Raw genomic sequence first — 56737 nt, 5'->3', positions numbered from 1 at the left:
CCACTAACTTGAGGTTTTATAATAACATCATAATCACTGACAAGTTTAGCAGGATAAGTAAAACTAAGTGGCAAATCTTCAGATTTAGCACTCATTGTTGTTACAGGTTGAGGCGGCATTTGTATTTTTGGTGCTTCTTCTTTGCTACAAGCAGTGAGTAAAAGCACAACACTTAAAGCTAAAATAATATTGTTTTGAAATAATTTCATGGTTTTGCCTTGAAAAATTAAATTAAAAATTGTAATATTTATTACAAAAATTTTTGGCTAATTATATCTTAATTTTGGTTAATAAAATTATTTTTTAAGCTTTGGAACCATTGATCCCATTTAGAAAAACGTTTACAACAAATTCAACATGTTCTTTTTGTTCTTTTTTATTTTTCACAGGAGCATTAATTAAAACATTAAGATGATGATAAGGTTCTTTTAACATAGTACAAAAAAGAACAGCAAGTTTTTCTGCATTTTTTTTCATATAAGAATTATTTTGTTGCTTAAAAAAATCCATAAGTATGTTATAGGAAAAATTTTGTTGATTGTTTTCTATCCAATTAGCAAGGTGTCTATCTTTATCATAAACTTGAGAATAAACAATTTTACCAAAAGCTACAGCTTCTGGTTGATTAAAAATTTCTATAAAAGTTAAACCAAAAGAAGTTAAAATTTCTTTTAAAGTACCATTTTCAATTTCTTGTGTTTTGGAATAAATAAGATGAAAATGTTTTTTACATATGTCATCTAAAATTTCAAAGAATAATCCTTCTTTGCTTTTAAAACTATTATAAATATTAGAATAAGATCCTCCGGATAATTTAATAATATCACTCAAACTTGTTTCTTGGTAACCTTTTGTTAAAAAAAGCTCTAAGGCCACTGCTTTGATTTTCTCTTGTCTAGCTAAAACTTTTTGTGATGGTGTTCTATTTGAGTTCATTTTTTATCCTTTGTAAGAGTGTTTTTGGGGTATACAAATATACTTTTTCTAAAAACCGAAATTTTTTCATTATCTTTTGCATAAGCTTTTATATGTAAAGGAAAGATTACATCTTTTTTATCGTTGTTTACTAAATTTTTTGTAGCTTTGATAACAACTATTTTTTTAACTTGCTCTCCCGCTTTTAATTTAAAAGGTTTGTTTGGTCTTATGATTTCAATTCCATCATTTATTCCTTCTAAATTTGCTGTAAAATAATATTCATGAGGTTTAGAATCTGTATTTTGAAACAAAAAGGTATAAGCATTTGAAATGACTAATTTGCCTTTAACATTTGAAATATTATATAATTCACTACTACGATTGATATTTAAAAGCATGCTTTCTTTTTTGCTTCCCATGATGATTAAAGCCAGTAAAGCAATTAAAAGAACTACAAAATATGCTATCGTTCTAAATCTTAAATAATGAACCTTAGAACGCGTTTCAATAGCTTTTGCACTTGTCCAATTGATCAAACTTGGACGATTAAATTTGCTTTGTACCTTAGAACAAGCATCGGCACATTCAAGACAATTAATACATTCAAGTTGCATTCCTTTGCGTATGTCAATATGAGTTGGACAGATGCTAACACAGGCTTCACAACCTATGCATTCTCCTTCAGGCGGTTTTTTATGAAGTTTGGTGTGTCCATCATAAATCAAACCTCCGCGTTTTTCATCGTAGATCACTTGCATTGTATCATGATCAAACATTACAGATTGTATTCTTGCATAAGGGCAGACATAAACACAAAACTTTTCTTGTAAATAGGTAATATCTAAAGTAAAAAGTAAGCTAGCGCAAAATAAAATTCCAAGTAAAAGTAGATGCTCACCAGGATTTTGAATATAATTGAAAAAATCTTCAGGAGGAATAAAGTACCAAAGTAAATTACTAATAGCAACTAAAGATATAAAATAAAAAATTATTACTCCAAGAAATTTTTTAAAATATTGTCCCTCATATTCTTTTTGTTTATTATTAATATTTTTGCGAATTTTAAGAAATTTAGTTTGTATAATATCCCTATATATAACTCTAAAAATCGTTTGTGGACAACTCCAAGCACACCAAATTCTTCCGCCTAAAGTTGTAATAAAAAAAATAAATAAAAAAAGAAATATAAGAACAAAAGGCATAAGATAAAATTCTTGTGTTGAGAAAGAAATAAAAAATAGGTTTAATTTAGAGTGATCAAAACTTAAAAGAAAAAAATGATTTTCATTAATTCTTATGAAAGGTAGAGCAAATATGACAATACTTGCAATTAAATATATAAAATATCGTTTTTTTGTATAGTTTGTAATGTGTCCTTGCATTTTTAGACCTTAATTATAATTTTTAGCACTTTGTAACTAAGGATTATAGCCGATAAAAACTAAAACAATTTTTAAATGCTTTCTAAGTTAGAATTAATAAGAAGTGTTTTATAATTATATTTCACAACAAAAATTTACACAGAAAGGTGGTGAGGACTGTGCCAGGAATCAAGGTGCATCCTAACGAGTCTTTTGATGAAGCGTATCGTAAATTCAAAAAGCAAGTAGATAGAAATCTAGTTGTAACTGAAGTAAGAGCAAGAAGATTTTTCGAGCCTATGACTGAAATTCGCAAAAAACAAAAAATTTCAGCACGCAAAAAAATGCTTAAAAGACTTTATATGCTTAGACGCTACGAGTCAAGACTCTAACCCAAAAGCCCGAAAGGGCTTTTTTTATACCTACAAATCTTCATTCGGTATTAAAAAGTATTTATTATTTTTTGTTAAAATTTCTAATTTAAATTTTCTGTTTTTAGGATAAACTTATGAAAAAAATCAAAAAAATCATTCAAATTGGTATGATAGGTGGTTTAGCAGCTGTTGCTGGAGGTGCTTTAGCAGGTTGTGGAAGTAATAATGACAATGCAGATACTTTAAATCAAGCAGCTAATGTTCAAGGAGCTTTTGTAATTATCGAAGAAACAGCTCCAGGGCAGTATAAAATCAAAGATCAATATCCAAGTGATGAAACAAGGGTAGTTTTAAAAGATCTTAATGGTACAGAAAGAATTTTATCCAAAGAAGAAATGGATGCTTTGATTAAAGAAGAAGCAGCTAAAATTGATAATGGAACTTCAAATTTAACTAAAGACAATGGACAAATCAGTAGTGGAGGATTGAGTTTGGGAGAAACTTTACTCGCAAGTGCTGCAGGCGCTATTTTGGGAAGTTGGATAGGTTCAAAACTTTTCAATAATCAAAATTTTGCCAACCAACAACGCGGTGCTTTTTCAAATCAAAGTGCTTATCAAAGGAGTGTTAATAGTTTTAATAAAGCAGGTACAACAAGCTCCGCTTCAAGTGCTAAAAAATCAGGTTTTTTTAGTGGAGGCTCTAAAGCCACAAGTTCTAGTTCTTCTTTTGGTTCTTAAGGATAAATAATGCAATTATTACAAGTAGACAAACTTCAAAAAGATTATTTAGAAAATATAGGTTTTTCTTGGCATACAGATGAAGATGGAAGTGATTATATTAGCAATAAGTTAGTTTGTGTTAAGGAAAGTGAAGCTAATGCTTATTATGAAGCGGTAAATGAGCTTTATGATATGTTTATTGCTGCAGCGCAAGAAGTGATTGACAATGATCGTTTTGATGAGCTTGGAATCCCTTTTAATCTTATTGATGCGATTAAAATGAGTTGGGAAAATGAGGTTCATTGGCATTTATATGGGCGTTTTGATTTAGCGGGTGGGCTTGATGGTAAGCCTATAAAACTTATAGAATTTAATGCTGATACCCCTACTGCTCTTTTTGAAAGTGCGATTTTACAATGGGCACTTTTAAAACAAAATGGAATGGATGAAAGCGCACAATTTAATAGCATTTATGAAAGTTTGATGGATAATTTTAAAAGACTTATTACCCTTGATGAAAGTGTTGAAGAGTTTGAAGAGCATTACCAAGGGTGGAAAATTCTTTTTTCAAGTGTTGCAGGAAGCAAAGAAGAAGAAATCACTACAAAATTACTTTCCCATATAGCCAATGAAGCAGGTTTTCAAACTAATTTTTCCTTTGTAGATGAGGTAGAATTTAGTGAAGAAGGAATTTTTAAAGAGGGTGAAAATTATGAGTATTGGTTTAAGCTTATTCCTTGGGAAGATATAGCTATAGAAGAGGGTGAACTTGCTATGCTTTTAACTCAGATTATGCGTAATCAAAGAGCGATTATTTTAAATCCTGCTTATACGCTTTTATTTCAATCTAAGGGAATTTTAAAAATTTTATGGGAGCTTTATCCAAATCATCCATTACTTTTAGAAACAAAAGATACTCCTTTAGAGGGTAAAAATTATGTTAAAAAACCTGTTTTTGGTAGAGAAGGCGCAAATATAAGTATAATTAAAGATGGAAAAACTTTGCATGAAAATGTAGGTCCTTATGGGAATAATAAGGCTATTTATCAAGAATATGTAGAGTTTAATTCATGTGAAAACGAATACTATCAAGCAGGTGTTTTCTTTGCCTATGAAGGGTGTGGCTTAGGATTTAGAAAAGGTGGTCTTGTGCTTGATAATTATTCTAAATTTGTAGGACATATTATAAAGGATTAGAAATGAAAATTGTTTGTTTAGATGCGGCAACTTTAGGGGATTATGATTTAAGTGTTTTTGAAAAATTTGGTTCTTTACAAATTTATACTACAACAAATAAAGAGCAAACTATAGAGCGTTTAAAAGATGCTAATGTTGCCATGACAAACAAGGTTGTAATTGATAAAGATGTGATTGATGCTTGTAAAAATTTAAAACTCATTTTAGAAACTGCCACAGGGGTTAATAATATCGATATTGAGTATGCTAAAGAAAAAGGTATTATTGTAAAAAATGCTGCTGGGTATTCTACTATGAGCGTTGTGCAACATACTTTTGCGTTTATGTTTGCTTTTTTAAATCAAGTGCTTTATTATGACAAATGGAGTAAAGAGGGTAAATGGTGTGAAAGTCCTATTTTTACAGATTATAGCAGAATTTTAAATACCTTAAGCGGTAAAAAACATGGTATTATAGGCTTAGGAGCTATAGGTAAAGAAGTGGCAAAAATTTCAAAGGCTTTTGGAGCTGAAATTTATTATTATTCTACGAGTGGAGCTAATAAAAACGCAGATTTTGTACATTTGGAATTAAAAGATTTATTAAAAACTTGCGATATTATAAGTATTCACGCACCTCTAAGTGAAAAAACTAAAAATTTACTCACCTTTGAAGAATTAAAGCTTTTAAAAGATAATGCGATTTTGATTAATGTAGGAAGAGGTGGGATTATCAATGAAAATGATTTAGCTAAAATCATAGATGAAAAAAATATTCGTGTAGGACTTGATGTTTTAGAAATTGAACCTATGATGAAAAATCATCCGCTTTTAAGCATTAAAAATAAAGAAAATCTTATTATCACTCCTCATGTTGCATGGGCGAGTAAGGAAGCTTTAAATGCTTTAATGGATATAGTTTATAATAATTTAAAAGAATGGATAGAAAATGGCAAGTGAACATAGTTTTGATATTTCAGCAGCTTTAGATAAGCAAGAGTTAAAAAATGCTTTTGAACAAGCTAAAAAAGAACTTGATAGTCGTTATGACTTAAAAGGAATTAAGTGTGAGATTGATTTAAACGAAAAAGAGAGTATTTTTAAACTCAGTTCTTCTAGTGAAGGAAAACTTGATGTTTTAAAAGATATAGTGATTTCTAAACTTATCAAAAGAGGAATTAATCCTAATGCTATTAAAGAGCTTTCTCGTGAAAGTGGAGCAATGTTTCGTTTAAATTTGAAAGCAAACGATGCTATTGATAGTGAAAATGCTAAAAAAATCAATAAAGCTATTAAAGATAGCAAGCTTAAAGTTAACTCTTCGATTCGTGGTGAAGAAATTCGTGTTGTAGCAAAACAAATCGATGATTTACAAGCTGTGATGAAGCTTGTAAAAGAGCTTGATTTAGAGTTAAATATCAGTTTTAAAAATCTCAAATAAGGTCAAATTTGAAACATTGTTTAGCTCTGTGTTTTATTTTTTTTCTTTGTGCTTGTAGTGTGAAAAATCAAAATTTTTCAAGTCAAAGCTTGATGGTTTTGATTGCTTCTCCTATGATAAAAATCAATGATGCAGCTTTTTTAAAAAAAGAAAATAATGCTTTAAATTTAGAAGTTTATAAACTAGGGCAAGCTTTTTTTGAACTCAAAATCAAGGATAAAATTTGCATCAATGCAGTGTGTTATGATAAAAAAGTGTTTAATCAAAAATTTTTTAAAAATGTATATTATGATGATATTTTAAGTGATGTTTTAAAGGCAAATGCTTTATGGCAGGGTAGAAATTTAGAAAAAACTGATTGTGGTTTTGAACAAAATTTAAAAGCAAAAAATTATGAAATTTTTTATCAAGTTTGTGATAATAAAGTAAGTTTTTTTGATAAAATTTCACATACTAAAATTATCTTAACGCATATTCAAAATTGAAGGATAGAGTTTGAAATTTTTTTTACTGGTATTTTGCTTTGTCAATCTAGCTTTAGCACAAGTTTATAAAGGTGAATTGTATTTTTATCATTTGCAGGATAAAGAAATTTTTGCCATAGTTTATGATAATGCACCTATGACTCCACTTTTTGACAGGGATAAAAATCAAACAAGTTCTAGTTTTTTAATTGTTGATGATATAAATGGAAATTTAGAGATTCCGCTCGTTAAGACAAATGATTTTTGGCAGGATGAGCGTAAAAAATATAAAATCAATTCTTCTAAAATGCTTACATATGATAATAAAAATTTTCAAGGAAAAAATTTAGGAACGACTACTTTAGAACTTGTTGAAACGCAAGATGGCATTCGTATAAAGCATAGTCTTGATTTTATAGGTTTTAATGATGATTTTAAAGAATTTCATCCTGTCCATAAGGGTGTATTTAGCTTTGAACAAATTCGCCAAAAACCTATTTTTTTACAAGATGGAAAAATTAGTTTTGAAGAATGGTATTATTTTTATGAAGATGGTATGAGTCGTGCTATTTTAGAGTTAAATAATTTTGTTTATGATATTAATACTCACACGTTTGTAAAACTAAATGATTTGTATAATACTGAAAATCAAAAATTTCAAAATCTTTTACATGAGAGGCTTAAAAATACATGTGATGAGTGTTTTGAAGATCTGCAAAATTTACAATTTAATAATAATTTTTTGCTTAATAATGGAAAACTAAAAATTTGTTATCTACCTTTTGAAGGTCATTTTTTAGATGAAAATATTTGCGTAGAATTTAACGAAGATGAGCTTAAGGAATTTAAAAAATAATGGAAAAATTAAAAAATTTTTTAAGTTTGAAAAATATAGAAGATACTCAAATTTATAAAGAGCTTAAGTGTGCTAAAAATGAGGCTTTGATTCTTAGAGAGCTCTGTAGAAATTATGTCGTTTCTATTTCTTCTATCAATGCCTTTACTTTATTATCGACAATTTTTGGAAATGATAAGTATCTTTATCTTGATGCTTTGGAGGATTTAAAAAAACTTATCGAAAGAGGTTTTGTAAATCAAAATTCGAGTTTTTTTAAAAGTTTAGAAAATAATAAAACTCAAACATTAACTCTTGCCTTATTGCAAAGTGAGCTTAGTCTAAGTGAATATTTTTTAGAATTTTTAGAAGCAAAACCTCGTTTAAACTTTGAGAAACAAGAGGCTTATGCAGATTATTTAGAATATTTAAAAGATGAATTTGTGCGTATTCAATTATACGAAAGATTAAGTTTTATACAAAAAAGTGCTTATAATAGTGAAATAAAAAACCAAATTAAACTTTATGAAAAACATATCAAAGAAAGACTAAAAAAAAGTAAATTTTATAATGTATTAGCTGATATTTTTAAAGAATACAATCTTGAACATAAAGAACAAATTATTTTTCTAGCACTTTTAAAAGAAGAATACGCCTTAAGTAATGAAAGTTCGATTTCTAGAGAAATGAATTCTTTACTTTCTTTAATCAGTGAAAATGATTTAGAAAGGCATAAAAATAAAAAACTATTACAAGAAAATGCTCCTCTTTTAAACTTAATCGAGTATGATGAATATTTAAATGCTTTTGGAGATATTTCTAAAAGTTTTTTTATTATCGATGAAATTTTACAAAGAATTATAAATTTTGAACCAAAACAAAGTAAAAAAATCAAAATTGAAAGTGTTTTAAAAGATCAAGATATTTTCGAGCTTATAGAACCAAGCACTGACATCAATGATATTATTATGCCTGAAAATACAAAAGAGCTTTTAGAAAATATTTTAAAACAACAAGATAAAAAAGTCCTAGAAAGACTTCATTCTTGGGGTATAAAGAGTAATAAAAATATAGAAGCTAAAATTATTTTTTATGGTCCTGCTGGTACTGGAAAAACTATGTCAGCTTTAGCTATGGCTAAATCAATGAAAAAATCTGTTCTTAGTTTTGACTGTTCTAAAATTTTGAGCAAATGGGTTGGAGAGAGTGAGCAAAATGTAAGAAAAATTTTTGATACTTATAAAAATATCGTGCAAACTTGTAAACAAAGTCCTATTTTACTTCTCAATGAAGCCGATCAGTTTTTAAGTACGCGTGTAGATGGAAGTAGTGGTAGCGATAAAATGCATAATCAAATGCAAAATATATTCTTAGAGCAAATTGAGCGTTTTAGTGGTGTGATTATCGCTACGACAAATTTTTTAGAAAGTTTAGATAGTGCATTTTCAAGAAGATTTGATTATAAGATAGAATTTAAAAAACCTGATTTTAAAGATAGGCTTAAAATTTGGGAAAAATTTCTACCTAAAAAAGCATTATTCGAAAAAGATTTTGATATAAATATTTTATCAAATTATGAATTAAGTGGAGCACAAATTTTAATGGTAGTAAAGAATACAGCTTTGAAAGTAGCTGTATCACAAGATGGGGTTTTTAAAATGCAAGATTTTATAGAAAGCATACAAAAAGAATTAAATTCAAGTTTTGATAAAAGTAAGATTGTTGGATTTTAACTTTTTTAATGTTTTTGTATAGCGAACTATAAAATAAAACAAAGCTATAATTAAAGCACTCCATTCCCAAAACATAGGAACTTTTGGGGTTAAAAAATAATGATAACTTGCCAAAACTAAGCATAAATATCCTAGTTTTCTGATTTTACTAAGTTTTTTAAAGATTTTAAAAGAACTTAAAAGCATTAAAAATATGATTAAAAATGCGATAAATCCACTTGCTTCTAATAAACGATGTGAAATATCATCGAAAAGCCTTGAAATTTGAGCATTTCTATCAAAAATAAAATAATTTAAAAAGTGCAAAATCGCCCAAAAAACTGCAAAAATACCTAAAATTTTAGGATAATTTTTTGTTTTTTTAAATTTAAGTAAAGAAAATAAAAGACTTAAATTTAAAAAGATTAAAGCAAATATTCCGGTGTAAATATAGGCTTCTTTTACAAAATCAAAGGCTTTTATGATATGATAAAAGCCATATATTAAACTTATGATAAAGCTAAAATAAGCAAGAAATTTAAAGTATTTTGTCTGCATTAAAAATTCACTTTCAAGTCCATGTTTTTATATAAACTTGCCACTTCTTTTTCATAGCCATTAAACATTAAAGTAGGTTTGGTAAAGAAGTCTCCTAAAGCCCTCTCGTTAGCTTGAGACCATCTAGGATGAGAGACATTAGGATTGACATTGGCATAAAAACCATATTCGTTTGGAGCGTAACTTTCCCAAGTGGATTTAGGCTGTTCTTTGGTAAATTCTATTTTAACTATGGATTTAATACTTTTAAAGCCATATTTCCAAGGGACAACAAGGCGTATTGGAGCGCCATTTTGAGGCTTTAAGGCTTTTTTATACATTCCTACTGCAAGCAAGGTAAGAGGATGCATAGCTTCATCCACGCGAAGTCCTTCTACATAAGGATAGTCTATAGTTGGAAATAAAGCGTCTTGATCGGGAAATTGGCTCTTATCTAAAAGAGTGGTAAATTTAACAAATTTTGCTTCGCTTGTAGGCTTTGCCATTTCAATCAAACGACGCAATTCAAAGCCTACCCAAGGTACCACCATAGACCAAGTTTCAACACAGCGAAAACGATAAATTCTTTCTTCTAGAGGGAATTTTAAAATATCCTCCATGCTTAAAGTTAAAGGTTTTTCTATTTCTCCACTGATATCGATTTTCCAATTTTGAGTATTGAAATTTTGTGCCAATGATACAGCCTTTTTTTTATCTGTTGAAAATTCATAAAAATTGACATAATTTGTAGCCAGTTCTTCATCGCTGATTTCAAGTTTGTTTGGATTAGTATCGCTTGTGAAATTTAAAGCAGATAATTTAGAAGCAAGCACGCTTGAACTTATTAAAGCACCTGCTCCAAGTTTTAAAAAATCTCTTCTTTTTTTATATAAATTCTCAGGAGTTATAATCATAATTTTTCCTTATTAAAAATTTTTATTATTAAAATATAACAAGGATAATGATTATTAAATTTCTTGTAGAATTTTTTCACAAATTTTTCTAGGGTTATTATCTTTATAAATAGGGCGTCCAACTACTATAAAATCGCTTAAATTTTCTCTAGCCATTGTTAAATTAGCGACGCGTTTTTGATCATCATTTTTCTCTCCAAATGGACGAATTCCTGGAGTGAGAGTTAAGAAATTTCTTTGGGTGTGTTCTTTGATGATTTTACTTTCAAAAACAGAGCATACCATACCATCAAGTCCATTTTCATAGGATATTTTTGAAAAATTAATTACAGCTTCTTCGATTTTTTGTCTATAAATACTAAAGAAATTTTCTTCATTAAAACTCGTAAGAGCAGAAACTGCTAAAACTAATGGTCTTTTTGAAAATTTGCTAAGCCGTGTCATAACTTCTTGCATGGCTATTTTTCCAGCACTTGCGTGGATATTGATCATATCAACACCAAGTTTTGATATTTCTTCGCAAGCATCTGCCATAGTGTTGGGAATATCATGAATTTTAAGATCAAGAAATATTTTAAAATCATCAACTTTTTTAAGTTCTTCTATGAATTTAAAACCATCTCTTAAATATGCTCTTAAACCTACTTTTAACCATATGTCTAAATTTTTTAATTCTTTAGCAAGTTGTAAGCATTCTTCTTTTGTAGAAAGATCAAGTGCGACACAAAGCTTCATTTTTTAGCCTTTATTAAGGCATCTAAAACTCCATTTATAAATTTTGGAGAATTGTCATTAGCAAGTTCTTTAGCAAGTTCTATAGCCTCATTGATGACAATAGCACTAGGAGTATCGGTAAAAAGTAACTCATAAGCTCCAAGTCTTAGTATAGCTCTTTCTACATGTCCTAAAGCTGTAATTTGATTATCATTTAGAAATGAATTTAAGGTTTCATCAATATTGTTTAAATTATCTAAAATTCCATGATATAAATTTAAAGTAAAATTTTTTTGTTCATTGCGTATTTTTTTTTCATCTAAAATTTCATCTACAAAAACGTTGTTTTGAGAATTTAATTCAAAAGCATAAAGTAAGGAGATGACGCTTTGGCGAACTTGATGACGCGTTGCCATTAAAGCTCCTTGCTTAAATTTAACATCTCGATTACAGTTGTCATAGCTTCAAAGCCTTTATTGCCTGCTTTGCTTCCAGCTCTTTCTATGGCTTGTTCTATTGTATCTGTAGTTAAAACACCAAAGCTTACAGGGATATTATGATTTAAACTCACATTGGCTATGCCTTTGGTGGTTTCTGCTGAAACATAGTCAAAATGCGGAGTTGAGCCACGAATTACTGCGCCTACGCAACAAATTGCATCAAATTTTTTGCTTTCTATAGCTTTTTTTAACGCATACGGAAGTTCAAAAGCACCAGGAACAAGTATAAGGCTTAGATTTTCCTCTTTGCCTCCGTGTCTTAAAAAAGCATCTTTTGCTCCTTCTACAAGGCGATCTGTGATGATATGATTAAATCTTGCATTAATGATAGCAATTTTTGTATTTGAGTCTAAATTTAATTTTCCTTCAATAATGTTCATTTGTTTTCCTTTATGATATTTTGTATTTCTAGTAATGTATTAACGCAATTTTTAAGGCGTGTAAGATTAAGCATATTAGGTCCATCGCATAAAGCCTCGCAAGGATTAATATGTGTTTCAAAGAAAAAGCCATCTATGCCTACGGCTGCTGCCGCTCTTGCTAAAGGTTCTACAAATTCGCTTTTCCCTCCGCTACTTCCACCTGCAGCCCCTGGCATTTGTACACTATGGGTAGCATCAAAAATAACTGGAGCAAATTCACGCATGATAACTAAAGAACGCATATCTACTACTAGATTTCCATAGCCAAAGCTAGCTCCTCTTTCAGCTACAAAAACACCATTTTTTTGAGCAGCTTCATAGCCTTCATCTTCTATACCACGGGTTTGTAGAACTTTTTTAACGCTGTATTTGATATCGCTTGGGTTTAAAAATTGTCCTTTTTTGATATTAACTTTTGCCTTAGTTTTTGCTGCGGCTACAAGTAAATCGGTTTGACGACATAAAAAAGCAGGAATTTGCAAGACATCAGCTACTTCACTTACAGGGTTTGCTTGATTGCTTTCGTGTATATCGGTTAAGATTTTCATGCCAAATTCATCTTTTACGCTTTGTAAAATTTTTAATCCTTCTTCAAGACCAGGACCTCTAAAAGAATTAATACTTGTGCGATTGGCCTTATCAAAACTTGATTTGAAATAAAATTCTATATTTGGGTTTTCATTAAAATTTTTTAATTGTTCGGCAACTTTAAAAATCAAATCTTTGCTTTCTATCACACAAGGACCAGCAATGAGTATCATTTTTTTCATTTTTTTCCTTTGTTCTTAACTAAAATTAATCCACCAAAAATAATGCCTATTATACCTAAAAAAACCATAGTACTTGGTAAATTATCTCCTAAAATTATCCCAACTATCATACTAAATACCACATCAAGATAACTAACTCCAGCAACTACTCCTGCTTGTTTAGCGATACCATAAGCTTTAGTGACATGAATTTGATAAATGGTGCCTAAAGTTCCCATAATGGCAATGATAAGCCAAGCTGTAAGACTTGGCATCACAAAAGGTGCTAGAATGAAATCTAAATGTAAAGAATCAAGATGCTGTGGTTCAAAAAATTCAGCACTGATCATAGAAATTAAAGGCATTAAGGTTCCTAAAAGGATAAAAGAAAAGGCAATTTGTTCTGTAGTGTAAGATTTTCTAAGTTCTCTTACACTTGTAAGAGCTAAAGCAGCTAAAAATCCACTCGTGATACCTATAACTGAATTTTTTAAATCAAAGCCTGAATGATTTAAATTATGAGCCCAAGGCTGAGCGATTAAAAGTACTCCACCAAATGCTATTAAAATTCCTATCCAGCCTTTGATGCCAATATTTTCTTTAAAAACAACAAAAGCTATTAAAGTAATAAAAATAGGAGCAGTTTTTTGAAAAGCAAAAGCTCCACCTAGTGTAATATTTGAAACATTATAGAAAAACATATATAGTGAAAGCGTGCCTACTACTCCACGAAATACCAAGAGCCAAAAATGTCCCCCTTCTTTATGTGCCTTAGATCGTTTTAAAAGATAGACTATGAAAAAAATTCCTATAATATTTCTAAAAAACATAATTTCTATAGAACTCATTTCCTTGCTAAGAATTTTTGCACAAGCTCCCATAAGTGCAAAGTCCAAACATGCTAAAATCATGAAATAAATTCCTAAATTATGCTTGATTACTTTTAGCATTTTTTTTCCTTGACTAAAATCTGGGTTAATTCTAGTCTTTTTTTGCTTAATATTAAGCCAAATTTTATATAATTTTAAAAATATAATTTTCTAGGAAAAAAATGCAAAGCATCATACTTATAGGTAAGCCAAATGTTGGTAAATCAAGTCTTTTTAATAGAATGGCAAGACAAAGAATAGCTATTACAAGTGATATTTCAGGTACAACTAGAGATACAAATAAAACAGAAATTCATATTCATTCAAAAAAAGCCATGCTTATTGATAGTGGAGGGCTTGATGAAAGTGATGAACTTTTTAAAAATGTGAAAAAAAACACTTTAAAAGTAGCCAAAGAAAGCGATATCATACTTTATCTAGTTGATGGAAAATTAGCGCCTGATGATGAGGATAGACAGTTTTTTTATTCTTTAAAAAAACTTGGAAAACCTATAGCCTTAGTGATTAATAAAGTAGATAATAAAAAAGATGAAGAAAGGGCTTGGGAGTTTGCAAATTTTGGCGTAAAGGAAATCTTTAATCTTTCAGTAACCCATAATGTAGGCTTAGATGAACTTTATGAATGGCTTGAAAAATTTTTACATGAAGAGTTTTTAATCCCCGATGAAGAAGAAAATTTAGAAGATTTTTTAGAGCATTATGAAGAAGGAAAAGAATTTCAATTTAAAGAAGTCGATCAAAATCATATCAGAGTGGGTATTGTAGGGCGTGTAAATGTTGGAAAATCAAGTCTTTTAAATGCTTTGGTTAAACAAGAACGCAGTGTTGTAAGTTCTATCGCAGGAACTACTATAGATCCTGTTAATGAAAGTGTAGTTCATAAAGATAAAGTGATAGAATTTGTTGATACTGCAGGTATTAGAAAAAGGGGTAAAATTCAAGGACTCGAACGCTTTGCCCTAAATCGCACGGAAAAAATTTTATCTCATTCTCAAATAGCACTTTTGGTTTTAGATGCGCATGAGGGCTTTAACGAGCTTGATGAACGCATTGCTGGGCTTGTGGCTAAGCATTATTTGGGTGTGATTATTGTTTTAAATAAATGGGATAAAAGTGAGATGGATTTTGATAAGACTGTAAAAGAATTGCGTCTTGATCGTTTTAAATTTCTAGCTTACGCACCTGTGATTAGTGTATCAGCTTTAAGTGGAAAAAGGGTGCATGTTTTACTCGATAAAATTTTGCAAATTTTTGAAAATTTCACTCAAAAAATCCAAACTTCTAAGCTTAATACTTTGATAGAAAATGCCACAAGAGCACATCCTTTGCCGCATGATTATGGGAAATTGGTTAAAATTTATTATGCAGTACAATATGACTTAGCACCGCCAAAAATTGCACTTATTATGAATCGTCCTAAGGCCTTGCATTTTAGCTATAAGCGTTATTTACAAAATCAAATCAGAAAAGAATTTAATTTCGAAGGTGTGCCTTTAGTGATTGCTTCGCGTAAAAAGGGCAGTAAAGAAAATGATGAAAGCTAAAAATATCGTTTTTATAGGATTTATGGGTTCTGGAAAAAGCACTTTAGCAAGAGCTTTGGCTAAGGATTTAGATCTTGTTTTTTTAGATAGTGATTTTTTAATAGAACAAAAATTTAATCAAAAAATCAGTGAAATTTTCGCACAAAAAGGCGAGATTTTTTTTAGAGAACAAGAGCAAAAAATGGCTGATTTTTTTAGTTCTTGTGAGAAAACTTGTATTGCTACAGGCGGGGGTTTTGTTAATGTTTCAAATTTAGAAAAAGTAGGTTTTTGTATTTATTTAAAAGCAAGTTTTGAATATTTAAAAAAGCGTTTAGACAAAGATGAAATTTCTAAAAGACCTTTATTTTATGATGAAATTAAAGCAAAAAAATTATATAATGAGCGTTTAAGCAAGTATGAACTAAAGGCAAATTTTATTTTAAATATAGAAAATAAAAATATAGATGAGCTTTTAAGCGAGATTAAAAAGGTGGTAAAATGAGAGTATTAACAGGCCTTCAGCCAAGTGGCGATTTGCATATAGGTAATTATTTTGGTGCGATTAAGCAAATGGTAGATGCACAAGAAAAAAGCCAAATGTTTATGTTTATTGCTAATTATCATGCCATGACTTCTTCTCAAGATGGAGAAAAACTTAAACAAAATTCCTTAAAAGCTGCTGCGGCTTTTTTAAGCCTTGGTATAGATCCGCAAAAGAGCGTTTTTTGGTTGCAAAGTGATGTTAAGGAAGTTATGGAGCTTTATTGGATTTTATCGCAATTTACTCCTATGGGTTTATTAGAGCGTGCGCATAGTTATAAGGATAAAGTTGCTAAGGGGCTTAGTGCTTCACACGGACTTTTTTCTTATCCTGTTTTAATGGCAGCAGATATTTTGCTTTTTGATACGCAAATTGTCCCTGTGGGAAAAGATCAAATCCAACATGTTGAAATCGCACGTGATATTGCTTTAAAAGTTAATAATGAATGGGGAGAAATTTTTACCCTTCCAGAAGCAAGAGTGAATGAAGAAGTAGCTGTAGTTGTGGGTACTGATGGAGCAAAAATGAGTAAATCTTATCAAAATACTATAGATATTTTTAGCAGTGAAAAAACCTTAAAAAAACAAATTTCTTCCATAGTAACCGATAGTACCGCTTTAGAAGATCCAAAAGATTTTAAAATCTGCAATGTTTTTAAAATCGCAAAGCTTTTTTTAGATGAATTAGGGCAAAAAGAATTACAAATACGCTATGAAAAAGGTGGTGAGGGTTATGGACATTTTAAAATGTATTTAAACGAGCTTGTAAATGCTTATTTTAAAGAAGCAAGAGAAAAATACAATGAGCTTTTAGAAAAGCCTTCGCATTTGAAAGAAATTTTGGATTTTGGTGCGACTAAAGCAAGAAAAATCGCCCAAGAAAAAATGCAAAAAATTTATGAAAAAATCGGACTTTAAGGAGTAGAAAATGCTAGATTTAAAAAATTTGCAAAATAATTTTGATGAAGTGGCTAAAAAGTTGAAAAATAAAAAAGTTGATGAAAATATCTTAAAAAAACTTGCTGAACTTTTTGCAAGTTTAAAAAAAGAAAAAACAGCTTTAGAAGAATTTCAAGCTTTTCAAAATAAATTCAGTAAAGAGCTTGCTACAGCCGAAGATAAAGAAAGTTTAAAAGCAAAATTAAGCGAAAATAAAAGCAAAATTAATGAGCAAAGCACTAAAGTAAATGCTTTAGAAAATGAGCTTGAAGAAATTGCTCATGCCATCCCAAATATCCCTGATGAGTGTGTGCCTGTGGGTGAAGACGAAGATGAAAATGTGGAGCTTAAAAAAGTTTTAAATCCACCTAGCTTTGATTTTACTCCAAAAGAACATTTTGAATTAGGTGAGAGTTTAAATTGGCTTGATTTTGTGCGTGGGGTAAAAATTTCACAAAGTCGTTTTTGTGTGCTTAAAAACGAAGGAGCTTTATTAAGCCGCGCTTTGGTAAATTATATGATAGATTTTAATAGAAGTCGTGGATTTGAATTTGTTAATGTGCCTTTTTTGGTAAATGGTGCTACTATGTTTGGGACAGGTCAGTTGCCAAAATTTAAAGAAGATATGTATAAGGTAGATGATGAGGATTTGTATTTGATCTCAACTTCTGAAATTCCAGTAACCAATCTTTATAGTGGAGAAATTTTAGCGAGTGAAACTTTACCGATAAAAATGACTTGTTATAGCGCTTGTTTTAGAAAAGAAGCAGGCAGTGCAGGGCGTGATACAAGAGGTATTATAAGACAACACCAGTTTGAAAAAGTAGAGCTTGTAAGTATTACTAAACCTGAGCAAAGTGATAGCGTGTTTAATGAAATGCTTGAGTGTGCAAGTGATTTGCTGAGTTCTTTAGGTTTAGCGCATAGACATTTGATGCTTTGCACTGGAGATTTGGGTTTTAGTGCAGCAAAAACTGTGGATCTTGAAGTGTGGCTTCCAGGACAAAATAAATATCGTGAGATCAGCTCGGTTTCAAATTGTCGTGATTTTCAAGCAAGACGTGCTAAAATTCGCTATAAAAATGAACAAGGAAAAAATGAACTCGTTCACACTCTTAATGGCTCATCTTTGGCAGTAGGAAGAACCTTGGTAGCGATTATGGAAAATTATCAAGATAAAGAAGGAAAAATTCATATTCCTGATGCTTTGAAAAAATATTTTTAAAGAGTATAGATGGCTGAACAAGAAGATATAATACTAGAAAAACCCGAAGATGGCTTAAATCAACCAAGACTTGATGAGAGTTTAGAGGGATTTAAAGGGCAAGAGGGGCAAGCTCCAGAAGATGAAGAATTTGCATCATTGCCAGAAGAATTACCTCAAGAAAATAGTGATAGTGGTTTTAAATTTACAAGAGAAAGTGCGCCTGAAGATGTATCAACTTTTGAAGAAGTTGAAAGTCAAGAGCCTACGCCTTGGTATAAAGATCGTAAGTTTATGTCTCTTGTGGGTTTATCTTTGGGGATTATTTGTATTTTAGTTTTTACACTTTTTTATTTAACTTTTAGTGAAGGAAAAATTAAACCAGATATTATAGCTTCTAAGCCTTTAGAACAACCTGTTGTTATGCCTGATGAATCATATAAATACAATGATATGCAAAGAATTGATGGTATGATCCAAAAAGCAAATGCTTTATATTTAAAGGGTGAAGTTGAACAGGCTTTAAAAGTTTATGAGCAAGTTGCCGTATATAACGAATCTTTATCTAATTATAATTTAGGCGTTTCTCAAATGAATGAGAATAAATTCCAAGAAGCTTTTGAAAGCTTCAAGAAAGCTATAGCCAATGGAGAAAATCAAAGTGTAGCTGCTATCAATGCTGCTGTTTGTGCTTTAAAGCTTAATGATAAGGAAAAATTTAGATATTATATTGATTTAGCTCAAGTGTATCTTCCAAAAGAAGGAAAATCAAAATTATATGATTATTATTTAAGCTTGATTAATTATTACAAAGGATATTACCCTGAGGCTTTACAAATGTTACAAAGAACAGATGTGGAGCCGTATTCTGATGTTGCAAAGTATTTGTCTGCTAAAATTTATGCAAAAATGGACTTTGATTCCAAGGCTATACAGCAATTAAATTCTCAAGGCAATTTTGAATCTAGTTTATCTTTAGGTCTTTTATACGCTAGAATAGGAGAATATGCTAAAGCTAAAGTCGCTTTAAGTACAGCGATGAAAATTGAAAGAGATTTTAATCAAAGTTTAGCGGCTTTAACATTGGTTGATATTAAAACAGGAAATTATCAAGATATGTTAGCGCGCTTACAAAATTCTTATGATAACGATAAAGATAGATATAAGATTTTAGATACTTATAAAATTCAAGTTCGTTTAAATAAGGATCTTTTTAATATAGCAGTTGCTCAAAATTCTTTTTCAAAAGATTTGCTAAAAAAACAAAAAGATCAATTCGATTTGCTTTTTTATTTTGCACCTTATCAGGTTTTTGATAGTAAGCAGGCTGCTTTATATATTAAAAAAGCTAATGTTACAGATTTCGTTGATGATAGTGCTGATGCGGGAGTTTATCTTAATACAAGCAAGGCTCTTTCATCTACCAATGTAAAAATTGCCAATATTATTAACTATGCATTAAATCAGAAGTTACGCCTTGCTAACCAAGAATTTCAAAAACTTATCAAGGATTATCCAGAACATAGTATTTTACATTATAATTTGGCTTTAACCTATGCCCAAATGCAAAATTATGAACTTGCTTATAAGCATTTTTCAAGTTCATATCATCTTAATCCTAAAAATTACTTAGCAGGTGCTTTTGCTATGTTTTGTGCAAAATTAATTGATATTGATACAACTAAACTTTACAATGAAATTCTTGATAATATAGCTGCTGATTCTAATTTTAAAGCTAATATGCAAAAAAGTATGTTGTTTTTAGTTAATAATGATTATATTTCTATGCTTCCTTATTTAGATGAAACAAAAAAAGACACGCCTTTGAGTTTGATTTTTGAAGCTATTGTTGCTAAAAATAATAACCTTAATAATCAAGTAGATGTGAAAATTGCTAAATTGCGTTCAGAGTTGCCTGAAGATATTTTGGCAAATATTTTGTATTTTAATTCTTTAAATTCAAATTTAAATATTAAAGAATATGCTCAAAATGCTCAAATTCATTTTAAAAATTTAAAACTTGATTATCGTAGTGTTTTTGGTGGGCCAAATATAGCTAGGGAATTTTATGTTAATTTAATGCATATTGCAGGGCTTTTAAATTTAGAAAGACAGAAATTTAAAGAGTTGATTAATGTTTCAGGAGCAAAAGATGAGGGTATTTTGCAAACTTTAGCTTATTTGGATATTTTTGCACAGCAATACGAGGAGGCTTATGCGCTTTACAATTCTTTGATTGATGATTATGGAGCTAAAGATACTAAAACTTTATTTTTAGCAGCCGTAGCAGCCGTAGGTGCAAATAATCCAAATTCAGCTATAGCGCTTTTGCAGCTTTCTAAACTTACAGATAAAAATAACAAAGAAAGTAAAGCAGCTCTTGGTATGTTGTATCAAGAAGTAAAGAACTATGAAGCTGCGATATCTCAGTATAAAACTTTACCTAATAATTTTAAGAGTGAATTTTTTACTTTTGATATTAATAACAACTAAAAATGCTTAGAAATTTCTAAGCATTTTTAGTTAAGCTTGAAGATCTAGAGTTTTTCCGCCTAGTTCATCAATGCGATCGCTAACTTTTTTAAGTGCCGCATCTATTGTATCTTGACTGATTTGAGGAAGTTCTCCACCCCACATTTTTTCTGCTTGCTCAAATCCTTTTTTCATACCTTCAAGACCTTTTTTCAATTTTTCAACATCGTCGCCACCGCCTTTAATAACAAAATCCGCGATGCGATTGGCTGTATTTTCCACTCCAAAAAAACCATCTTCACTTACAAGTTGTTGAAGTTCATCTGTATTCATATCAAGTGGATTTTTGCCACTGTAGCCTAAGGATGCAAAATCAATATTTGTAAGTATAGATTTCGCAGTATCTAAATTGGCACCATTTAAAAGACTATCTAGTCCAGTTTGGGCATTGCTCGAACCTATTACAGCATTCATTGTTTGCTGTTGAAACTGAACTAGGTAAATTTGTGTAATGCCCTTTCCACCAAGTGCATTTAATTTTTCAAGGGTATTTTTATCTACATCCTTGCTAGAATTAGCACTTTGAACATTTTTGTCTTTTGTGTTTTCCTTAGCATCATCTGCCTTCTTATTGCTAACTTGTGTTTGTGCCATGCTAGCGATATTTGAAAAAGTATTCACTTGCATATTTGCTCCTTTGTGTGAGGCTTTAATTTATATCGACTTTTGACTTAAAAAATTTATAAGGACATTAAATTCCTTATTTTCAAAGGAATTTAATGTTTTATTGTAGATAATAAGCAATTTGCTCTTTATTGAGAATGCGGATAAGATTGCTAGTACCTTCTACTCCTGTTGGAAAGCCTGCAGTTAGAAGATAGCATTTGTCTTCATCCATAAAACCTTTTTCAACACTTGATCTTACAGAGTCTTTTAATAATTCTGTAAGTTCATTACTTTTGTTAACCAAGATCGCAGGATTAACTCCCCAAACTATACTTAAAGAGTTTAAGGTTTTTTCAGAATGCCCTACTGCTATGATTTCTATATTTGGACGATATCTTGCAATCTTAATAGCAGATTTTCCGCTACTTGTTAAAGAAAAAATAGCATCAGCGTTAAGATCTGTTGCAAGATGAGCTGAAGAACGCATGATTTTATCTGTATTGTCTAAATCATTAAAATCATTAAATTTGTTATATGGATAGCGTTTTTCTGTTTCTATTATAGTTTGGCACATTATATCAACAGCGTTTGCAGGATCTATACCAACGGCGCTTTCTTCACTTAGCATTACTGCATCTGTTCCATCTAAAACAGCATTTGCAACATCTGAAATTTCAGCTCTTGTGGCGGTTTTGCTTTTGGCTAATGAAAAAAGCATCTGAGTTGCAGTAATAACAGGCTTAGAGGCATTGTTTGCTTTTTGTATAATTTCTTTTTGGATATTAGGAACTTTATAATAAGGTACCTCAATACCTAAGTCTCCTCTTGCAACCATTATACCATCGCTAGATTTAATAATCTCATCAATATTTTCTACTGCATCAAATTTTTCAATTTTTGCAAAAATAGATATTTTTGCGTTATTTTGTGCTAAAATTTCACGAACTTCATCAATATCGTGTGCATTTTGTACGAAAGATATTGCTAAAAAATCTACTTCATTTTTTATACCCCAAAGTAAATCATTTTTATCTTTTTGTGTAATAACATCAATATTGATTTTAGTATTCGGAAAATTAATACCTTTATTTGAGTTTAAAAAACCATCATTTTCTATAATGGTTTCAATTTTTTGATTATCTATGCTTACTACTTTAGCACGAATTGATCCATCATATAGATAAATATATTCATCAATTTTTAACATATCTAAAATGGATTTTTGATTGATGCTGATTTTATAATGATTTTGAGCAATCTTCTCCCCTAAAATTGTTTCACGATAAAAATCAAGTCTATCACCCTTTTTTAATTCAAATGGTTCTTTAAGTTCGCCTGTACGAATTTTAGGACCACTAATGTCTTGTAAAATTCCAATACGAGTATGCAATTCTTTAGCTACTCTTCTTATGGTATCTAAGTTTTTTTTATGATACTCATGTGTTCCATGAGAAAAGTTTAAACGGAAAACATTTACACCATTGATAATCATTTGGCGTAGAATTTCTTCCTTTTCACTTGCTGGACCTACTGTGGCTACAATTTTTGTTTTTTTAAGCATGGTAAACTCCTTTTGAAATTATTGTAGCTAAAAATAGAAACAAAATGATTACAATAATTCTGAAGAAAATTTATCTTCGTTAAATTCCATTCCTAGGTAATTACACACAAGCTTTGCATCTCTTTCAGCATTTCCTAAACAACTTGTTGCTCCAGGACTTGGAGTCATATTGAAAATAATACCAGGGGTTTCTGTGATGCTTGCTTCACCTAGCATTAATTCTCCTTTAGTTTTATCAATAACTTGCGGTCTTACGCCTCCAAAACCTTTCGCATAATAAATATCGCTTGCTTTAAGACTTGGGACTATTTTTTTGGCATCTTTAACAAATAAGCTTTTATCAACAAAAGGTAGTTCAAAAAGATAATTATAAAAGATGTAATTTCTAATTGTTGCATCTTTAAACATATTAAAAGTTACTTTTAAAACAGTTTTATCAAGTTTTAGCGCTTCAAAAAATTCTGGAACTGATTTTAGACCATGATAACGTTCTAGTTTTGGAATAACAAGTGCGGTAGGTCCAAAGCGAGTGTTCATATCAGCAAGTAAATCAGGATCTCCATGAAGAGCTGCAAATGGAAGTTTAGGATTTTGCACCATATAAACCTTACCATTTAAAAGTTTTTGTTTGGTTAAATAAAAACTTCCTGCAACAGGCCAACAAGACTTATCCATACCTAAGTTCATTTTATGTGCTAAATATAAAGAGTGCGCTCCAGCATTGACAACTACGCTTTTGGCATGGTATTCTTGATGATTTGAGGTTTTTAATATAAAAATACCTTCCTTTTTTTCTATGTGAATAATTTCTTGATTAAAGGCAACAAAAGTATTTTTATTTTGTTTTTGGGCTTGTTCTATTAGATTTATACTCATTTTCCCAAAATCTACAGTTGTAAAAACCTCGCCGCTTTCAACACCCATGGCGCAGATATTTTCAGGTCTATCTTGATTGCAATCTTCTCCTAAAACAACCTTGGGTTCAATTTGTTTGATTTTTGCTTTATCGAAAAATTTTATATAAGGATAAAGTTCTTTAAATTCTTCATAGCGTTTTTTCATATAATCACATTCTATATCTCCAACAGCTAGAGCCATTTTTTGATGAGAAAACATGAAATTATTTTGCGCATTTTGCATGAGTCCATATTTAACTATCATATCAGCTGTTCTTTTTACTTTTCGCGCTTTTTCTAAAGTATAATTGGTTTCAATATCTCCACAATGAATGGTTTGAGAATTACTCGTTCCCTTAGAATTTAATGTTGCAGCTGTATTATATTTTTCTATCAAAGCAATATTTTTAATATTTGTATATCTTGCAAGCTCGTAAAATAATGCTGCTCCTGAAATTCCAGCTCCGATGATAAGCACATCAAATTCTTGTTGGCTCATTGTTTTTCCTTTTTTTATTTTAATAAACTTTTTTCTAAATAGAAGTTTAATTGAATTTGTTTTACAAAAAGTTAAATTTCATTAAGGTTTGATATCAATGAGAATTTTTGTAACATTTTTAATAAAGTAAATTGGGATTTTCTTTTATAATCTTTTTCATTCCTCGAAAGATTAAAAGTTTATCATAAATTGCGTGATCGAAATAATTTGCTAAAAATTGCCCATCTCCACCAGTGAAATAAAGCTTTTTATTTTGAGCGGCATCTTTTATCAGTAGGTAAATTCCTTTAAAAACACCATAACTTAAAGCATCCATGGTTTTTTGTGGGAATGCATCAAGACTAACTTGAGTGTTAAATTCACTTTTTAATCGTGGTGAAATATGGCTATAAATTTTTTTATAATTTGCAATACCTGGCAAGATAAAACCACCAAGATGTATAGAATTAGAAATAATATCAATTGTAATAGCACTACCTGCATCTACAACAACTCCATCTTCAATAGTATAACAAGCTGCTATGCGATCGATTCCTAATCCTTGATAAATAGTATCAAATAAAAAATAAGGTTCAAGATTGATAAAATTTTTTTGATTTTTTAAATGTTCTTTGAGATGTTCATTGACATTGATATAAAAAATTTTTTGTTCATTTTTAAATTCTAAAAACTGATCTATACTAAGAGTAAAATATTTGTTATCATCTAGGAAATTAGCATTTGAATTCCCAATATCACAGAGTAGCATAGATATTAAATCCTTTCATTTCTAGATGATTTTTTGCTTTAGAGCAAAGAGAAGCCATGCTAAAAAAATATTTGTTATTTATGTTAATTTGCTGTGCTAGATTTTCTAAAAATAAGGCATCTTTCATTAAAAATTTTGTTTTTCCTGTATACATAAAAAGAATGTTATTTTGATCTTTAGCACAAATATAACTTTTTTTTCTAGTCAACATACTTAAGTCATAGGGCTTTAAATTTAATTTTAAAGCCTTTATTGTTTGTTCTAAAATTTTTATCATAGCAAATCTAAAATTTTATCTCCGTAGTAAAATTTACCATTTCCCATGAAAGAAATTTTATCAACAGCTTCTGAAAGTTTAAATACTTGTGCATTATCTAAATTTAGATTCATTTTGATAAGATAGCCTGTTTTTTCAAAAATATATAAATAATTATTGTATATATTGCTTTTTACAAAAATAGCAAATTCAAATTTTTTTTCCGCAATTTTTCTTAAGTTATAATCAGTTTTAATAATAGTGCCATCTTTTTCTAGTATAAAAATACCATCATCGCTAAGTGCAACATCTTTTATGTCAGCGTCAAGATAAAGAGTTCTAGCAGGGCTTACAACAATGATTTTTTTAGCTGTTGCTGCTATAAGTTTATCTCCGATTACGCTTAGATGGATTACATTGTTGAAAAAATTTTCTGCTGAAATAACCACATCTTTAATGATTTGAAGATTGTTTCTTGAAAGAATTAAAATTTTACCATCTAGTGTTGGATAAACGATGATATTGTCTAAAAATATAGGATTAGCGGTACGACTGTCTTGGGCTGGAGCTGAGGTTAGGGTTTGACTGAATTTAATACCCAAAGAACGATTTGCAAGAACTATGGTATTGTTTGCAAGTACAAGGGCTAAATCATCTCCATTAGAAGCTACTCCTACAACACTAGCGTCAAATTGAAAATTATAAATTTCATTATAAGAATTGTCAAAAATTTTTAAATTTCCATTGTTATCTGCAGTAAAATATTCCCCATCTTGATAAGCTAGAAGCATATAATTTTTAGGAAGTTTAAACTTGTCTATGGAGATATTATTTTTTAAGATAGCTGTATTATTGCTAAGTTTTGCAGAAACTAGATTCCAATCAACGATTTTACTTTTTAAATTGCTATTATGACTTAAATCTCCATCGGTTTGTTTTGGTTCAAAATATTGTCTTTTGGTGCCACAAGCACATAGAAATATTAAACAAAATAGTGTTAAAAATATTTTTTTCATTGTGTAATGCCTTGATAATGTTTGAGGTTTTTAGCTATTTGATTTAAACTTGAATTTTCTTTTATCTGAGAAAGTAAAACATTAGCTTCTTCGATTTTATTTTGCTCTAAAAGTTTGTAAGCTTCTAATAATTTATCATAATTTTTTAAAAATATCGATTTATCCCCTAAAGATAATGCGATAATATTTTTAAGTAAAGTGTTTGTTTGAGCATTATTATAAATTTGTTTTAGTTCATTTTGGAGAGTTGTATTATTAAAATCATTAATATTTTCTTTTAGTAAAAAGATAGCGTAAAGATTAGTATTTTTATTTTTAAGTTGTTCTAAAAGATTTTTATTGCTAGGATCTTGTATTAGATTGGCATAAATTTCATTTGCTTCTTTTGTTTTATAATCGTTTATTTTTGAGATTATAAAATTTCCAGCAAACCAAGCAACTAAAATTATCACAACAGCAGATATATAAAATTTATACTTGCGTATAAATCTCTCTCCTTTGATAAAATTTTCTATAAATTGTTCTTCTGTGTTAAGTTTATTTTTAACAGCTTTTAAATTATCTTTTAGTCCCAAAATTTATCCTTGAAAAAATATTTTTATTTTTGTATAGAAAAATTATGGTATTGTATCATATAAATTGCAAAATATCCTAAACAATTTAAAGCTTTTTATGATATAATTTTCAAAATTTTAACTTTTTTATTAAGGTTTAAGAAATGCAAATAGATGAGAAATTATTAAGCAAGCTTGAAAAATTAAGTGCTTTACAAATAACAAAAAACAGAAATGAAACCATTGTACAGTTAAGTGAAATTGTGAATTTTGTTGAAAAATTAAACGAACTTGATTTAGATTCCCAAGAGATTACTGTGAGTACTATAAAAGGTGGAGCTCCTTTGAGGATTGATGAGATAAGAAATAGCAATGTTATTGATGAGGTTTTGGATTGTGCTCCAAAAAAACAAGAACATTTTTTTGTTGTTCCTAAAATCATAGAATGATTAACTTAGCATTTAGTGCTTATTTGTAGAATAAATTTAAAACAAAAAAAATCAGAGAGTGATTGAAATGAATTTTTATTGGTTTGATGCTTTTATTTTAGGATTTACCTTGCTTTTAGGGCTTAAGGGTATTATCAATGGTTTGATAAAAGAAATTTTTGGGCTTTTGGGTATTATTGGTGGTGTTTTTATTGCTTCAAAATATGCAACTCAAGCAGCTGAATTTATACAAAGTACTTTTTATAAGATAGAAAATCAAAGCTTAGCTGGATTTGCTGGATTTTTGGCCATATTAATTATTTTTTGGATAGTTTGTTTATTGGTGGGTAATTTTCTTTCTAAGTTGATCAAATTAAGTGGCCTAGGTTTTTTAGATCGTATTGGTGGCTTTATATTTGGTGGGGCAAAAATCTTTTTAATTTTTGCAATTTTGGTTTTTTGTGTAGCAAGAATCGATTTTTTAAATGATAAATTAGATAATTTTGCTAAAAATAGCTATACTTTAAATTTACTTAAAGAAACGGGATCTTTTATTATGAATCAACCTTTAACAGAAAATAGTCTAGATCATGCTAGTGAAAAGTTGCAAGATATTGTAAGTGATTTAAACAATACTCAAAAAGGGGAGTGATATGCTGATAGAAAATGTGGAATATGATGTTTTACTTGAGAGATTTAAAAAAATATTAAGACAAGGCGGACTTAAATATACCAAGCAAAGAGAAGTACTTTTAAAAACTCTTTATCACAGTGATACTCATTACACACCCGAAAGTTTATATATGGAAATCAAACAAGCTGAACCTGATTTAAATGTAGGAATTGCAACTGTTTATCGTACTTTAAATTTGCTTGAAGAAGCAGAAATGGTAACTTCCATTTCTTTTGGTTCAGCAGGTAAAAAATACGAGCTTGCCAATAAACCTCACCATGATCATATGATATGTAAAAATTGCGGAAAAATTATAGAGTTTGAAAATCCTATTATAGAAAGACAGCAAGCCTTGATTGCAAAAGAACATGGTTTTAAACTTACAGGGCATTTGATGCAGCTTTATGGTGTTTGTGGTGATTGTAATAATCAAAAAGCAAAGGTAAAAATATAAATGTTTGATAATATTTTAGAGCAGCAAAGAATAGAAAAAGCTAAGGAATTAAAAAATTTAGGGATCAATCCTTATCCTCATTTTTTAGAAAAAGAAATGTCTTTAAAGACTTTTAAGGATAAATTTTCTTATATTTTAGAGCAAGTTGAAAAAAGGGATGAAAATATTAATGCTGTTGTTGCAGGACGTTTGAAACTTTTGCGTATAGCTGGGAAATCGATTTTTGCAAACATTGAAGATGAGGATACAAATTTACAAATTTATTTTAGTAAAGATAGCGTAGGCGAAGAACTTTATACGATTTTAAAAAAGAATTTAGAGGTGGGTGATATTGTTTTGATTAAAGGTTTTCCTTTTGTAACTAAAACAGGTGAGTTTAGTTTGCATGCAAGTGAAGTAAAACTCGCTACAAAAGCTATTGTTCCTTTACCTGAAAAATATCATGGATTAACAGATATTGAGCAAAGATATCGCAAACGTTATGTTGATATGATAATGAATGCCGAAGTTAGAAAAGATTTTTTAGTGCGTTCTAAGGTGGTGAGTTTGATTCGTCATTTTTTTGAAAATAAAGGCTTTTTAGAAGTAGAAACTCCTATGATGCATCCGATTGCAGGTGGAGCAAACGCTAAGCCTTTTGTAACTTTTCATAATTCTTTAGGTGTAGAAAGATTTTTAAGAATTGCTCCAGAACTTTATCTTAAAAGACTTATAGTGGGTGGTTTTGAGGCGGTTTTTGAAATCAATCGTTGTTTTAGAAACGAAGGTATGGATTTAACTCATAATCCCGAATTTACAACTATAGAATTTTATTGGGCTTATCATAATTATAAAGATTTAATGGATTTAACTGAAGAACTTTTTGCTTTACTTTTGGATAAACTTAATTTGGGAAAAACAATAGAATTTGATGGAAAAATGATAGATTTTTCCAAACCTTTTGAAAGAATAACCTATAAAGATGCACTTTGTAAATATGGTGGTTTAGATGGGGATTTAATCGAAGATAAGGAAAAAATTCTTACTAAATTAAAAGCTGATGGTTTTGAAGCGAATGAAAAGCTTGAACTTGGACATTTACAAGCTGAACTTTTTGATAATTATGTGGAAGAAAAATTGATCAATCCTACTTTTGTGATCGATTTTCCTATTTCCATAAGTCCTTTATCAAGACGTAGTGATGAGGATTCTCAGATTGCTGAGAGATTTGAGCTGTTTATTTGCGGAAGAGAATTGGCAAATGGTTTTAATGAGCTTAATGATCCGCTTGATCAATATGAGAGATTTTTAAAACAAATTGAAGCTAAAAATGCAGGCGATGAAGAGGCTTGTGAAATGGATGAAGATTTTGTAAATGCTTTGGGTTATGGAATGCCTCCAACGGCAGGGCAAGGTATAGGCATAGATAGACTTGTTATGCTTTTGACAAATAAAAAATCTATTCGAGATGTGATATTGTTTCCTGCAATGCGTCCATTAAAATCAGAACTAAAGGAGAAAGAATGAGTTTAGAAATGTTTGATAAAGAAATTTTTGATTTGACAAACAAAGAGTTAGAGCGTCAATGTGAAGGTCTTGAAATGATAGCGAGTGAAAATTTCACTTTACCTGAAGTAATGGAAGTTATGGGAAGTATCTTGACAAACAAATACGCAGAAGGTTATCCAGGTAAAAGATATTATGGTGGTTGCGAATTTGTTGATGAGATTGAAACTTTAGCTATTGAAAGATGTAAAAAACTTTTTAATTGTAAATTTGCTAATGTTCAGCCTAATTCAGGTTCTCAAGCTAATCAAGGTGTTTATGCGGCTTTGATTAATCCAGGTGATAAAATTTTAGGAATGGATTTAAGTCATGGTGGACATTTGACTCATGGTGCAAAAGTAAGTTCTTCAGGTAAAATGTACGAAAGTTGTTTTTACGGCGTAGAACTTGATGGAAGAATTGATTATGAAAAAGTAAGAGAAATTGCTAAAAAAGAAAAACCAAAACTTATAGTTTGTGGAGCTAGTGCTTATGCAAGAGTGATTGATTTTGCTAAATTTAGAGAAATCGCTGATGAAGTAGGCGCCTATCTTTTTGCTGATATAGCACATATTGCAGGTCTTGTTGTGGCAGGTGAGCATCCAAGTCCTTTTCCACACGCTCATGTAGTAAGCTCAACTACGCATAAAACTTTGCGTGGCCCAAGAGGTGGTATTATTATGACAAATGATGAAGAGCTTGCTAAAAAAATTAATTCTGCCATTTTTCCAGGTATTCAAGGTGGTCCTTTGATGCATGTAATTGCTGCAAAAGCAGTAGGATTTAAATTTAATCTTAGCGATGAGTGGAAAGTTTATGCAAAACAAGTAAGAACCAATGCTCAAGTTTTAGCTAATGTTTTAATGGATAGAAAATTTAAACTTGTTAGCGATGGAACGGATAATCACCTTGTTTTAATGAGTTTTTTAGATCGTGAATTTAGTGGAAAAGATGCAGATTTAGCTCTTGGAAATGCAGGAATTACCGCAAATAAAAATACCGTTCCAGGAGAGATTAGAAGTCCTTTTATCACAAGTGGATTAAGACTTGGAACTCCAGCCCTTACTGCCAGAGGTTTTAAAGAAAAAGAAATGGAAATTGTGTCAAATTATATTGCAGATATTTTAGATGATATTAATAATGAAAAATTACAAAAGAATATTAAACAAGAATTAAAAAAACTTGCAAGTAATTTTATTATTTATGAAAGGGCTATGTTTTGATTTCACCAATGGATATGTCGCTAATTAAAATAATTGGCGATCATTATTATATAAGACGCGATAAAATTGTAAATAAAATTACACATAGAGGTCGCTTATTTTTTGATAAATTTGAAAGAGTTGATGCTCCTTTAAATTTAAATGTCATGAGAGAACACGCTGCTAAAAAAATTGTTGTCGCTCATGATTTAATAACAAAAGATAATAAAGTAGAAAATATTGTCTTTGATTATAATGGTTTTAATGCTGAAAGATTTTATCACCGTGCACAACTTATTTTAAGAGAAGAAGGTTTTATAAATTTCACAGCCTATAAAACTAAAACTCCAGGACATTTACATCTTTATATTCATAAAGGACATACGGCGTTAAACGAAGGTTATTCTTTAGCGTCTAAACTTTCAATGATGTTTGCAAGTAAAATGCCAGTAGAATGGAAGGTGTTTCCTAGTATGGATGTACCTAGGGAATTTAATATTTTAATATTGCCTTATGAGGTTTATCAAAAGGAACGAGGAAGTTCTTGGTCTAAGCATATGTAAGAAAGGACAAATTATGGAAAATCAAAAAAATGAATTTGATGATATTATTTTAGAAAAAAGTAATAAAAGTGAAAAAGTAAAAAAAATTCTTTTACGAGTTATTGCTTTAGTTATTTTGTTTTTAGCTATCATGATAGTTATGAAGCTTATTAATGGTAGTGGTGATGAAAATACGCAAAATCAAAGTGTATTGCCAAGTGAACCTATAGCAACTCAAGACAATAACAATGATACTTCTTTTGAAAGTATGCCAATTACAGATAATACTTCAGCAGAAGATCAATTTGAGGCATTAAGAAAACAATTTCAAGATGAACAAAATACAACTCAAAATACAACAACCTCTAGTTCAAATAACAATGATACTACAAATTTTGCTATGCCTGATCAAGAAGTTCCAGCAGAACCAATAGCAACTACTTCAGCAAATACCACTCCACAAGCAAGTGCTCCCAAACAAGAAGTAAAACAAACTGCAAAACCTAAGGAAGAAGCAAAACAAACAGCTGTAAAAAAAGAAAAAGAAAGCACAAAACAAACCCCTAAAAAAGAACAAAATGCAAATGATTTATTTAAAAATGTTGATGCTAAACCTGTGCATCCAAGTGGTTTAGCATCGGGTATTTATGTGCAAATTTTCTCAGTAAGTAATTTGGATCAAAAATCAAAAGAACTTGCTTCTGTAAAACAGAAAGGTTATGATTATAAACTTTATAAAACTACAGTTGGAGGTAAAGAAATTACCAAGGTTTTAATAGGACCATTTGAAAAGGCAGATATTGCAGCAGAACTTGCTAAAATCCGCAAGGATATTGCAAAAGATGCTTTTTCTTTTACTTTAAAATGAAATTTTTAGCAGTTATAGGCGATCCTATTTCTCACTCTAAATCGCCTAGAATGCATAATAATGCTATTAAAGCCTTAGGGCTTGATAGCATTTATACACGCTATCATTTAAGAAATGCTAACTGTTTAAGAGAAGATTTTTTTAAATTAGGACTTAGTGGAGCTAATATTACTTTGCCTTTTAAGGAAAAAGCTTTAGATATTGCTGATGTGAAGGATGATTTTGCTAGAAATATTGGCTCTGCAAATACTTTATGCTTAAAAGAAGATAAAATTTACGCTTATAATACTGATGCTTTAGGTTTTTTAGAAGCTATTAAGGATTTTGATAATATAAAAAAAGCTTTGATTTTGGGTGCTGGAGGTACAGCTTTGGCGCTTGCTTATGCATTAAAACAAAAAGGCGTAGAAGTGTATATAGCTAATCGTAGTAAAGAAAGATTTAAAGATTTTTTAGCTTATCCAACTTATCTTTATAAAAACTTGCAAGATTTTGACTTTGATTTGGTTATAAATTCAACTTCTGCTGGATTAAAAGATGAAAATTTACCTTGTGATAGAGAGCTTTTAGATAGAATTTTACCTAAAGCTAAATTTGCTTTTGAGGTAATTTATGGCAGAGAAACACCTTTTTATAGATTGTGTAAAGAGTATCATTTAAAAATTAAAGATGGACTTGATATGCTTTTATGGCAAGGGGTTTTTGCTTTTGAGCTTTTTTTTGAAATACGAGATAAAAGAGAGATGATAAAAAATGCAATGCAACAGGCATTGATTTTAAAGTAGAATGATAGTTATTTTTTTGTATAAGAAAATCTTATTTTTTGTGTGAGAAAGTTTAATTTTCTCACAAGTTTTATCATTCAAATATTTCTACCCCATCTTGATTTTTACTTTGATTATTTTGATTTGTTGAAGATGGATTTGTAGGAATATTTTGTGTAGGCGTGTTTTCAATTGTATTATTTTGATTAGAATTTGTTTGAGGTAAGCTTTCTTCAAAGGTAGCATCGCCATCAAAACTATTAAAACCACTGTTTGTATTAGGTATAGTTTTGCCTATGTCTGTTGCTTTTGGTAGATTGTTATAAAGTGTATTTAATGTATTTTTATAAAAAGCTAAAAAACTTTTATCAATTTCAAAAGCAGGTTGCTCTAAACCTTTATTAAGTTGAGTTGGTACGGTGGAGATAGTAGTTTTAAACATATTAACCCCATCATCATTTTTAATAGGATAGTTAAGCGCAACTAAAGAATCTAGTTTAGTACTACTTGAAAGATTGGTTGAATTTTGTGGATTGTGTGCATCTATAAAATCTATTTTACCTTTAAAATTTATACCTAAATTGGATTTTACATAATCTCCACTCATAAAATTGCTTGTTTTTTGTGCATTTTTTTCTTCCGTATAAATACTGATTGAACTTTTAAGAGTGTAGTCTGGATTAGTAGTAACTATTTTATAGCCTTTTAGTTGAGCGATGGTTTTGATCTGCTCTTCTAAATTTCGTTTTAAAAGATCAATTTCTTTTTCTATGCGAATTTTAAGCACTGAATTTTCAAAATAATCAGAATAATTGTTATTTTGTTCTATATTAATAGGCTCAAGAGCAATGCTTACTCCAGAATCAATAGGTTCAACCTTTGTTGGAACTTGGGGTTTAAAATTTGGCATAGAAACATTGACAAAATTACTGCTTGTACCCCCACAAGCTGCTAAAATTAACATACTACTAGCAAGTAAAATATATTTTTTCATTTTTTACCTTTATTTAATGTGTTTGTGTTAATTATAGCAAGTTAAAGTTTTTTTGTTATATTTTTATAAAAGAAAATTAGGAAAGATATATGGAATTTTGGCAGCATATTTATTCAAATTTTAATGTTATAGCTTTTAGCATCTTTGGTTTAAAGGTGCATTGGTATGGCATTATGTATGTTATAGCTTTGCTTTTGGCTTTGCTTTTGGCTAAATTTTTTGTAAGAAAATTTCAACTAGACATTAATGAAAAACATTTGGATAGTTATTTTATATGGGTTGAAATAGGGGTTATTTTAGGTGCAAGGCTTGGATATATTTTGATTTATGATGCAAATACTATGTATTATATTACTCATCCTTGGCAAATTTTTAATCCTTATATTAATGGTGAATTTGTAGGTATTCGAGGTATGAGTTATCATGGAGCAATTATAGGATTTTTGATAGCTACTTTATTGTTTTGTAAAAAATATAAAACAAATCCTTGGATTTTTCTTGATTTGGTTGCTTTAAGTGTTCCATTGGCTTATGTTTTTGGTCGTATAGGAAATTTTTTAAATCAAGAGCTTTTTGGTCGCATTACAAATGTGCCTTGGGGAATTTATGTTGATGGAGTATTGCGCCATCCATCGCAACTTTATGAAGCATTTTTAGAAGGTATTGTTGTTTTTATTATAGTTTATTTAGCAAGATTTAAGCAAAGCTTTCAAGGGGAATTGATTCTTGTGTATGCTGGTGCTTATTCATTGGCAAGATTTATATGTGAATTTTATCGCGAGCCTGATTTTGGTATAGGTTTTGTTTTATGGGGTATGAGTATGGGACAAATTTTAAGTTTTATAATGTTTATAACAGCTTTGTTAGTTTATATTTGTATAAAGTTTAAAAAAGTAAATATTTAATCTATCTTAAAGACTTTTGTAATATAATGAAATGGATTTTTTTAATTTCTTTTTACAAAGGAGTAAAGATGCGTGAGCTTATCGAAGGTTATTTGGGTAAGAGCATTGAGGGCAAAAAAAGTAAAATGCCTGCGAAATTAGACTTTATCCAAAGTGCTTCAGGGCTTTTTTTAGGTCTTTTTATGTGGGTGCATATGCTTTTTGTTTCTACAATTTTAGTCAGTGAGGATTTTTTTAATTCTGTAGTGCATTTTTTAGAATTAAAATTTGTTTACGATAATCCTGTTATGAGTTATCTTACTTCATTTTTAGCCGCCTGTGTTTTAGTGGTTTTTTTCGTTCATGCTTTACTTGCAATGAGAAAATTTCCTATTAATTACCGTCAGTATCAAATACTAAGAACACACAGTAAAAAAATGAATCACAGCGATACTTCGTTATGGTGGGTTCAAGCTTTTACAGGTTTTATTATGTTTTTCTTAGGTTCTGCTCATCTTATTTTTATTGTAACCAATGCAGATAAAATCAGCGGCGATATGTCAGGAGATAGGGTTGTAAGTCATTTTATGTGGCTTTTTTATGCTGTTCTTTTAGTCTGTGTTGAACTTCATGGAAGTATAGGGCTTTATAGACTTTGTGTTAAATGGGGTTGGTTTGAAGGAAAAAATGTAAAAGAAAGTCGCAAAAAGCTTAAAACTGCTAAATGGATAATCAGTATTTTCTTCCTAGTTTTAGGTGTGTTAAGTCTTGCAGCATTTATAAAAATAGGTTATGAAAACTACCAAAATCAAACCCAAACTACTGCGATGATAAAAAACTACAATGGAGCAAATTATGAATATACAATATAGTGATGCTTTAGTAATAGGCGGAGGATTAGCAGGTCTTAGAGCGGCTATTGAAGTAGCAAAGAGTGGTCAAAGTGTAACACTTTTAAGTATTTGTCCAGTGAAGCGTTCTCACTCTGCAGCGGTGCAAGGAGGTATGCAGGCAAGTTTAGCAAATGGGGCAAAAGGTGAGGGTGATAATGAAGATCTTCACTTTGCAGATACAGTAAAAGGAAGTGATTGGGGCTGTGATCAAGAAGTAGCAAGAATGTTTGCTCAAACTGCGCCAAAAGCAGTGCGTGAGCTTGCGGCTTGGGGTGTGCCTTGGACTAGAGTTACTAAAGGTCCAAGAACTGTTGTAATCAATGCACAAAAAACTGTGATTGAAGAAAAAGAAGAAGCGCACGGGCTTATTAATGCTAGAGATTTTGGTGGAACTAAAAAATGGAGAACTTGCTATATCGCAGATGCAACAGGGCATTGTATGCTTTATGGTGTAGCAAATGAAGCCATTAAGCACCAAGTAAAGATCATCGATAGAATGGAAGCGGTAAGAATCATCCATGATGGTAAAAAATGCTTAGGTGTAATTGCTAGAGATTTAACTAATGGACAACTCATTGCTTATATTGCAAGAGGAACCATGATAGCAACAGGGGGCTATGGTAGAATTTATAAACAAACTACAAATGCGGTAATTTGCGAAGGAACGGGTGCAGCCATCGCTCTTGAAACAGGGCTTTGCAGACTTTCAAATATGGAAGCAGTGCAATTTCATCCAACTCCTATTGTGCCAAGCGGTATTTTGCTTACTGAGGGCTGTCGTGGTGATGGTGGAATTTTACGCGATGTGGATGGATATCGTTTTATGCCTGATTATGAACCAGAGAAAAAAGAACTTGCAAGCCGTGATGTGGTAAGTCGTAGAATGATGGAACATATTCGTAAAGGCAAAGGTGTAAAAAGCCCTTATGGGGATCATTTATGGCTTGATATTTCTATACTTGGAAGAGCTCATGTGGAAAAAAATCTCCGCGATGTACAAGATATTTGTAAAACTTTTAATGGTATTGATCCAGCAGATGAGGGTCCAAAAGGTTGGGCGCCAGTTCTTCCAATGCAGCATTATTCTATGGGTGGAATTAGAACTAAACCAACGGGTGAAAGTCAATGGTTAAACGGACTTTTTGCTTGTGGAGAAGCAGCTTGCTGGGATATGCACGGATTTAATCGTTTAGGTGGAAATTCATGTGCTGAAACTGTTGTAGCAGGTATGATAGTGGGAGATTATTTTGCAGATTATTGTAAAAATAATGGTGAAGTAATTGACACAAATGTAGTAAAAGACTTCTTAACTAAAGAGTATCAATATTTAAAATCTTTAGTAGATAAAGAAGGTAAACATAATGTTTTTGAAATCAAAAACAGAATGAAAGAAATCATGTGGGATAAGGTGGCCATCTTTAGAACAGGTGAAGGTTTGAAAGAAGCAGTAGATGAACTTGAAAAACTTTATAAAGATTCTCAAGACGTTAAAGTACATTGTAAAGAACTTGATTGTGCAAATCCAGAGCTTGAAGAAGCGTATAGAGTGCCAAGAATGTTAAAAATAGCACTTTGCGTAGCTTATGGAGCGCTTTTAAGAACAGAAAGTCGTGGGGCGCATTATAGGGAAGATTATCCAAAAAGAGATGATTTAAATTGGATGAAAAGAACCAATACTTTTTGGGTAGAAGGCGAAACCTTACCACGCATAGAATACGAAGAGCTTGATATTATGAAAATGGAAATTCCACCAGCATTTCGTGGATACGGTGCTAAAGGAAATATTATAGAAAATCCTTTAAGTGAAAAACGCCAAGCTGAAGTGGATGCTATCCGTGAAAAAATGGAAGCTGAAGGCAAAGGTCGTTATGAAATTCAAAACGCTTTAATGCCTTATGAATTGCAAGCTAAATATAAAGCACCAAACCAAAGAATAGGAGTTGATTATGAGTAGAAAATTGACAATAAAGGCATTTAAATATAATCCTTTAAGCAAAATTTCTAAACCACATTTTGTGACTTATGAGCTTGAAGAAACTCCTTTTATGACGGTTTTTGTATGTTTGACTTTGATCCGTGAAAAAATGGATGCGGATCTGAGTTTTGATTTTGTTTGTCGTGCAGGGATTTGCGGATCTTGTGCGATGATGATTAATGGAGTGCCAAAACTTGCTTGTAAAACTTTAACTAAAGATTATCCTGATGGAGTGATAGAGCTTATGCCTATGCCTGCATTTAGACATATTAAAGATTTAAGCGTGAATACAGGAGAGTGGTTTGAAGATATGTGTAAGCGTGTTGAAAGCTGGGTGCATAATGAAAAAGAAACTGATATTTCTAAACTTGAAGAACGTATTGAGCCAGAAGTTGCGGATGAAACTTTTGAACTTGATCGTTGTATAGAGTGTGGAATTTGTGTAGCTTCTTGTGCAACTAAACTTATGCGTCCAAATTTCATAGCTGCTACAGGGCTTTTAAGAACAGCTAGATATTTACAAGATCCGCATGACCATAGAAGTGTGGAAGATTTTTATGAATTAGTAGGCGATGATGATGGTGTTTTTGGTTGTATGTCATTGCTTGCTTGTGAAGATAATTGCCCTAAAGAATTACCTTTACAAAGTAAAATCGCTTATATGAGAAGACAACTTGTCGCTCAAAGAAATAAATAAATCTTTCCCCTTTTTAAGGGGAAGATTATGAAAGAATTATTTCAAAAAATTTGGCAAAATGAACTCCAATTTTTAAATTTTGATGCTAAATTTCAAGATAAAAGCAAACTTGATACGGCCGAGTGTGCGATTATTTTAAGTGTCAATAAAGACAATTATGAAAGATATTTTCTCTTAAAAGAATTTCAAGAGCTTTGTAAAAAAATTGATTTAAGAGTGGATATTTTTAGTATACAAAATGCTCAAATTTGTATTTTAAATCTTTTTAAATCAGGTTTTATTTCAAAGCAAGATTTGCTTAAGGCTCTAAAAATTTTAGAAAAAATTTCAAAAAATACCGAAATGCTTGATTTTATTTCACAAGAAAAAGTTCAAAGTATAGATCAAAAAGCTTTATTTCAAAATGATTTTAAAGAATTAAATACCATTAATTTAGAGCTTCAAAAGCTAAGTTTTGATGAAAATTTAAAATCAAGACTTCAAAAAACTTTGGAAAAATTTCAAAATTTAGAGTTTAATATAGCCATCACTGGCGTGATGAATGCAGGAAAATCAAGCCTTTTAAATGCTCTTTTAAAAGAAGATTTTTTAGGCGTTTCAAACATACCTGAAACAGCTAATTTAACAGTATTAAGTTATGGTAAGAGCGAAGAAGCAAAGATATATTTTTGGGATAAGAAAGAATGGCAAAATATACTTGAAAGTTCGCACTTTAATGCAGATTTAAAAGAATTTATTGACAAGCTGGATAAGAGTGTAAATATAGAGGATTTTATCAAAGATAAACCTTTAATACAAAATATCGCACTTTGTGAGCTTAAAAATTTCAGTTCAGCTAAAAATAAAATTTCAGCTTTAATTAAAAAAATAGAAATTAAAAGTCATTTAGATTTTTTAAAAAATAATATTTCCATAGTTGATACTCCAGGACTTGATGATGTTGTAGTTCAAAGAGAAATTGTTACAAATGAGTATCTTAAAGAAAGTGATTTTTTAATTCATTTAATGAATGCTTCTCAAAGCTTAACTCAAAAAGATGCAGACTTTTTGGTGCATTGTCTTTTAAACTCAAGGCTGAGTAAGTTTTTAATTGTTTTAACTAAAGCGGATTTGTTAAGCAAAAAGGATTTAGAAGAAGTCATTGTTTATACCAAGGAAAGCTTAAAATCAAGACTTGTGGATTTAGATGAAAATTTAGTGGAAAAGATTGATTTTTTATGTGTGAGCGCTAAAATGGCAAGTGATTTTTATAAAGGTTTAGCATCTAATGAAAGCTTGCAAAAAAGTGGTATGCAAGAAGTTGAAAACTATCTTTTTAACGAGCTTTATGCAGGAGAAAAAAGTAAGATTGCCTTAAGAGCTTACAAAAAAGAATTGCATTTAGAGCTTAAAAATATTCTAAGCGAATATGAAATGCAAAATCGTCTTATTAAGGAGAATAAACAAGGTGTAAGTGAAGAAAATCAAAAGCTTTTACTTGAACTTCAAAAGCAAAACACCTTATTAAAAGAAGCACAAGATGAAATTTCAAATTCCATTGCAAAACTTAAAAATATAGATAGTGGCATAGATAATCTTGTTTTACTTTTGGCTAAAAAATTAAAAGAACGCTTGATAGATGAGTTTAAATATTTGAAAAATAATGCACAAAAGCTTAATCTTTCTCGTATTTTAAATATAGTTGATATTACCACAAAAGATGGGATTAATGATATTTTAAGAGAAATTAAATTTGAAAATATTAAAAAAATCGAGGAGCTTAAAACAAATTTATCTTTAAAATATGATTTTTTAAAAGATGATTTTGACAATGGTTTTGAAGGTTTTAAAGATGGAATTTCAAAAAATATAGATAGTATTTTTCAAAGCGAAAAATTTGCACTTTTAAGATTGAAAATTGAAAAATTAAGCAATCTAAAATCAGATTTATATGAGCTTGAAACGAATTTAGATACGGTTATTTTTGATACTTTTAAAGAATTTAAAATGAGCGAAATTTTAAACTCTTTAAATATCAATGGAGCATTTTTTGAGTTTTTAAATGATAAATTAAAACATTATGAAAAAAATCAAAAATCAAAATTAGAAAGTCTTGAAAAAGTTTTACAGAGTCTGAAAAATCAAGATATTAATATTTTAAATTCTTTTGAAGAAAATTTAGAAAAAATTGAAAAATTAAAACAACTTGAAATGGGGCTTTTAAATGCAGATTAATCTTTTAAACGATTTTATAAAAGCCTATGAAAATACTTATAGTGTGAGTTTTGATGATAGCTTTAAAGGGCGTATTCAAAAGCTTTGTAAGGAACTTAACGAGCCTTTTATGCACGCAAGTTATGCTTTAGAAAATGAATTAAAAGAGCTTGTGTTTTCTTTAGATAAGAATGTTAATATCGCTATTATAGGGCAGTTTTCAAGTGGTAAATCAAGTTTGCTAAATTTGATCTTGGGGTGTGATTGTTTGCCTACGGGTGTTGTTCCTGTTACTTTTAAACCTACTTTTTTACGCTATGCAAAAGAATATTTTTTAAGAGTAGAATTTGAAGATGGAAGTGATATTATCACAAATATAGAAAAATTAGCCTTTTATACGGATCAAAGAAATGAAGTAAAACAAGCAAAAAGTTTGCATATTTTTGCACCCATTCCTTTACTTGAAAAAATTACTCTTGTAGATACTCCAGGTTTAAATGCAAATGAAAATGATACTTTAACAACTCTTGATGAGCTTAAAAATATTCATGGGGCGATTTGGTTAAGTTTGATTGATAATGCAGGTAAAAAAAGCGAAGAAGATGCCATAAAAGCAAATTTAGAACTTTTAGGAGAAAATAGCATTTGTGTATTAAATCAAAAAGATAAATTAAACACAGAAGAGCTAGATAATGTTTTAAATTATGCAAAAAGTGTATTTTTAAAATATTTTGATAAGCTTATTGCCATTTCTTGTAAAGAAGCTAAAGATGAGCAAAGCTATGAAAAATCTAATTTTCAATCTTTACTTGATTTTTTAACTCAGCTAGATACAACAGCTTTAAAAGAAAAATTTGTTAAAAGAAAAATTTTAAATTTATGCGAAATTTTAGAAGATGAAAACCAACTTTTTGTAGGTATTTTTGATCGTTTATTAAATCAATTTCAAAGTTATGAAAAGCATTTACTTTTAGCGTATGAAAATTTTTTAAAAGAGATTGAAATTTTAAACCATCAGATTTTAGAACAGCTTAAAAGCATTAGCGAAAGAATTTCTAGTGAAATTTTTGCAAGTGTTAAGGAAAAAGATGCTTATTTTTACAAAGAAAGCAAAGGATTTTTAAAGAAAGATTTATACACAAGATATGATTATAAAGCGCCTTATATTTCAAGCGACGATGCTTTTTTGGCGATGTTTTATAATAGTGATGTGATGAGTAAAGAGTTTAAAAAAATCAAAAATGAACTTTATAAATCTTTTGAAGAAATCAAGATGAAATTAAAAGATTTTATAAACATACTTGAAAGAGAAATTTTGCTTTTTAAAGCAGAATTTTCAAACATACAAAAAGATCACATTTTCCAAAGTGATAAAAATTTTAGTGAATTAAGAGCTTTTTGTAATGCAAGCGATGAGTACTTTTTGAAAGATTTTAAAGAGCTTTTATTTAAAAGTATTTTAGAGCTTGATTTATTTTTTGAAAAATTAAATCTTAAGGCTTTTACAAATTATGAAAATGCTACAAAACTAAGCCTTGCATTTTTTAGTCGTAAAATCAATGAAAGCCGTGTTCTTTATGAGCTTGATAGTTCTGAATTTGTACTTTTTTATCCTAAAAAAAGCGAAATTTATGAAAGAGTTTTAAATGAATTAAATGTTTATGAGTTTGAAGCTTTGCTTATTAATAAGCCTATTCTGATAAAAATTGCAAAAAATTTCTTAGAACAAAGTCAAAATTTAATCCAAGAAAAAAATAAATTTTTAGATCTTAAAAAAGCAGAACTTCAAAAAAGAAGAGCACAGATTTTAAATGTTAGAGAAAATATAAAGGAAGATTGATGAGAATATTTTTAGCTTTATTTTTATTTTTTAATTCATTATTTGCATTAAGTGAGCTAGAAGAGGGTTTAAAACTTTACGAGGCAAATAAATTTGATAAAGCTTATGAAATTTTTAAGAATCTTTGCGAAAAAGATATTTCTAAAGCTTGTTTTTCTTTAGCTTTTATGCATGAGAGTGCTAAGGGTGTGAGTAAGGATTTAAATCAAGCTTATAAATTTTATGATAAAGCTTGTAAATTGGGTTTAGCAAATGCGTGTTCTAATATGGCTTTGCTTTTGCAAAATCAAGGTTATAAAAATGAAGCTCTTTTGGCTTTTAATAAAGCTTGTGCTTTAGGAGAATCGTTAAGTTGTAATAATATAGCTTTATTTTATGAAAAAGAAAAAGATGGACAAATGGCTTCAAGTTTTTATAAAAGATCTTGTGATTTAAAAAATGCAAGAGCTTGTTATCAATTAGGGTCTTTATATGATAAAGGAGAGCTTGTTAAGGCAAGTGTAAAATCTGCCCTTGCTTTTTATTCTAAATCTTGCACTTTAGGTTTTGGTGAGGCTTGTTATTTGTTAGGACGCTATAATCAACTAGAAAAACAAGATCTAACAAAGGCAAAAAGATATTTTGGTATGGCTTGTGATCAAAAACATCAAGAAGCTTGTGCAGCTTATAAAGAACTTAATTCTAAAGATATAGAGCTTTATTAAAAGTTCTACTTTCATTACTTTCAAAGATATACTTAAATAAAATTAAGAATAACACAAAATTTATCGCTTTTTAAAGTTAAATTTATATTAATAGGACTAATATAGTCTTGTTTAAATTATTATCAAGGAGAAGTAATGCAAGACAATATTATTGATCGCAGAAGCTTTTTTAAACTAGGGCTTCTAGGTGGTTCTGTAGTAGCAGCTAGCACTATAGGTGGCGGTGCTGTTTTAAAGGCAGCAGAACTTACGCATTCGCATCAAGCTTCACAAGGAAAATCAAATAAAATTAGAGGTAGAATGTTTTTTCAAACTCAAACTGAATTTGATACCTTAAGTGCAGCCTGTGAAAGAATTTATCCTAAAGATGAGCAAGGAGAAGGAGCTATAGGTTTAGGCGTGCCTTATTTTATCGATAATCAGCTAGCTAGTGCTTATGGTTATAATGATAGAGAATATATGCAAGGGCCTTTCATGGAGGGCAAAGCCGAACAAGGTTATCAAACCCCTATGCAACGCAAAGATATTTTTTTAGAAGGCGTGCATGCTCTTGAAGAAAATGCTCAAAAGCGTTATAAAAAATCTTTTTCTTTGCTTAAAGGTGGAGATCAGGATAAAATTTTAAGCGATTTTGAAAAAGGAAAAATTCAAACTACAGGTTTTAAATCTTCTTATTTTTTCACACTTTTAAGAGATATGACAGTAGCTGGAGTTTTAGCTGATCCAATTTATGGCGGAAATGATAATAAAAATGGTTGGAGAATGATGCAATATCCAGGCGCACAAATGAGCTATGTGGATAAAATTGCAAGTGATGAATTTTTTAACATTGAACCTATGGGTTTAGCAGATATGGAGAGTTAAAATGGCTGAAGTATTAAAAAAAGTAGATGTGGTAACAGTTGGAGCAGGATGGACTGGAGGTATAGTGGCTGCAGAGCTTACTAAAGCAGGTTTGAATGTACTTAGTTTAGAACGCGGACATATGCAAAGTACTGAAAATTTTAATTTTATCCATGATGAGTGGAGATATGGGATTAATTATGGTTTGATGCAAGATTGCTCGAAAGACACTGTGACTTTTCGCCATGATCCTAGTGGTTTAGCCTTGCCTTATCGTAAAATGGGTTCGTTTTTATTGGGTAATAATGTTGGCGGTGCAGGGGTGCATTGGAATGGTTGGACTTTTAGGTTTATGCCTTATGACTTTGAAATTCAAACCCTAAGCAAACAAAGATATGGTAATAAATTAGGTAATGATTATACCTTGCAAGATTGGGGTGTGACTTATAAGGATATGGAGCCTTATTATGATAAATTTGAAAAAACCTGTGGGGTATCAGGTGAGCCAAATCCTTTAGCAGAAAAAATGGGAGCTTTTAGATCTAGTCCTTATCCACAAGAACCTCTTGAAAATACTAAAATGCTTAAACGATTTGAAAGTGCAGCAAAAAGTTCAAATTTACACACTTATCGTTTGCCAGCTTCAAATTCTAAAGGTGGCTATACAAACCCTGATGGTCAAGATTTAGCTCCTTGTCAATACTGTGCGTATTGTGAACGCTTTGGTTGTGAGTATGGCGCAAAAGCAAGTCCTTTAAACACAGTAATTCCAAAGGCTATGAGCACAGGTAAATACACCATACGCACTTATAGCAATGTAACGCAAATTCTTAAAAAAGACGGAAAAGTAACAGGGGTAAAATTTGTCGATACTAGAACGATGAAAGAGTATATCCAGCCTGCTGATATAGTTGTGCTTACAAGTTATATGTTTAACAATGCTAAGCTTTTAATGGTAAGCAACATAGGTGAGCAATACGATCCAAAAACAGGTAAAGGAACTTTAGGTAGAAATTATTGTTACCAAATGAATATGGGTACAACAGCTTTCTTTGATGAGCAATTTAACACCTTCATGGGTTCAGGTGCTTTAGGAACTACGAGTGATGATTTTAACGGAGATAATTTTGATCATTCTAAGGAAAAATTCCTTCATGGAGCTATGATTTATAGCGTTCAGCTTGGAACTCGCCCTATACAATCAGCCCCACTTCCAGCAGGAGCTCCAACTTGGGGTGCTGAATTTAAAAAAGCATTAAACTATAATTTCACAAGAGCTATTACCGTAGCAGGACAAGGTGCTTCTTTGCCTCATAAGAATAATTATTTAAGTCTTGATCCAACTTATAAAGATGCTTTTGGTATGCCACTTTTACGCTTAACTTATAATTTCACCGATCAAGATAGAGCTTTGCATAAATTTATCACAGATAAAACAGCTGAGGTAGCAAAAAGAATGCAAGGAGTAAAATCAATTAAAAAAGGCGCTTATCTTAAGGATTATAGCGTTGTACCTTATCAATCTACTCATAACACAGGTGGAACAACCATGGGCGCAGATAGAGAAACTAGTGTGGTTAATACTTATTTACAACACTGGGATGCGGATAATCTTTTTGTTGTAGGAGCAGGAAATTTCCAACACAATAGTGGATATAATCCAACTGATACTGTGGGAGCTTTGGCTTATCGCTGTGCTGAAGGTATTTTAAAATATCATAAAAGTGGAAAAAGCTTAGCTTGATAATAACTTGAGAGTTTTTGAAAACTCTCAAGATTATAAATTTTTAATTTTCTTCCGATATAGTATATAATATCAAGGAAGGCGAAAATGATTAATGGTACAAATTCTTATTCAAACTATAATTATACAAAAAGGCAAATGTAGTCTGCTCTTGGTGGTTGGAATCCAAGATTATTTTAATAAAATATCATAAAAAAAGGGTTTTCTATGGTAAATTTTGATACTCAATATACAAATATCAATTATCTAAATAATAACACAAGCAATAAAAAAGCTGTGCTTAAAAATGATGATGATGCTTATTATGAATCCATAATAAAAAAATTTGGAGATCTTGAAAAATTTAAAGAAGAAAATGGCTATAATGGATCTGCTGATGTAAAAGAAGTAGAAAACTCTTTATATAAAAGATATATGGAAGATAAACTAAGCAAGGATGAAATAAAAATACTTAATAAATTTGGCACAGACTATCTTACAGAAGGCGTAGATTTGTCCGCACTTCATAGACGAAAAGTTGATCTTTTAAAAACTCTTACAAGTATGAATGAATTTGAGAAAATATGGGGTGCTGAAAGGGCACAAAGGGAAAAACAATTTTTTAATGAACTTGGTAAGCCACTTACTCAAGAAGATATAGATAGGTTCTTAACTAATAAAAACAATCAAAAAGAAGACAAAGAAACTTTCAAACCTATACAAGCAGAAAGTAAAAACAAAGAAACTTACAAAGATGATAGTAAAATGAATGAGCTTGTAAAAAAACTATTAGAAGGTAAATTTAGCACTAGTAAAGAATTAGAACTTCTTTTTGGTGTGAAATTTAGTGATGATGCAGGAGAATTTAACAAAATCCTTTCTTTAAATTCTGCACCAAAAAGTATAGATATTAAGGCTTGAAAATGCAAAAATTTAAATTATAAAAAGGATAAAAAATGTTAAATATCTTAACATATAAATTCAAGCCATCATTTTCATAAGGAAATTTTTTATTTAAATTAAGAATTTTAAGATGCGATGTTGAATTTAATGTCGTTATTTTGTGAGTTTTGTTGATAAGTTTTGGCTATGAAATTTTTAAAATCTTTATCAAAATTTGAATTTTTATCGTTGTTTTTTGAATCTTTATCTGTTTTTTCTAAGCTATTTTCTGAATTTTTGTCATCTTTTTCTTTATTTTCTTCTTCTTTTTCTTTGGCTTCCTCGGCTTTAAGCTTCATTGCTTCAGCTCTTGCTTCAAATTCCATTTTTGCAGCATTTGCTGCAACTTTATAATCTTGTGGGCTAGGATCAGCAGGAGCCATAGCTGCTGCTGCGATTTGTCTTGCATTGGCTATAGTTTCTTCTGGTGTGTTTCCTTTTTGCATGCTGATAGGAACTTCGCCCGCTGTAGCATACATTTGATTATCAGGGCCTCTTGTGTAAGTAAAACTTGCAGCACCTGCTAAGCCGCCGCCCGCTGCTTGATGTGCAGCTTCATGAGCTTTTACATTTCTATCGATACTTTGGAGTTCGCGAACTTGAGCTACTTCTTTTTGGCTTAGCTCTACGCCATTAACCATTTGGGTTTGTTCGCCATTTTTTTCTTTATCATCTTTATTTTCACTAAGATTTTTTTCATCTTTTTGAGTGGAATCGGATTGATTTGTTTTATCAAAAGAAGGTTTGCTAGAGTAGTAATTATAAGAGTTATAACTTGAACTAATTTGCATTTATCCTCCTTTTTGTTTTTTAAATTTTAGGAATTTTAACGCATTTTGACTTAAAAATTTGATAAATTTTGTAAAATAATCATAAATACAATTTCAAAGGAATGTAATGATTTATGAAAATGATTTGATTTATATAGAGAAAGAGGAGGCTCAAGTGCCTTGGCTTAAAATTTTTACTAAAGAAATTTATAAAGAATTTAGCGATTGTCCTTTAGAGTTGCAAAAAGAACTTTTTGAAAAAATTTTACTTTGTGAAAAGGCTATGATAGAATTTTACAAACCTGAAAAAATCAATATCGCCTCTTTTGCAAATTATGTGCCAAGGGTGCATTTTCATGTTATGGCAAGATTTAAAGAAGATGCGTTTTTTCCAGAGTGTATGTGGGGAAAACAGCAAAGAGAAGCAATAAAGCTTGATTTGCCTAAATTTGAAGAATTTGTAAAATTTTTAAATAGTAAAATTTTTTAATTTTTATTAATGATTTGTTATGTTTTATCTAATAAAATTTTTATATTGAAAATTACTATAAAAAAGGAAAAAAATGAAAAAAGTTTTATTAAGTTCATTGGTTGCGGTGTCTTTGTTAAGCACAGGTTTGTTTGCTAAAGAATATACTTTAGATAAAGCACATACAGATGTAGGTTTTAAAATCAAACATTTACAAATTAGCAATGTAAAAGGAAATTTCAAAGATTATTCTGCGGTGATTGATTTTGATCCTGCGAGTGCTGAGTTTAAAAAGCTTGATGCAACTATAAAAATCGCATCTGTAAATACAGAAAATCAAACAAGAGATAATCACTTACAACAAGATGATTTTTTCAAAGCAAAAAAATATCCTGATATGACTTTTACAATGAAAAAATATGAAAAAATCGATAATGAAAAAGGCAAAATGACAGGAACTTTAACTATAGCTGGAGTTTCTAAAGATATCGTTTTAGATGCTGAAATCGGCGGTGTAGCTAAAGGCAAAGATGGAAAAGAAAAAATAGGATTTTCTTTAAATGGAAAAATCAAACGCTCTGATTTTAAATTTGCAACAAGTACTTCAACTATTACTTTAAGTGATGATATTAATTTAAATATCGAAGTTGAAGCAAACGAAAAATAATTTTTTAGTCTAAGAGTCTTGCTCTTAGACTTTGTAAATTTTTATCCAAATTTTCTTCACTTTCTTGCCAAATCAATTTAAAATCCGGTTTAAAATTTTCATTTTCTAAATTAAATTCCGTGTTTTTCAAGGTGGATTCTAAAAAAGCAAGATGATTTAAAGCTTGATTTTTATCATTAAAAATTAAAATAAAATCATTTTCTACGATAAAAATTTTTGCTCTAAAGCGTTTTAAAATTTTTGCAATTTGTTTTAAAATGAGTTTGGTATAGCTTTCTTTGGTATCTTTTAGTTCATTAAAATGAAGCAAGGCAATGATATAGTTGTTTTTTCCTTTTGTAAAGCGTGTAAGGCTTTTTTCATTGGGTAGCTTTGTTAAGGTGTCAAAAAAAGCTAACCTATAAGCGTAATTTAAAAGATAAAAACAAAAAACCAAGCTTGCAAATTCAAAATATCTTATTCCTGCTCCTTCTTGAAATAAAAACTGAAAATATGCAGTAAAAAATGCGATAATAAGATAATATTCTTTAGTTTTAAAGGTTTTGATAAAAATGAGTATTAAGCCGACTAAAAAAAATAAAAATCCTAATTCACTCACAGGTTTAAAAAAAACTAATGCAATAAAATGAAATTCTAAACTAGCGCTATTAAAAGTAGTATTTCTAGGTAAAATGATACTTAAAATGCCTATAAAAATAAGGGTTGTAATTGAAGCAATATTTTTTTTATTTAAAATTAAAGCATGGTGTTTTCCAAGGCAAAATAGGGTAAAAACCATAGGTAAAAACAAGGCGACAAATAAATTAGCTTGAAAAAAACTTGTATAAAAATAAGGTAACTTGGCTCCTAATAATACTAAAGTCAAAAAGAAAATTTTTGAATTTTTAAAGTAAAAGGATAACACAAGTGCTGAAATTTCAAAAATAAAGCTCAATGATATTAAAAAATCTAATAAAAACATTTCAAATCCTTGATTTTAATAAAAGTGATAATTGTATAGAAAAAAGCTTAAAAGCGGGTTTTATTTAAATTTAGCAATTTCATCTTGTATGGTTTGTTCTATATGAAGTAATTCTTCATGAGTTTTTTTGCTATTTTCTAAAAGTTCATCAAATTTAAAGCCAAGCATAACAATACGATATAAATTGGGTTTATATTTTCTCCAATTATATAAAGTGCTAACATCAATGTCTAGTTCATATGCCATATCACGCTTGCTCTTTTTTGTCATTTTTTACCTTAAAAATTTAGCCTTTAAAAAATTTTACATTAAAATTTCTTTATTAAAAACACTTGAAATATTCAATCTTTTATATAAAATATATTTAATATTTCAATATTAATTAAGTTATAGTATGGAATAATAGTTTTTATAAAATTTTTATTTAAGGAGAATTACATGGAAGGTGCAAGTGGCGGGTCTATTTTTGTAACAATATTATTGTTTGTATTATACATGTTGCCCGCTATTATTGGTTTGAGCAGAAAGCATTCTAATTGGCTGATAATTTCTTTGCTAAATTTGTTTTTTGGTTGGACTATTATTGTTTGGCTTGTTTGTTTAATATGGTCTTTTACGGGAAGTTTTAAGCAAACTATTATTATTAAAGAAAAAAATGAGAAATAGGAGAAAAAATGACAAAATTTTTAAGCATTTGTAGTTTAATTGCGATGTTGTTAAGTGGTTGTGGAAGTGATTTTCCTGGACAACCTAGCGATGTGGCTAGAGTTCAGCAAAACAAATATCCAAATGGAAATTTAAAAGAAGAAATTCCCTATAATAAAGATTCAAGAATACATGGGTTAAAAAGAGCTTTTTATGACAATGGTCAGCTAAGAGCTGAAGAAAATTATAAAAATGGAAAAAAAGATGGAATTAGCAGGGAATATTCTAGAAATGGGCAATTACTTGAGGAGGTTCATTTTAAAGATAATCGCGGATATGGTGATTTTGCAAGCTATTATGAGAATGGAAATATGAGAGCAAAGGGAAAACTACTTGGCTATAATGAAGATGGTATGCCAGAATTTGAAGGTAATTACAAGGAATATTATGAAAATGGAACTTTAATGTGTGATTATAATTTTGATAATAAAGGTAAATTTGATGGAGTGCAAAAGCGTTATGATGAAAATGGCGCCTTAGAAGACGAAGAGAATTATAAAAATGGACTTAAAAATGGAGTCTTTAGAGAATATAAAAAAGGGGAGATTGTAAGAGAAGAAGAATATAGAAATGGTATTTTAGTAGCAAAACCTAAAAATTAGAGGAGTTTAGATATGTTTAAAAAAGTAATTTTATTTTTCTTAATGGGGTTTGCCTTGCTTCAGGCCAACTCATTAGACAAATGTGATAATACGGCAGTTGTTTCAAATCTTAAAGAAAAAATTCCTAGTGAAATTTTTAAAAATCTTTATGAATTATCCGGACTTAAAGCCCAAGGGATTGATTATGAAGATTATGTAAAAGGCCTCAAAGAAATGGCTAAGCATGATGGAATGGTAAATTACACTGATATGATCGAAATTAATTCCATTTCAAATTTTGATCTTAATTTTGATTCTTGTATGGCTACGATTAATGCTGTCTTAAAAGGGGAACAGAGAAAAGGTCTTTGGAGTGTTGTTTATAAGGTTTCTAACATAAATCAAGTGAAAATTACAGATATAACTTATATCAATGGAGATTTCCAATAATATTTTTATTAAAGTAAGTCAATAGAATTAATTTCATGACTTACTAATATTTTATACTCAATTAATTTCAAGTCTTTTTTTGATACAATTTCTTAAAAATTTTTATAAGTAAAAAATTTAAGGAAAATCATGGTTGAAGTAAAAAATCTTACTATGCGTTTTGCAAATCAGCTTTTATTTGAAAATGTTAATTTAAAGCTTGTTAGAGGACAAAGATATGGACTTATCGGTGCTAATGGTGCGGGAAAATCGACTTTTTTAAAAATTCTTTCAGGAGAAATTGAGTCAAGTAGTGGTGAAATAGTATTTGATGAAGGCTTGAAAATCGCAGTTTTAGGACAGGATCAATTTGCTTTTGAAAACTACACCATCAAAGATGCAGTGATGTGTGCAAATAAGCGTTTATATGAGGCCTTAAAAGAAAAAGAAAAGCTTTATATGAGCGAGGAATTTACTGATGAGATCAATGAGCGTTTAGGTGAGCTTGAGATAATAACGGCTGAAGAAGATCCAAATTATGATTGTGAAACACGTTGTGAAAAAATTTTAAGTTCTTTAAAGATTAAAGATTTTGATGCTTTAATGAGCACCTTACAAAGTGCGGATAAATTTAAAGTCTTACTGGCTCAAGTTTTATTTTTGGGTGCGGATGTGCTTTTTTTAGATGAGCCTACAAATAATCTTGATTTAGAGGCGATTTCTTGGCTTGAAAATGAACTTTTAAGACATGAAGGGACTTTGGTTGTCATCTCTCATGATAGGCATTTTTTAAATAAAATTTGCACAAGAATTTTGGATGTGGATTTTAAACAAATTCGTGATTTTGCGGGAAATTACGATGATTGGTATATGGCTTCAACGCTTTTGGCAAAACAAGCTGAGCTTAAACGCGATAAAACCTTGAAAGAAAGAGAAGAATTAGAAAATTTCATTCGCCGTTTTAGTGCGAATGCTTCTAAGGCAAAACAAGCCACAAGCCGCGCTAAGGCACTTGAAAAACTAGAGCTTGAAGAGATTAAAATTTCAAGCCGTAGAGATCCTAGCATAGTTTTTAGAACCAATCGTGAAATAGGTAATGAAGTTTTAGAATTTAAAGGTATAGGCAAGGCTTATGATAAACAACTATTTTCAAATTTGGAGCTAAAAATAGAAAAAAATGATAAAATCGCTTTGATTGGGGCAAATGGTGTGGGCAAAAGTACTTTGGCAAAAATCATCGCCCATGCTATAAGTCCAGATAGTGGATTTATACATCTTGGGGCAACTATAGAGCTTGGATATTTTCCTCAAGATACAAGTAATTTAATTTGTGAAAATTTGAAACTTTACGAATGGCTTATGAGTGAAAAATTTAAAGATCTAGATGAAATCCGTAAGTGTTTAGGTAGAATGCTTTTTAGTGGCAGTGATCAAGAAAAGATGGCAGCAAGTTTAAGTGGGGGTGAAAAACATCGTTTAATGCTTTCTCGTTTAATGCTAGAGCGTCCGAATTTTTTGCTTTTAGACGAACCTGATAACCATTTAGATCTTGAAAGTATTATTGCATTAGGTGAAGCTTTATATAATTTTAAAGGTGTAGTGCTTTGTATCAGCCACGATAGGGAGTTAGTTTCTGCTTTTGCTAATAGAATTTGGCATTTAGAAAATGGTAAGCTTACGGATTTTCGTGGAACTTATCAAGAATTTTTAGGAGAAAATGATGGCTAAATTTAGAATTCAATACAGCGCAGGTTTTGGGCACTATACGCAAAATCACAAGGGTTTTGGACCTACGATTTATATAGAAGAGGTCGTAGAGTTTGATAATGGCAAGGATTATTTTGATTATATAGATTTTTATAAAACTTATTCAAAGAGCGATGATACTTATTTTCATATTAGTTTTTTAGAAGATAGACCTCTAAGCGATAAAGAAATCACGATTCGCAATGAATACCGTAAAATGCGTGATGAAAACTGTAAAAAAGCCAAGGAAGAATTTATAGCCAATAATGAGCTTGATGTGGAGCATTTGCCTACTCATCATGATTGAAAAACATTAATTTTTGCATAAAAAAGGAACACTTTTTGCTTGTATAGTTTTTGCATATTTTGAAAGGAGAAAACTATGCAGGTAAATTATAGAACGATCAGCTCGTATGAATACGATGCTATTAGTGGTCAGTATAAACAGGTGGATAAACAGGTTGAAGATTATTCTTCATCTGGAAATTCTGATTTTATGGATATATTAAATAAGGCGGATGAGAAGTCAAGCGGAGATGCTTTAAATTCTAGCAATAGTTTTCAAAGCAATGCGCAAAACTCAAATTCAAATTTAAGTAATTATGCTCAAATGTCAAATGTTTACGCTTATCGTTTTAGACAAAATGAAGGCGAGTTGTTTATGAGAGCTCAAAGTGCTAGCGTTCACAATGATCTTACACAACAAGGTGCAAATGAACAAAGTAAGAATAATACTTTGTTAAATGATTTATTGAACGCAATTTAATCAAAAGCTCCATTTTGGAGCTTTTGTATTTACTTGCAAGAATTTATAATTTCTCTATTTCAAAAGGTGCAAAATTTTTACAAAAAATTTCAAATTCTTGCTCCTCTTTTTCATTTAATTTGATATGTAATATAGCTTTGCAATCCTTAAAATCTTTTGTGAAATTAAAAGAATAAGTTTTTAAAAAATGTTCAAAACGATTTAAATTTTTTAAATCAATAGCAATGGATATATTTTTTTTCAATTCGAATGAAAGTAAAGAAGAATTATTAATCACGGCATTTGCCGCATCATTATAGGCTCTTACAAGTCCCCCTGTACCAAGTTTTATACCGCCAAAATATCTTACAGTGATTAAAGCCGCATTGATAAGATCATAGCCCCTTAGAACATTTAAAGTTGGCATTCCAGAAGTTCCTTTAGGTTCTCCATCATCGCTTTTATCTTCTACAATTTGATTAAAATCATTTAAAACACGATAAGCATAGACAAAATGAACAGCTTTTGGATGCTCTTTTTTTAGCGTTTCTATTAAAAATTTAAAATCTTTAAAAGGGCAAAGAAAAGATAAGAAAATAGATTTTTTAATATCGATTTGTGTTTGAAAAATTTGATCAATAGTTTGCATTTTTGCCTTTTTTTGTTTAAAATTATACTTATAAAAACTAAAATCAATTTGATGTTAATTTTTAAGATGTTTGATATTTATATGATTTGCATTGATATTTTAAGTTTAATTTTGTAAAATTTTCATTATGGAAAAAATCAAAAATTATAAACTTATCATCATTTTACTTAGTCTTGATTTGTTGGCTTTGCTTTATGGAATTTCAACACTGAGTATTAGTACTGATGAAGCTGATATTTATTTTGGTGAGCAGGGTAAATCACTTATTTTTTCCCATAGTTTGCTTTATTATATATCTCATTTTGGAACTTTTATTTTTGGGCAAAATGATTTTGGTTTAAGGCTTCCTTTTTTATTTTTTCATTTTTTAAGTTGTTTGCTTTTGTATTTGCTAGCTTTAAAATATACTAAAACTAAAATTGATGCTTTTTTTTCTTTATTGTTATTTGTTTTATTGCCGGGTACTGTTGCAAGTGCTTTACTGGTTAATGCCGCATCTTTGGTGATTTTTTTAACCCTTGCTATATTATGTGCTTACGAATATGAAAAAAAATGGCTTTTTTATATATTATTGATTATAGTGTTATTTGTTGATAAATCTTTTAATATTTTATTTTTAACTTTTTTCTTTTTTGGAATTTATAAAAGAAATGCTATTTTATTTACCTTATCTCTTGTTTTGTTTGGAGCGAGTATTAGTTTTTATGGTTTTGATACAGGTGGTCGTCCAAGAGGTTATTTTTTAGATACTTTAGGAATTTTTGCTGCATGTTTTTCTCCTTTGGTTTTTGTGTATTTTTTTTATACTATTTATCGTTTGACTTTTCAGAAATATAAAAATTTATTATGGTTTTTAATGAGCGTAACATTTGTATTTTGTTTGTTGCTTTCTTTAAGACAAAAACTTTTTTTAGATGATTTTTTGCCTTTTTGTGTTATTTGCACTCCTTTACTTATAAAAACTTTAATGCAAAGTTATAGGGTGAGATTACCAGTTTTTCGATTAAGGTATAAAATCTTTATAGAATGTTCTATAATTTTTTTGATATTTTGTTACTTTTTAATCGTCGCTAATCAATTATTGTATTATTTCATAAACAATCCAAATCGTCATTTTGCCAATAATTATCATTTTGCTAAAGAATTGGCGCTAGAATTAAAAAAACAAGATGTTTTAGAGCTTGCAACAGCCCCAAGTTTGCAAAAAAGATTGCGATTTTATGGAATAAAAAATAGCAATAAGTTTTATTTAAAAGCTTTAAAACAAGCCGATAAGCATGATATGGACAAAAAAATTGTTAAAGTAAAACTTGGAAAATATGAAAAAGTATATCAGATTTTAAACTATGATTAAAGCTTTCAGTTTGTTGGAATTTGTGTTTATAATTCTCATTTTAGGTATAGTTTTTAATTTAGGCAGTCTTTACTTAAAAAAAGACAATCTACTAGAAGGTGCAATACAAATTCTTAATGATATCCAATATACCCAAAGTTTAGCCATGATGCAAGAAGGCATAAGAGTTGATGAGTTGGCTATCGCAAAAAGAGAGTGGTTTAAAAGTAAATGGCAGATTTATTTTATAAAATCAGCTGCCACAGGTTATGATCAAACATATACTATTTTCTTGGATAAAAATGGCGATGGAAATGCTAATTTAGGTAAAACTGAAATCAATATAGATAGAGAAATTGCTGTTGATGTAATCAATCATAACAAATTAATGAATTCAGGTCAAAGTGGAGTTATTAGTAAAGATGATGAAAAAACTACACAAAGATTTAATCTTACAAAAAGATTCGGAATAGAAAAGGTTGAATTTAAAGGATCTTGTTCAGGATTTACTAGATTAGTATTTGATGAAATGGGCAGAGTGTATTCTCCGTTAAAAAATGCCAATTATGCATATGAAAAAACTTTAGCAAAGAATAATTCAGATTGCATTATACGTTTGTTATCAAAAAAGGATGCTCTTTGTATCGTTATAGATACGCTTAGCGGTTATGCTTATATTCCAGATTTTAAAACACTTAAAAGTCAATTTGTTAATATAAAAAATAAAAATTACGAGTGCTCTAAAATATAGCCCCCATTTTTTAACCCACCAAATACTTATATAAATACTTACACAAATATTTATATTATTTAATCCTTTATTTAATCCCCTTTTAAGTTTAATTGGTTATACTTTCATTTCCTTTTTTGAAAAAAAGGACTTAAAATCTTTTAAATTATAAAGTTTCACTAACTGAGTAGATTTTATAAATTA

Annotated in this window: 61 protein-coding genes and 2 pseudogenes (1 of these 63 cut by a window edge); 41 read left to right on the top strand and 22 right to left on the bottom strand. The window is 29.9% G+C overall.

Annotated features, from left to right (window positions below):
* The 3 genes and pseudogenes from cmeA to ccoG all read right to left on the bottom strand — a co-directional run.
* A protein-coding gene (cmeA, locus tag AJ936_RS02600) for a multidrug efflux RND transporter periplasmic adaptor subunit CmeA (protein ID WP_070274029.1) crosses the window boundary here: on the bottom strand, nt 1–209 show its 5' portion. 895 nt of this gene lie to the left of the window's left edge; 209 of the gene's 1104 nt are visible here — the first part of the coding sequence; its start codon is at nt 207–209; its stop codon lies beyond the left edge, outside the window.
* Nucleotides 210–303: 94 nt separating this feature from the next.
* Nucleotides 304–936 carry a multidrug efflux system transcriptional regulator CmeR gene (cmeR, locus tag AJ936_RS02595; RefSeq protein WP_070243286.1) on the bottom strand — a complete coding sequence of 211 codons (633 nt, stop codon included), beginning with the start codon at nt 934–936 and terminating at the stop codon, nt 304–306.
* Nucleotides 923–2300, bottom strand: a pseudogene (ccoG, locus tag AJ936_RS02590) (cytochrome c oxidase accessory protein CcoG). The gene cmeR and the pseudogene ccoG overlap by 14 nt, the downstream one beginning before the upstream one ends.
* A gap of 158 nt (nt 2301–2458) precedes the next feature.
* Here ccoG and rpsU point away from each other — a divergent pair.
* From rpsU to AJ936_RS02550, 8 genes are all read left to right on the top strand, one after another.
* Nucleotides 2459–2671 (top strand): 30S ribosomal protein S21, encoded by a 213-nt coding sequence (gene rpsU, locus AJ936_RS02585; RefSeq protein WP_002780697.1) that lies wholly within the window; start codon nt 2459–2461, stop codon nt 2669–2671.
* Nucleotides 2672–2787: 116 nt separating this feature from the next.
* On the top strand, nt 2788–3393 hold the full coding sequence (locus AJ936_RS02580) for a UPF0323 family lipoprotein (RefSeq protein ID WP_002870776.1): 606 nt from the start codon (nt 2788–2790) through the stop codon (nt 3391–3393).
* 9 nt (nt 3394–3402) lie between these two features.
* Nucleotides 3403–4572, top strand: a complete 1170-nt coding sequence (locus tag AJ936_RS02575; protein ID WP_002870777.1) for a glutathionylspermidine synthase family protein — start codon at nt 3403–3405, stop codon at nt 4570–4572.
* A 2-nt stretch (nt 4573–4574) separates the two neighbouring features.
* Nucleotides 4575–5510 carry a D-2-hydroxyacid dehydrogenase gene (locus AJ936_RS02570; protein WP_052949527.1) on the top strand — a complete coding sequence of 312 codons (936 nt, stop codon included), beginning with the start codon at nt 4575–4577 and terminating at the stop codon, nt 5508–5510.
* Nucleotides 5500–5991, top strand: a complete 492-nt coding sequence (locus tag AJ936_RS02565; RefSeq protein ID WP_002861136.1) for a YajQ family cyclic di-GMP-binding protein — start codon at nt 5500–5502, stop codon at nt 5989–5991. The genes AJ936_RS02570 and AJ936_RS02565 overlap by 11 nt, the downstream gene beginning before the upstream one ends.
* 8 nt (nt 5992–5999) lie before the next feature.
* The gene (locus AJ936_RS02560; protein WP_002870780.1) at nt 6000–6476 is read left to right on the top strand and encodes a hypothetical protein; all 477 of its coding nucleotides are present in this window, start codon (nt 6000–6002) and stop codon (nt 6474–6476) included.
* Nucleotides 6477–6486: 10 nt separating this feature from the next.
* Entirely contained in the window at nt 6487–7311 is an 825-nt protein-coding gene (locus AJ936_RS02555) for a hypothetical protein (protein ID WP_070274027.1), read from the top strand.
* The gene (locus tag AJ936_RS02550) at nt 7311–9023 is read left to right on the top strand and encodes an ATP-binding protein (protein WP_002861139.1); all 1713 of its coding nucleotides are present in this window, start codon (nt 7311–7313) and stop codon (nt 9021–9023) included. Before AJ936_RS02555 ends, AJ936_RS02550 begins: the two co-directional genes overlap by 1 nt.
* Here AJ936_RS02550 and AJ936_RS02545 read toward each other — a convergent pair.
* The 7 genes and pseudogenes from AJ936_RS02545 to AJ936_RS02515 form a co-directional block, all read right to left on the bottom strand.
* Entirely contained in the window at nt 8988–9560 is a 573-nt protein-coding gene (locus AJ936_RS02545) for a sulfite oxidase heme-binding subunit YedZ (RefSeq protein ID WP_052949532.1), read from the bottom strand. The two genes, AJ936_RS02550 and AJ936_RS02545, sit on opposite strands and share 36 nt — an antisense overlap.
* A complete protein-coding gene (gene msrP / locus AJ936_RS02540; RefSeq protein WP_070274026.1) occupies nt 9560–10453 on the bottom strand; it encodes a protein-methionine-sulfoxide reductase catalytic subunit MsrP in 894 nt (297 codons plus the stop codon). The genes AJ936_RS02545 and msrP overlap by 1 nt, the downstream gene beginning before the upstream one ends.
* A 57-nt stretch (nt 10454–10510) precedes the next feature.
* Nucleotides 10511–11188 (bottom strand): annotated as a pseudogene (gene pyrF, locus AJ936_RS02535) (orotidine-5'-phosphate decarboxylase); the annotation flags it as partial.
* Entirely contained in the window at nt 11185–11583 is a 399-nt protein-coding gene (nusB, locus tag AJ936_RS02530; protein ID WP_002854405.1) for a transcription antitermination factor NusB, read from the bottom strand. The gene nusB and the pseudogene pyrF, both read right to left, overlap by 4 nt.
* Nucleotides 11583–12047 carry a 6,7-dimethyl-8-ribityllumazine synthase gene (gene ribE, locus AJ936_RS02525; RefSeq protein WP_002854278.1) on the bottom strand — a complete coding sequence of 155 codons (465 nt, stop codon included), beginning with the start codon at nt 12045–12047 and terminating at the stop codon, nt 11583–11585. The genes nusB and ribE overlap by 1 nt, the downstream gene beginning before the upstream one ends.
* Nucleotides 12044–12859, bottom strand: coding sequence for a 3-deoxy-8-phosphooctulonate synthase (gene kdsA, locus AJ936_RS02520; RefSeq protein WP_002854449.1), 816 nt, complete (start codon nt 12857–12859; stop codon nt 12044–12046). Before kdsA ends, ribE begins: the two co-directional genes overlap by 4 nt.
* A complete protein-coding gene (locus tag AJ936_RS02515; protein WP_002877515.1) occupies nt 12856–13788 on the bottom strand; it encodes a DMT family transporter in 933 nt (310 codons plus the stop codon). The genes kdsA and AJ936_RS02515 overlap by 4 nt, the downstream gene beginning before the upstream one ends.
* 101 nt (nt 13789–13889) lie before the next feature.
* Between AJ936_RS02515 and der the strand changes: the two genes are divergently transcribed.
* From der to pflB, 5 genes are read left to right on the top strand one after another with little or no spacing between them, the layout of a single operon-like run.
* Nucleotides 13890–15272, top strand: a complete 1383-nt coding sequence (der, locus tag AJ936_RS02510) for a ribosome biogenesis GTPase Der (protein ID WP_002922512.1) — start codon at nt 13890–13892, stop codon at nt 15270–15272.
* A complete protein-coding gene (locus tag AJ936_RS02505) occupies nt 15259–15756 on the top strand; it encodes a shikimate kinase (RefSeq protein WP_079264319.1) in 498 nt (165 codons plus the stop codon). The genes der and AJ936_RS02505 overlap by 14 nt, the downstream gene beginning before the upstream one ends.
* A complete protein-coding gene (gene trpS / locus AJ936_RS02500; protein WP_044778519.1) occupies nt 15753–16712 on the top strand; it encodes a tryptophan--tRNA ligase in 960 nt (319 codons plus the stop codon). Before AJ936_RS02505 ends, trpS begins: the two co-directional genes overlap by 4 nt.
* A gap of 10 nt (nt 16713–16722) precedes the next feature.
* Nucleotides 16723–17958: a serine--tRNA ligase gene (gene serS / locus AJ936_RS02495; protein ID WP_002882722.1), complete on the top strand. Its 1236-nt coding sequence runs from the start codon at nt 16723–16725 to the stop codon at nt 17956–17958.
* A 9-nt stretch (nt 17959–17967) separates the two neighbouring features.
* Nucleotides 17968–20430, top strand: a complete 2463-nt coding sequence (gene pflB / locus AJ936_RS02490; protein ID WP_044778521.1) for a motility protein PflB — start codon at nt 17968–17970, stop codon at nt 20428–20430.
* Nucleotides 20431–20460: 30 nt separating this feature from the next.
* On the opposite strand, the gene AJ936_RS02485 is transcribed toward pflB, so the two are convergent.
* The 7 genes from AJ936_RS02485 to AJ936_RS02455 form a co-directional block, all read right to left on the bottom strand.
* Entirely contained in the window at nt 20461–21096 is a 636-nt protein-coding gene (locus tag AJ936_RS02485; protein ID WP_002860276.1) for a hypothetical protein, read from the bottom strand.
* Between the two features lie 97 nt (nt 21097–21193).
* Entirely contained in the window at nt 21194–22636 is a 1443-nt protein-coding gene (gene pyk, locus AJ936_RS02480; RefSeq protein ID WP_002865887.1) for a pyruvate kinase, read from the bottom strand.
* A gap of 48 nt (nt 22637–22684) precedes the next feature.
* On the bottom strand, nt 22685–24031 hold the full coding sequence (locus AJ936_RS02475) for an FAD-dependent oxidoreductase (RefSeq protein WP_070274025.1): 1347 nt from the start codon (nt 24029–24031) through the stop codon (nt 22685–22687).
* Between the two features lie 118 nt (nt 24032–24149).
* Complete coding sequence (locus AJ936_RS02470) at nt 24150–24779, bottom strand: type III pantothenate kinase (RefSeq protein WP_002854234.1); 630 nt, start codon at nt 24777–24779, stop codon at nt 24150–24152.
* The gene (locus AJ936_RS02465) at nt 24766–25056 is read right to left on the bottom strand and encodes a hypothetical protein (RefSeq protein ID WP_002938172.1); all 291 of its coding nucleotides are present in this window, start codon (nt 25054–25056) and stop codon (nt 24766–24768) included. Before AJ936_RS02465 ends, AJ936_RS02470 begins: the two co-directional genes overlap by 14 nt.
* Nucleotides 25053–26051 carry a hypothetical protein gene (locus AJ936_RS02460; RefSeq protein ID WP_002861152.1) on the bottom strand — a complete coding sequence of 333 codons (999 nt, stop codon included), beginning with the start codon at nt 26049–26051 and terminating at the stop codon, nt 25053–25055. Before AJ936_RS02460 ends, AJ936_RS02465 begins: the two co-directional genes overlap by 4 nt.
* Complete coding sequence (locus AJ936_RS02455; protein ID WP_070274024.1) at nt 26048–26626, bottom strand: hypothetical protein; 579 nt, start codon at nt 26624–26626, stop codon at nt 26048–26050. The genes AJ936_RS02460 and AJ936_RS02455 overlap by 4 nt, the downstream gene beginning before the upstream one ends.
* Before the next feature lie 143 nt (nt 26627–26769).
* Between AJ936_RS02455 and gatC the strand changes: the two genes are divergently transcribed.
* The 8 genes from gatC (at nt 26770) to AJ936_RS02415 (ending at nt 33081) form a co-directional block, all read left to right on the top strand.
* Nucleotides 26770–27054: an Asp-tRNA(Asn)/Glu-tRNA(Gln) amidotransferase subunit GatC gene (gene gatC, locus AJ936_RS02450; RefSeq protein WP_002854550.1), complete on the top strand. Its 285-nt coding sequence runs from the start codon at nt 26770–26772 to the stop codon at nt 27052–27054.
* A gap of 67 nt (nt 27055–27121) precedes the next feature.
* On the top strand, nt 27122–27685 hold the full coding sequence (locus AJ936_RS02445) for a CvpA family protein (RefSeq protein WP_002882168.1): 564 nt from the start codon (nt 27122–27124) through the stop codon (nt 27683–27685).
* Between the two features lies 1 nt (nt 27686).
* Nucleotides 27687–28160, top strand: coding sequence for a Fur family transcriptional regulator (locus AJ936_RS02440; protein WP_002854230.1), 474 nt, complete (start codon nt 27687–27689; stop codon nt 28158–28160).
* A complete protein-coding gene (gene lysS, locus AJ936_RS02435; RefSeq protein WP_070210145.1) occupies nt 28161–29666 on the top strand; it encodes a lysine--tRNA ligase in 1506 nt (501 codons plus the stop codon).
* Nucleotides 29663–30907, top strand: a complete 1245-nt coding sequence (locus AJ936_RS02430) for a serine hydroxymethyltransferase (protein WP_002861154.1) — start codon at nt 29663–29665, stop codon at nt 30905–30907. The genes lysS and AJ936_RS02430 overlap by 4 nt, the downstream gene beginning before the upstream one ends.
* Complete coding sequence (locus AJ936_RS02425) at nt 30904–31449, top strand: DUF1882 domain-containing protein (protein WP_002859481.1); 546 nt, start codon at nt 30904–30906, stop codon at nt 31447–31449. Before AJ936_RS02430 ends, AJ936_RS02425 begins: the two co-directional genes overlap by 4 nt.
* 13 nt (nt 31450–31462) lie before the next feature.
* Entirely contained in the window at nt 31463–32296 is an 834-nt protein-coding gene (locus tag AJ936_RS02420) for an SPOR domain-containing protein (RefSeq protein ID WP_053872461.1), read from the top strand.
* The gene (locus AJ936_RS02415; RefSeq protein ID WP_002861156.1) at nt 32293–33081 is read left to right on the top strand and encodes a shikimate dehydrogenase; all 789 of its coding nucleotides are present in this window, start codon (nt 32293–32295) and stop codon (nt 33079–33081) included. The genes AJ936_RS02420 and AJ936_RS02415 overlap by 4 nt, the downstream gene beginning before the upstream one ends.
* A gap of 73 nt (nt 33082–33154) precedes the next feature.
* Here the strand turns inward: AJ936_RS02415 and AJ936_RS02410 are convergent, their stop codons facing one another.
* Entirely contained in the window at nt 33155–34054 is a 900-nt protein-coding gene (locus tag AJ936_RS02410; protein WP_002861157.1) for a membrane lipoprotein lipid attachment site-containing protein, read from the bottom strand.
* A gap of 89 nt (nt 34055–34143) precedes the next feature.
* Here AJ936_RS02410 and lgt point away from each other — a divergent pair, with 89 nt between their 5' ends.
* The 10 genes from lgt (at nt 34144) to AJ936_RS02360 (ending at nt 46727) form a co-directional block, all read left to right on the top strand.
* Nucleotides 34144–34959: a prolipoprotein diacylglyceryl transferase gene (lgt, locus tag AJ936_RS02405; RefSeq protein ID WP_002854600.1), complete on the top strand. Its 816-nt coding sequence runs from the start codon at nt 34144–34146 to the stop codon at nt 34957–34959.
* Between the two features lie 68 nt (nt 34960–35027).
* On the top strand, nt 35028–35810 hold the full coding sequence (locus tag AJ936_RS02400) for a fumarate reductase cytochrome b subunit (RefSeq protein WP_002854660.1): 783 nt from the start codon (nt 35028–35030) through the stop codon (nt 35808–35810).
* Nucleotides 35794–37785 (top strand): fumarate reductase flavoprotein subunit, encoded by a 1992-nt coding sequence (locus AJ936_RS02395; protein ID WP_002854193.1) that lies wholly within the window; start codon nt 35794–35796, stop codon nt 37783–37785. The genes AJ936_RS02400 and AJ936_RS02395 overlap by 17 nt, the downstream gene beginning before the upstream one ends.
* On the top strand, nt 37778–38503 hold the full coding sequence (locus AJ936_RS02390; protein ID WP_002854302.1) for a fumarate reductase iron-sulfur subunit: 726 nt from the start codon (nt 37778–37780) through the stop codon (nt 38501–38503). Before AJ936_RS02395 ends, AJ936_RS02390 begins: the two co-directional genes overlap by 8 nt.
* 27 nt (nt 38504–38530) lie before the next feature.
* Nucleotides 38531–40717, top strand: a complete 2187-nt coding sequence (locus tag AJ936_RS02385) for a dynamin family protein (RefSeq protein WP_070274023.1) — start codon at nt 38531–38533, stop codon at nt 40715–40717.
* A complete protein-coding gene (locus AJ936_RS02380; RefSeq protein ID WP_002861161.1) occupies nt 40707–42536 on the top strand; it encodes a dynamin family protein in 1830 nt (609 codons plus the stop codon). The genes AJ936_RS02385 and AJ936_RS02380 overlap by 11 nt, the downstream gene beginning before the upstream one ends.
* Nucleotides 42536–43240, top strand: coding sequence for a tetratricopeptide repeat protein (locus tag AJ936_RS02375; RefSeq protein WP_002870809.1), 705 nt, complete (start codon nt 42536–42538; stop codon nt 43238–43240). Before AJ936_RS02380 ends, AJ936_RS02375 begins: the two co-directional genes overlap by 1 nt.
* Nucleotides 43241–43375: 135 nt before the next feature.
* The gene (locus AJ936_RS02370; RefSeq protein ID WP_002857555.1) at nt 43376–44104 is read left to right on the top strand and encodes a gluconate 2-dehydrogenase subunit 3 family protein; all 729 of its coding nucleotides are present in this window, start codon (nt 43376–43378) and stop codon (nt 44102–44104) included.
* 1 nt (nt 44105) lies between these two features.
* Nucleotides 44106–45827: a GMC family oxidoreductase gene (locus AJ936_RS02365; RefSeq protein ID WP_070210148.1), complete on the top strand. Its 1722-nt coding sequence runs from the start codon at nt 44106–44108 to the stop codon at nt 45825–45827.
* Nucleotides 45828–46034: 207 nt separating this feature from the next.
* Complete coding sequence (locus AJ936_RS02360) at nt 46035–46727, top strand: hypothetical protein (RefSeq protein WP_053872204.1); 693 nt, start codon at nt 46035–46037, stop codon at nt 46725–46727.
* Nucleotides 46728–46834: 107 nt separating this feature from the next.
* Here the strand turns inward: AJ936_RS02360 and AJ936_RS02355 are convergent, their stop codons facing one another.
* Nucleotides 46835–47539 (bottom strand): putative metalloprotease CJM1_0395 family protein, encoded by a 705-nt coding sequence (locus AJ936_RS02355; RefSeq protein WP_070274022.1) that lies wholly within the window; start codon nt 47537–47539, stop codon nt 46835–46837.
* Nucleotides 47540–47645: 106 nt separating this feature from the next.
* On the opposite strand from AJ936_RS02355, the gene AJ936_RS02350 reads away from it, so the two are divergent.
* Complete coding sequence (locus tag AJ936_RS02350; RefSeq protein ID WP_002857306.1) at nt 47646–48008, top strand: HIT family protein; 363 nt, start codon at nt 47646–47648, stop codon at nt 48006–48008.
* Between the two features lie 73 nt (nt 48009–48081).
* Complete coding sequence (locus tag AJ936_RS02345; protein WP_002868710.1) at nt 48082–48654, top strand: YceI family protein; 573 nt, start codon at nt 48082–48084, stop codon at nt 48652–48654.
* A 4-nt stretch (nt 48655–48658) separates the two neighbouring features.
* On the opposite strand, the gene AJ936_RS02340 is transcribed toward AJ936_RS02345, so the two are convergent.
* Nucleotides 48659–49615, bottom strand: coding sequence for a hypothetical protein (locus AJ936_RS02340; RefSeq protein WP_070274021.1), 957 nt, complete (start codon nt 49613–49615; stop codon nt 48659–48661).
* A gap of 60 nt (nt 49616–49675) precedes the next feature.
* The gene (locus tag AJ936_RS02335; protein ID WP_002778401.1) at nt 49676–49885 is read right to left on the bottom strand and encodes a transcriptional regulator; all 210 of its coding nucleotides are present in this window, start codon (nt 49883–49885) and stop codon (nt 49676–49678) included.
* Between the two features lie 168 nt (nt 49886–50053).
* On the opposite strand from AJ936_RS02335, the gene AJ936_RS02330 reads away from it, so the two are divergent.
* The 6 genes from AJ936_RS02330 (at nt 50054) to AJ936_RS02305 (ending at nt 53842) form a co-directional block, all read left to right on the top strand.
* Complete coding sequence (locus AJ936_RS02330) at nt 50054–50281, top strand: superinfection immunity protein (RefSeq protein WP_002855619.1); 228 nt, start codon at nt 50054–50056, stop codon at nt 50279–50281.
* 8 nt (nt 50282–50289) lie between these two features.
* Entirely contained in the window at nt 50290–50922 is a 633-nt protein-coding gene (locus AJ936_RS02325; protein ID WP_044778536.1) for a toxin-antitoxin system YwqK family antitoxin, read from the top strand.
* A gap of 12 nt (nt 50923–50934) precedes the next feature.
* Nucleotides 50935–51351 (top strand): hypothetical protein, encoded by a 417-nt coding sequence (locus AJ936_RS02320; protein WP_044778537.1) that lies wholly within the window; start codon nt 50935–50937, stop codon nt 51349–51351.
* 129 nt (nt 51352–51480) lie between these two features.
* Nucleotides 51481–53058 (top strand): ABC-F family ATP-binding cassette domain-containing protein, encoded by a 1578-nt coding sequence (locus AJ936_RS02315; RefSeq protein WP_044778539.1) that lies wholly within the window; start codon nt 51481–51483, stop codon nt 53056–53058.
* Nucleotides 53048–53383 carry a hypothetical protein gene (locus tag AJ936_RS02310; RefSeq protein ID WP_002859498.1) on the top strand — a complete coding sequence of 112 codons (336 nt, stop codon included), beginning with the start codon at nt 53048–53050 and terminating at the stop codon, nt 53381–53383. The genes AJ936_RS02315 and AJ936_RS02310 overlap by 11 nt, the downstream gene beginning before the upstream one ends.
* Nucleotides 53384–53458: 75 nt before the next feature.
* Entirely contained in the window at nt 53459–53842 is a 384-nt protein-coding gene (locus AJ936_RS02305; protein ID WP_070210150.1) for a hypothetical protein, read from the top strand.
* Between the two features lie 43 nt (nt 53843–53885).
* Here the strand turns inward: AJ936_RS02305 and AJ936_RS02300 are convergent, their stop codons facing one another.
* Nucleotides 53886–54470, bottom strand: a complete 585-nt coding sequence (locus AJ936_RS02300) for a YigZ family protein (RefSeq protein WP_070274020.1) — start codon at nt 54468–54470, stop codon at nt 53886–53888.
* A 127-nt stretch (nt 54471–54597) separates the two neighbouring features.
* Between AJ936_RS02300 and AJ936_RS02295 the strand changes: the two genes are divergently transcribed.
* Nucleotides 54598–55824, top strand: a complete 1227-nt coding sequence (locus AJ936_RS02295) for a hypothetical protein (RefSeq protein ID WP_070210152.1) — start codon at nt 54598–54600, stop codon at nt 55822–55824.
* Nucleotides 55817–56554, top strand: coding sequence for a hypothetical protein (locus AJ936_RS02290; RefSeq protein ID WP_053872949.1), 738 nt, complete (start codon nt 55817–55819; stop codon nt 56552–56554). Before AJ936_RS02295 ends, AJ936_RS02290 begins: the two co-directional genes overlap by 8 nt.
* The last annotated feature ends 183 nt before the right edge of the window (nt 56555–56737 follow it).

It is taken from the genome of Campylobacter sp. BCW_6877 (assembly GCF_001762445.1).
Taxonomy (GTDB): Bacteria; Campylobacterota; Campylobacteria; order Campylobacterales; family Campylobacteraceae; genus Campylobacter_D; species Campylobacter_D jejuni.
Note: the sequence above shows the minus strand (reverse complement) of the source record. Positions and strands in the feature narration are given on the sequence as shown.

What these genes read in the sequence shown, in the direction of transcription:
- cmeR (WP_070243286.1), bottom strand. Translation starts at nt 936, where the DNA reads ATGAACTCAAATAGAACACCATCACAAAAAGTTTTAGCTAGACAAGAG.
- AJ936_RS02580 (WP_002870776.1), top strand. Translation starts at nt 2,788, where the DNA reads ATGAAAAAAATCAAAAAAATCATTCAAATTGGTATGATAGGTGGTTTA.
- AJ936_RS02575 (WP_002870777.1), top strand. Translation starts at nt 3,403, where the DNA reads ATGCAATTATTACAAGTAGACAAACTTCAAAAAGATTATTTAGAAAAT.
- AJ936_RS02570 (WP_052949527.1), top strand. Translation starts at nt 4,575, where the DNA reads ATGAAAATTGTTTGTTTAGATGCGGCAACTTTAGGGGATTATGATTTA.
- AJ936_RS02565 (WP_002861136.1), top strand. Translation starts at nt 5,500, where the DNA reads ATGGCAAGTGAACATAGTTTTGATATTTCAGCAGCTTTAGATAAGCAA.
- AJ936_RS02550 (WP_002861139.1), top strand. Translation starts at nt 7,311, where the DNA reads ATGGAAAAATTAAAAAATTTTTTAAGTTTGAAAAATATAGAAGATACT.
- AJ936_RS02545 (WP_052949532.1), bottom strand. Translation starts at nt 9,560, where the DNA reads ATGCAGACAAAATACTTTAAATTTCTTGCTTATTTTAGCTTTATCATA.
- msrP (WP_070274026.1), bottom strand. Translation starts at nt 10,453, where the DNA reads ATGATTATAACTCCTGAGAATTTATATAAAAAAAGAAGAGATTTTTTA.
- nusB (WP_002854405.1), bottom strand. Translation starts at nt 11,583, where the DNA reads ATGGCAACGCGTCATCAAGTTCGCCAAAGCGTCATCTCCTTACTTTAT.
- ribE (WP_002854278.1), bottom strand. Translation starts at nt 12,047, where the DNA reads ATGAACATTATTGAAGGAAAATTAAATTTAGACTCAAATACAAAAATT.
- kdsA (WP_002854449.1), bottom strand. Translation starts at nt 12,859, where the DNA reads ATGAAAAAAATGATACTCATTGCTGGTCCTTGTGTGATAGAAAGCAAA.
- AJ936_RS02515 (WP_002877515.1), bottom strand. Translation starts at nt 13,788, where the DNA reads ATGCTAAAAGTAATCAAGCATAATTTAGGAATTTATTTCATGATTTTA.
- der (WP_002922512.1), top strand. Translation starts at nt 13,890, where the DNA reads ATGCAAAGCATCATACTTATAGGTAAGCCAAATGTTGGTAAATCAAGT.
- AJ936_RS02505 (WP_079264319.1), top strand. Translation starts at nt 15,259, where the DNA reads ATGATGAAAGCTAAAAATATCGTTTTTATAGGATTTATGGGTTCTGGA.
- trpS (WP_044778519.1), top strand. Translation starts at nt 15,753, where the DNA reads ATGAGAGTATTAACAGGCCTTCAGCCAAGTGGCGATTTGCATATAGGT.
- serS (WP_002882722.1), top strand. Translation starts at nt 16,723, where the DNA reads ATGCTAGATTTAAAAAATTTGCAAAATAATTTTGATGAAGTGGCTAAA.
- pflB (WP_044778521.1), top strand. Translation starts at nt 17,968, where the DNA reads ATGGCTGAACAAGAAGATATAATACTAGAAAAACCCGAAGATGGCTTA.
- AJ936_RS02485 (WP_002860276.1), bottom strand. Translation starts at nt 21,096, where the DNA reads ATGCAAGTGAATACTTTTTCAAATATCGCTAGCATGGCACAAACACAA.
- pyk (WP_002865887.1), bottom strand. Translation starts at nt 22,636, where the DNA reads ATGCTTAAAAAAACAAAAATTGTAGCCACAGTAGGTCCAGCAAGTGAA.
- AJ936_RS02475 (WP_070274025.1), bottom strand. Translation starts at nt 24,031, where the DNA reads ATGAGCCAACAAGAATTTGATGTGCTTATCATCGGAGCTGGAATTTCA.
- AJ936_RS02470 (WP_002854234.1), bottom strand. Translation starts at nt 24,779, where the DNA reads ATGCTACTCTGTGATATTGGGAATTCAAATGCTAATTTCCTAGATGAT.
- AJ936_RS02465 (WP_002938172.1), bottom strand. Translation starts at nt 25,056, where the DNA reads ATGATAAAAATTTTAGAACAAACAATAAAGGCTTTAAAATTAAATTTA.
- AJ936_RS02460 (WP_002861152.1), bottom strand. Translation starts at nt 26,051, where the DNA reads ATGAAAAAAATATTTTTAACACTATTTTGTTTAATATTTCTATGTGCT.
- gatC (WP_002854550.1), top strand. Translation starts at nt 26,770, where the DNA reads ATGCAAATAGATGAGAAATTATTAAGCAAGCTTGAAAAATTAAGTGCT.
- AJ936_RS02445 (WP_002882168.1), top strand. Translation starts at nt 27,122, where the DNA reads ATGAATTTTTATTGGTTTGATGCTTTTATTTTAGGATTTACCTTGCTT.
- AJ936_RS02440 (WP_002854230.1), top strand. Translation starts at nt 27,687, where the DNA reads ATGCTGATAGAAAATGTGGAATATGATGTTTTACTTGAGAGATTTAAA.
- lysS (WP_070210145.1), top strand. Translation starts at nt 28,161, where the DNA reads ATGTTTGATAATATTTTAGAGCAGCAAAGAATAGAAAAAGCTAAGGAA.
- AJ936_RS02430 (WP_002861154.1), top strand. Translation starts at nt 29,663, where the DNA reads ATGAGTTTAGAAATGTTTGATAAAGAAATTTTTGATTTGACAAACAAA.
- AJ936_RS02420 (WP_053872461.1), top strand. Translation starts at nt 31,463, where the DNA reads ATGGAAAATCAAAAAAATGAATTTGATGATATTATTTTAGAAAAAAGT.
- AJ936_RS02415 (WP_002861156.1), top strand. Translation starts at nt 32,293, where the DNA reads ATGAAATTTTTAGCAGTTATAGGCGATCCTATTTCTCACTCTAAATCG.
- AJ936_RS02410 (WP_002861157.1), bottom strand. Translation starts at nt 34,054, where the DNA reads ATGAAAAAATATATTTTACTTGCTAGTAGTATGTTAATTTTAGCAGCT.
- lgt (WP_002854600.1), top strand. Translation starts at nt 34,144, where the DNA reads ATGGAATTTTGGCAGCATATTTATTCAAATTTTAATGTTATAGCTTTT.
- AJ936_RS02400 (WP_002854660.1), top strand. Translation starts at nt 35,028, where the DNA reads ATGCGTGAGCTTATCGAAGGTTATTTGGGTAAGAGCATTGAGGGCAAA.
- AJ936_RS02395 (WP_002854193.1), top strand. Translation starts at nt 35,794, where the DNA reads ATGAATATACAATATAGTGATGCTTTAGTAATAGGCGGAGGATTAGCA.
- AJ936_RS02390 (WP_002854302.1), top strand. Translation starts at nt 37,778, where the DNA reads ATGAGTAGAAAATTGACAATAAAGGCATTTAAATATAATCCTTTAAGC.
- AJ936_RS02385 (WP_070274023.1), top strand. Translation starts at nt 38,531, where the DNA reads ATGAAAGAATTATTTCAAAAAATTTGGCAAAATGAACTCCAATTTTTA.
- AJ936_RS02380 (WP_002861161.1), top strand. Translation starts at nt 40,707, where the DNA reads ATGCAGATTAATCTTTTAAACGATTTTATAAAAGCCTATGAAAATACT.
- AJ936_RS02375 (WP_002870809.1), top strand. Translation starts at nt 42,536, where the DNA reads ATGAGAATATTTTTAGCTTTATTTTTATTTTTTAATTCATTATTTGCA.
- AJ936_RS02370 (WP_002857555.1), top strand. Translation starts at nt 43,376, where the DNA reads ATGCAAGACAATATTATTGATCGCAGAAGCTTTTTTAAACTAGGGCTT.
- AJ936_RS02365 (WP_070210148.1), top strand. Translation starts at nt 44,106, where the DNA reads ATGGCTGAAGTATTAAAAAAAGTAGATGTGGTAACAGTTGGAGCAGGA.
- AJ936_RS02360 (WP_053872204.1), top strand. Translation starts at nt 46,035, where the DNA reads ATGGTAAATTTTGATACTCAATATACAAATATCAATTATCTAAATAAT.
- AJ936_RS02355 (WP_070274022.1), bottom strand. Translation starts at nt 47,539, where the DNA reads ATGCAAATTAGTTCAAGTTATAACTCTTATAATTACTACTCTAGCAAA.
- AJ936_RS02350 (WP_002857306.1), top strand. Translation starts at nt 47,646, where the DNA reads ATGATTTATGAAAATGATTTGATTTATATAGAGAAAGAGGAGGCTCAA.
- AJ936_RS02345 (WP_002868710.1), top strand. Translation starts at nt 48,082, where the DNA reads ATGAAAAAAGTTTTATTAAGTTCATTGGTTGCGGTGTCTTTGTTAAGC.
- AJ936_RS02340 (WP_070274021.1), bottom strand. Translation starts at nt 49,615, where the DNA reads ATGTTTTTATTAGATTTTTTAATATCATTGAGCTTTATTTTTGAAATT.
- AJ936_RS02335 (WP_002778401.1), bottom strand. Translation starts at nt 49,885, where the DNA reads ATGACAAAAAAGAGCAAGCGTGATATGGCATATGAACTAGACATTGAT.
- AJ936_RS02330 (WP_002855619.1), top strand. Translation starts at nt 50,054, where the DNA reads ATGGAAGGTGCAAGTGGCGGGTCTATTTTTGTAACAATATTATTGTTT.
- AJ936_RS02325 (WP_044778536.1), top strand. Translation starts at nt 50,290, where the DNA reads ATGACAAAATTTTTAAGCATTTGTAGTTTAATTGCGATGTTGTTAAGT.
- AJ936_RS02320 (WP_044778537.1), top strand. Translation starts at nt 50,935, where the DNA reads ATGTTTAAAAAAGTAATTTTATTTTTCTTAATGGGGTTTGCCTTGCTT.
- AJ936_RS02315 (WP_044778539.1), top strand. Translation starts at nt 51,481, where the DNA reads ATGGTTGAAGTAAAAAATCTTACTATGCGTTTTGCAAATCAGCTTTTA.
- AJ936_RS02310 (WP_002859498.1), top strand. Translation starts at nt 53,048, where the DNA reads ATGATGGCTAAATTTAGAATTCAATACAGCGCAGGTTTTGGGCACTAT.
- AJ936_RS02305 (WP_070210150.1), top strand. Translation starts at nt 53,459, where the DNA reads ATGCAGGTAAATTATAGAACGATCAGCTCGTATGAATACGATGCTATT.
- AJ936_RS02300 (WP_070274020.1), bottom strand. Translation starts at nt 54,470, where the DNA reads ATGCAAACTATTGATCAAATTTTTCAAACACAAATCGATATTAAAAAA.
- AJ936_RS02295 (WP_070210152.1), top strand. Translation starts at nt 54,598, where the DNA reads ATGGAAAAAATCAAAAATTATAAACTTATCATCATTTTACTTAGTCTT.
- AJ936_RS02290 (WP_053872949.1), top strand. Translation starts at nt 55,817, where the DNA reads ATGATTAAAGCTTTCAGTTTGTTGGAATTTGTGTTTATAATTCTCATT.